This window comes from Moraxella sp. FZLJ2109 (assembly GCF_024296965.1).
GTDB lineage: Bacteria > Pseudomonadota > Gammaproteobacteria > Pseudomonadales > Moraxellaceae > Moraxella.
Genome location: NZ_CP101112.1, coordinates 2248589 through 2306259, shown reverse-complemented (window position 1 = coordinate 2306259; position 57671 = coordinate 2248589). Strand labels below are relative to the sequence as shown.

At 45.6% G+C, this 57671-nt stretch carries 49 protein-coding genes (2 of these 49 running past the window's edge); 30 read left to right on the top strand and 19 right to left on the bottom strand.

All coding sequences use genetic code 11. From position 1 onward, the window contains the following. Positions 1-933, top strand: partial view of a DNA gyrase subunit A gene (gene gyrA, locus NKU06_RS10955; RefSeq protein ID WP_254731024.1) — the final stretch only. Its footprint begins 1746 nt before the window's first position; 933 of the gene's 2679 nt are visible here — the last part of the coding sequence; the start codon falls outside the window, past its left edge; the stop codon is at positions 931-933. Positions 934-1008: 75 nt separating this feature from the next. On the opposite strand, the gene NKU06_RS10950 is transcribed toward gyrA, so the two are convergent. Then, a protein-coding gene (locus NKU06_RS10950; protein WP_254728775.1) for an IS3 family transposase occupies positions 1009-2462 on the bottom strand; the annotation gives its coding sequence in 2 pieces (ribosomal slippage) (positions 1009-1952 and positions 1952-2462; 1455 coding nt in all). Between the two features lie 99 nt (positions 2463-2561). On the opposite strand from NKU06_RS10950, the gene NKU06_RS10945 reads away from it, so the two are divergent. After that, positions 2562-2780 (top strand): hypothetical protein, encoded by a 219-nt coding sequence (locus tag NKU06_RS10945; RefSeq protein WP_254731021.1) that lies wholly within the window; start codon positions 2562-2564, stop codon positions 2778-2780. 33 nt (positions 2781-2813) lie between these two features. Here the strand turns inward: NKU06_RS10945 and dnaG are convergent, their stop codons facing one another. Then, positions 2814-4829: a DNA primase gene (dnaG, locus tag NKU06_RS10940; RefSeq protein WP_254731018.1), complete on the bottom strand. Its 2016-nt coding sequence runs from the start codon at positions 4827-4829 to the stop codon at positions 2814-2816. Positions 4830-4943: 114 nt separating this feature from the next. Continuing rightward, the gene (locus NKU06_RS10935; RefSeq protein WP_254731014.1) at positions 4944-6029 is read right to left on the bottom strand and encodes an outer membrane protein assembly factor BamD; all 1086 of its coding nucleotides are present in this window, start codon (positions 6027-6029) and stop codon (positions 4944-4946) included. A 224-nt stretch (positions 6030-6253) separates the two neighbouring features. Between NKU06_RS10935 and NKU06_RS10930 the strand changes: the two genes are divergently transcribed. Genes NKU06_RS10930 through NKU06_RS10920 form a run of 3 tightly spaced genes read left to right on the top strand, consistent with a single transcriptional unit; the run spans position 6254 to position 8776 of the window. Further along, positions 6254-7318, top strand: coding sequence for an RluA family pseudouridine synthase (locus tag NKU06_RS10930; RefSeq protein WP_254731011.1), 1065 nt, complete (start codon positions 6254-6256; stop codon positions 7316-7318). A gap of 44 nt (positions 7319-7362) precedes the next feature. Continuing rightward, positions 7363-8187, top strand: a complete 825-nt coding sequence (locus NKU06_RS10925; RefSeq protein ID WP_254731008.1) for a polyphenol oxidase family protein — start codon at positions 7363-7365, stop codon at positions 8185-8187. A gap of 28 nt (positions 8188-8215) precedes the next feature. Continuing rightward, positions 8216-8776: a flavodoxin family protein gene (locus NKU06_RS10920; protein WP_254731005.1), complete on the top strand. Its 561-nt coding sequence runs from the start codon at positions 8216-8218 to the stop codon at positions 8774-8776. A 19-nt stretch (positions 8777-8795) separates the two neighbouring features. Here the strand turns inward: NKU06_RS10920 and NKU06_RS10915 are convergent, their stop codons facing one another. From NKU06_RS10915 to NKU06_RS10895, 5 genes are read right to left on the bottom strand one after another with little or no spacing between them, the layout of a single operon-like run. Then, positions 8796-9032, bottom strand: a complete 237-nt coding sequence (locus tag NKU06_RS10915) for a hypothetical protein (RefSeq protein ID WP_254731002.1) — start codon at positions 9030-9032, stop codon at positions 8796-8798. A 36-nt stretch (positions 9033-9068) separates the two neighbouring features. After that, positions 9069-10340 (bottom strand): translocation protein TolB, encoded by a 1272-nt coding sequence (locus NKU06_RS10910; RefSeq protein WP_254731000.1) that lies wholly within the window; start codon positions 10338-10340, stop codon positions 9069-9071. Positions 10341-10362: 22 nt separating this feature from the next. Further along, on the bottom strand, positions 10363-11139 hold the full coding sequence (locus tag NKU06_RS10905) for a hypothetical protein (RefSeq protein ID WP_254730998.1): 777 nt from the start codon (positions 11137-11139) through the stop codon (positions 10363-10365). A gap of 9 nt (positions 11140-11148) precedes the next feature. After that, positions 11149-11586: a protein TolR gene (gene tolR, locus NKU06_RS10900; RefSeq protein WP_254730995.1), complete on the bottom strand. Its 438-nt coding sequence runs from the start codon at positions 11584-11586 to the stop codon at positions 11149-11151. Positions 11587-11597: 11 nt separating this feature from the next. Further along, positions 11598-12242 (bottom strand): MotA/TolQ/ExbB proton channel family protein, encoded by a 645-nt coding sequence (locus NKU06_RS10895; RefSeq protein WP_254730993.1) that lies wholly within the window; start codon positions 12240-12242, stop codon positions 11598-11600. A gap of 241 nt (positions 12243-12483) precedes the next feature. Between NKU06_RS10895 and hrpA the strand changes: the two genes are divergently transcribed. After that, on the top strand, positions 12484-16710 hold the full coding sequence (hrpA, locus tag NKU06_RS10890; protein WP_254730991.1) for an ATP-dependent RNA helicase HrpA: 4227 nt from the start codon (positions 12484-12486) through the stop codon (positions 16708-16710). 203 nt (positions 16711-16913) lie between these two features. Further along, positions 16914-18059 (top strand): beta-ketoacyl-ACP synthase III, encoded by a 1146-nt coding sequence (locus NKU06_RS10885; RefSeq protein ID WP_253223661.1) that lies wholly within the window; start codon positions 16914-16916, stop codon positions 18057-18059. Between the two features lie 85 nt (positions 18060-18144). Here NKU06_RS10885 and NKU06_RS10880 read toward each other — a convergent pair whose 3' ends face one another. After that, positions 18145-18675: an AAA family ATPase gene (locus NKU06_RS10880; protein WP_254730989.1), complete on the bottom strand. Its 531-nt coding sequence runs from the start codon at positions 18673-18675 to the stop codon at positions 18145-18147. 130 nt (positions 18676-18805) lie between these two features. On the opposite strand from NKU06_RS10880, the gene prfA reads away from it, so the two are divergent. Together prfA and NKU06_RS10870 are read left to right on the top strand one after the other, a co-directional pair. Beyond that, entirely contained in the window at positions 18806-19885 is a 1080-nt protein-coding gene (prfA, locus tag NKU06_RS10875; protein ID WP_254732077.1) for a peptide chain release factor 1, read from the top strand. Between the two features lie 52 nt (positions 19886-19937). After that, complete coding sequence (locus NKU06_RS10870) at positions 19938-20303, top strand: Imm8 family immunity protein (RefSeq protein ID WP_254730987.1); 366 nt, start codon at positions 19938-19940, stop codon at positions 20301-20303. A gap of 66 nt (positions 20304-20369) precedes the next feature. Here NKU06_RS10870 and NKU06_RS10865 read toward each other — a convergent pair whose 3' ends face one another. From NKU06_RS10865 to NKU06_RS10855, 3 genes are all read right to left on the bottom strand, one after another. After that, positions 20370-20945: an isochorismatase family protein gene (locus tag NKU06_RS10865; protein WP_254730985.1), complete on the bottom strand. Its 576-nt coding sequence runs from the start codon at positions 20943-20945 to the stop codon at positions 20370-20372. Positions 20946-21019: 74 nt separating this feature from the next. Then, on the bottom strand, positions 21020-21907 hold the full coding sequence (nadC, locus tag NKU06_RS10860; protein ID WP_254730983.1) for a carboxylating nicotinate-nucleotide diphosphorylase: 888 nt from the start codon (positions 21905-21907) through the stop codon (positions 21020-21022). Between the two features lie 36 nt (positions 21908-21943). Then, entirely contained in the window at positions 21944-22888 is a 945-nt protein-coding gene (locus NKU06_RS10855) for a hypothetical protein (protein WP_254730981.1), read from the bottom strand. Between the two features lie 286 nt (positions 22889-23174). On the opposite strand from NKU06_RS10855, the gene nadA reads away from it, so the two are divergent. The 6 genes from nadA (at position 23175) to NKU06_RS10825 (ending at position 32580) form a co-directional block, all read left to right on the top strand. Next, a complete protein-coding gene (gene nadA / locus NKU06_RS10850; RefSeq protein WP_254732075.1) occupies positions 23175-24227 on the top strand; it encodes a quinolinate synthase NadA in 1053 nt (350 codons plus the stop codon). Continuing rightward, positions 24227-25789 carry an L-aspartate oxidase gene (nadB, locus tag NKU06_RS10845; protein ID WP_254730979.1) on the top strand — a complete coding sequence of 521 codons (1563 nt, stop codon included), beginning with the start codon at positions 24227-24229 and terminating at the stop codon, positions 25787-25789. Before nadA ends, nadB begins: the two co-directional genes overlap by 1 nt. A gap of 151 nt (positions 25790-25940) precedes the next feature. Next, a complete protein-coding gene (lysS, locus tag NKU06_RS10840; protein ID WP_254730977.1) occupies positions 25941-27452 on the top strand; it encodes a lysine--tRNA ligase in 1512 nt (503 codons plus the stop codon). Between the two features lie 103 nt (positions 27453-27555). Continuing rightward, on the top strand, positions 27556-28995 hold the full coding sequence (locus tag NKU06_RS10835; protein ID WP_254730975.1) for a sodium:proton antiporter: 1440 nt from the start codon (positions 27556-27558) through the stop codon (positions 28993-28995). A 21-nt stretch (positions 28996-29016) separates the two neighbouring features. Next, a complete protein-coding gene (gene dnaX, locus NKU06_RS10830; RefSeq protein ID WP_254730973.1) occupies positions 29017-31266 on the top strand; it encodes a DNA polymerase III subunit gamma/tau in 2250 nt (749 codons plus the stop codon). 444 nt (positions 31267-31710) lie between these two features. Further along, positions 31711-32580 (top strand): LysR family transcriptional regulator, encoded by an 870-nt coding sequence (locus NKU06_RS10825; protein WP_254730971.1) that lies wholly within the window; start codon positions 31711-31713, stop codon positions 32578-32580. 284 nt (positions 32581-32864) lie between these two features. Here the strand turns inward: NKU06_RS10825 and NKU06_RS10820 are convergent, their stop codons facing one another. Beyond that, a complete protein-coding gene (locus NKU06_RS10820) occupies positions 32865-34352 on the bottom strand; it encodes a DUF3360 family protein (RefSeq protein WP_253223650.1) in 1488 nt (495 codons plus the stop codon). A 333-nt stretch (positions 34353-34685) separates the two neighbouring features. Between NKU06_RS10820 and NKU06_RS10815 the strand changes: the two genes are divergently transcribed. The 5 genes from NKU06_RS10815 (at position 34686) to NKU06_RS10795 (ending at position 37731) form a co-directional block, all read left to right on the top strand. After that, positions 34686-34868, top strand: coding sequence for a DNA gyrase inhibitor YacG (locus tag NKU06_RS10815; protein ID WP_254730969.1), 183 nt, complete (start codon positions 34686-34688; stop codon positions 34866-34868). Between the two features lie 29 nt (positions 34869-34897). Next, entirely contained in the window at positions 34898-36061 is a 1164-nt protein-coding gene (locus NKU06_RS10810; protein ID WP_254730967.1) for an aspartate aminotransferase family protein, read from the top strand. A 23-nt stretch (positions 36062-36084) separates the two neighbouring features. Beyond that, positions 36085-37020: a threonine/serine exporter ThrE family protein gene (locus tag NKU06_RS10805; protein WP_256523194.1), complete on the top strand. Its 936-nt coding sequence runs from the start codon at positions 36085-36087 to the stop codon at positions 37018-37020. After that, the gene (locus tag NKU06_RS10800; protein ID WP_371923504.1) at positions 37020-37478 is read left to right on the top strand and encodes a threonine/serine exporter family protein; all 459 of its coding nucleotides are present in this window, start codon (positions 37020-37022) and stop codon (positions 37476-37478) included. The genes NKU06_RS10805 and NKU06_RS10800 overlap by 1 nt, the downstream gene beginning before the upstream one ends. Before the next feature lie 82 nt (positions 37479-37560). Continuing rightward, entirely contained in the window at positions 37561-37731 is a 171-nt protein-coding gene (locus NKU06_RS10795; RefSeq protein WP_254730965.1) for a ribbon-helix-helix domain-containing protein, read from the top strand. Positions 37732-37889: 158 nt separating this feature from the next. Here the strand turns inward: NKU06_RS10795 and NKU06_RS10790 are convergent, their stop codons facing one another. Genes NKU06_RS10790 through aspS form a run of 3 tightly spaced genes read right to left on the bottom strand, consistent with a single transcriptional unit; the run spans position 37890 to position 41358 of the window. Beyond that, the gene (locus NKU06_RS10790) at positions 37890-38636 is read right to left on the bottom strand and encodes a glycosyltransferase (protein WP_254730963.1); all 747 of its coding nucleotides are present in this window, start codon (positions 38634-38636) and stop codon (positions 37890-37892) included. Next, complete coding sequence (locus NKU06_RS10785; protein WP_256523193.1) at positions 38629-39555, bottom strand: lysophospholipid acyltransferase family protein; 927 nt, start codon at positions 39553-39555, stop codon at positions 38629-38631. Before NKU06_RS10785 ends, NKU06_RS10790 begins: the two co-directional genes overlap by 8 nt. Before the next feature lie 6 nt (positions 39556-39561). Then, a complete protein-coding gene (gene aspS, locus NKU06_RS10780; protein ID WP_254730959.1) occupies positions 39562-41358 on the bottom strand; it encodes an aspartate--tRNA ligase in 1797 nt (598 codons plus the stop codon). A gap of 473 nt (positions 41359-41831) precedes the next feature. On the opposite strand from aspS, the gene NKU06_RS10775 reads away from it, so the two are divergent. The 5 genes from NKU06_RS10775 (at position 41832) to NKU06_RS10755 (ending at position 49296) form a co-directional block, all read left to right on the top strand. Next, positions 41832-43691, top strand: coding sequence for a potassium/proton antiporter (locus NKU06_RS10775; protein ID WP_254730957.1), 1860 nt, complete (start codon positions 41832-41834; stop codon positions 43689-43691). Between the two features lie 123 nt (positions 43692-43814). Further along, entirely contained in the window at positions 43815-44783 is a 969-nt protein-coding gene (sohB, locus tag NKU06_RS10770) for a protease SohB (RefSeq protein WP_254730954.1), read from the top strand. 215 nt (positions 44784-44998) lie between these two features. Further along, positions 44999-45700 (top strand): SDR family oxidoreductase, encoded by a 702-nt coding sequence (locus tag NKU06_RS10765; RefSeq protein ID WP_254732071.1) that lies wholly within the window; start codon positions 44999-45001, stop codon positions 45698-45700. A gap of 137 nt (positions 45701-45837) precedes the next feature. Then, positions 45838-47556 carry a hypothetical protein gene (locus NKU06_RS10760; RefSeq protein WP_254730952.1) on the top strand — a complete coding sequence of 573 codons (1719 nt, stop codon included), beginning with the start codon at positions 45838-45840 and terminating at the stop codon, positions 47554-47556. Positions 47557-47583: 27 nt separating this feature from the next. Further along, positions 47584-49296 (top strand): hypothetical protein, encoded by a 1713-nt coding sequence (locus NKU06_RS10755; protein WP_254730950.1) that lies wholly within the window; start codon positions 47584-47586, stop codon positions 49294-49296. A gap of 87 nt (positions 49297-49383) precedes the next feature. Here NKU06_RS10755 and NKU06_RS10750 read toward each other — a convergent pair whose 3' ends face one another. The 3 genes from NKU06_RS10750 to NKU06_RS10740 all read right to left on the bottom strand — a co-directional run bounded on the left by NKU06_RS10750 (position 49384) and on the right by NKU06_RS10740 (position 51519). Then, positions 49384-50292: an IS3 family transposase gene (locus NKU06_RS10750; RefSeq protein ID WP_254732049.1), complete on the bottom strand. Its 909-nt coding sequence runs from the start codon at positions 50290-50292 to the stop codon at positions 49384-49386. Beyond that, positions 50283-50807 (bottom strand): helix-turn-helix domain-containing protein, encoded by a 525-nt coding sequence (locus tag NKU06_RS10745; RefSeq protein ID WP_254729162.1) that lies wholly within the window; start codon positions 50805-50807, stop codon positions 50283-50285. The genes NKU06_RS10750 and NKU06_RS10745 overlap by 10 nt, the downstream gene beginning before the upstream one ends. A 73-nt stretch (positions 50808-50880) precedes the next feature. Continuing rightward, positions 50881-51519 carry a response regulator gene (locus NKU06_RS10740; protein WP_254730947.1) on the bottom strand — a complete coding sequence of 213 codons (639 nt, stop codon included), beginning with the start codon at positions 51517-51519 and terminating at the stop codon, positions 50881-50883. Positions 51520-52019: 500 nt separating this feature from the next. Here NKU06_RS10740 and NKU06_RS10735 point away from each other — a divergent pair, with 500 nt between their 5' ends. From NKU06_RS10735 to NKU06_RS10715, 5 genes are all read left to right on the top strand, one after another. After that, positions 52020-53156, top strand: a complete 1137-nt coding sequence (locus tag NKU06_RS10735; RefSeq protein WP_254730945.1) for a D-alanyl-D-alanine carboxypeptidase family protein — start codon at positions 52020-52022, stop codon at positions 53154-53156. Positions 53157-53304: 148 nt separating this feature from the next. Then, complete coding sequence (gene uvrB / locus NKU06_RS10730) at positions 53305-55422, top strand: excinuclease ABC subunit UvrB (RefSeq protein ID WP_254730942.1); 2118 nt, start codon at positions 53305-53307, stop codon at positions 55420-55422. After that, on the top strand, positions 55419-55994 hold the full coding sequence (locus NKU06_RS10725; protein ID WP_254730940.1) for a uracil-DNA glycosylase family protein: 576 nt from the start codon (positions 55419-55421) through the stop codon (positions 55992-55994). Before uvrB ends, NKU06_RS10725 begins: the two co-directional genes overlap by 4 nt. 69 nt (positions 55995-56063) lie before the next feature. Next, the gene (gene nspC, locus NKU06_RS10720; protein WP_254730937.1) at positions 56064-57269 is read left to right on the top strand and encodes a carboxynorspermidine decarboxylase; all 1206 of its coding nucleotides are present in this window, start codon (positions 56064-56066) and stop codon (positions 57267-57269) included. Between the two features lie 14 nt (positions 57270-57283). Continuing rightward, positions 57284-57671, top strand: the 5' end (the start) of a protein-coding gene (locus NKU06_RS10715) for a hypothetical protein (RefSeq protein WP_254730934.1). Its footprint extends 425 nt past the window's final position; only the first 388 of its 813 coding nucleotides appear in the window; its start codon is at positions 57284-57286; its stop codon lies off the right edge, out of view.

Below are 57671 nucleotides of genomic sequence, written 5' to 3'. Positions count from 1 at the left end.
GATGATGTGATTGAGCATATGCTTGTTACCAGTACGCACGCGCATATCATGTGCTTTACCAATACTGGTCGCGTGTTTGGCTTGCGTGGCTTTGAGATTCCGATCGCCAGCCGCGGTTCAAAAGGTCGTCCATTGGTAAATTTGATCAATCTTGAGCCTGAAGAAACAGTGACGGCGATTTTACCAGTTACTGATTTAAAAGATGAAAACAGCTTTGTGTTCTTTGCCACAGCATCAGGTACGGTGAAGCGTGTGGCGTTGTCACAGTTTGCCAATCTGCGTGCCAATGGCCTTCGTGCGATTGATTTGGCAGAAGGTGATACACTGATTGGAGTCGCAATCACCGATGGCAACCAAGAAATCATGCTATTTAGCAATGAAGGTAAGGCAATTCGCTTTAAAGAAGACAGCATCCGTGCGATGAGCCGTGTCGCCAAGGGTGTGCGTGGTATGCGTGTCAATCTATTGGCACTGGGTGATGATGAAGAGATTGTCGAAGACGACAGTGATGATACCGATGGCTTTGCTGTTAGCCGTGTGGTATCGCTTGTTGTTGCACCGACCGCTGGTGAGATCTTATGTGCGTGTGAAAATGGCTTTGGCAAACGCACCCCGATTGACGATTACCCAACCAAAGGCCGTGGCGGTAAGGGCGTCATCGCCATCAAGACTTCCGAGCGTAATGGTCAGTTGGTCAAGGCGATTGCCGTGACTGGTGATGAAGATGTGATTTTGATCTCGGACAAAGGCACATTGGTGCGTACTCCAGTTGCCCAAATCGCCACAGCAGGGCGTAATGCACAAGGTGTGAAACTGATCCGTATCGCCGATGAAGAGACCTTGGTTGGTATGGCGTGCGTTGAGCATGAAGAAGCGGATGATATTGATGATATCGAAGTTACCATAGTGACTGTCGATGATGAGAATGTATAATCCGTCTCATTTGACCAAATGCTAAAAAAGCCAGATTTGAACCGACCCCCAATTCTTAGACACTAAGATTAACGGTTAAGGTTTCATCAAGGACTGAGTTCTGTATTGTACAGGACTCAGTCCTTTTAATTTGCTCTTTATTCTATCATGGTTGTAGTAGTGAATGTACTCATCAATCACTTTTCTAAGCTCATCTGGTGAAGTGAATTTAGTTTTCTCATAAAATATCTCTTCTTTTAATGTCCCAAAGAAACTCTCTATCACTGCATTATCCAAGCAGTTACCTTTTCTTGACATACTTTGGATAATGTCATTGTCTTTTAAGGTTTGTTGGTAATTGCTCATTTGATAATGCCAGCCTTGGTCAGAATGCAAGATGGGTTTGTCATCACCAGTTAGCGTTGTTATGGCTTTGTGTAGCATGTCTTGCACTAACTCATAAGTCGGTCTGTCTTTGATACTGTAGCTAATGATCTCACCATTATACAAATCAATGATGGGTGATAAATACAGCTTTTGCTCTTTGATACCGCCATCATAAGTTTTGCTTTGTATTTTAAACTCAGTGACATCTGTTGCCCATTTATGATTGGGCTTGTCTGCTTTAAAATCACGGTTTAAGACATTGGTAGCGATTTTGCCTACTCGTCCACGGTAAGTGCTGTGTTTGCTTCGCTTACGACGAATTACTGCTTTAAGCCCAAGCTCGTGCATTAGCCGTTGCACTTTTTTATGATTGATAACAAAGCCTAACTGCTTTAGTGCTAGGGTAATACGCCGATAGCCATATCTGCCTTTGTGAGCGTGGTAGATGTTTTGGATTTTATCTTTGATAACAGTGTCTTGCTCAGGTCTGCTTAATTGTTTTAGATGATAGTAAAAAGTACTTCTTGGTAAGTGTGACACGTTAAGCAAATCATCAATCAGATAGGTTTGCCTTAATTCTTGCACAATCATCACTTTTTCTTGGGTGATGATGCGTTGTGTTTTTGACGAATTAAGGCATCGAGCTTTTTTAGATAAGCATTCTCAGCTTCTAGATATTGAATGCGTCTGAGTAACTCGGCGTGTTCATTGGTTAGTGTTTTATCTGTCCTGTCCACCTTGGCTGTTTTAGCTACTTTGCTTGTTTTCGTTGCTTTGGCTACTTTATCTGATTTATTGGTTGATTTGCTCATAGGTCTTCTGCCTTTAGGTTTGGGAGTAAGTCCCATGATACCATGAGTTTGATAAGCTTTTAACCATTGAAAGAGCACACTTGGGCTACTGATGTTTAATTCAGTGGCAACTGTTGGCATAGATTTGCCAGAGAGTAATTGTAATACTGCTGTGTGTTTAAATGCTGGTGAATAACTGGCTTTGCTTGTTCTTGGGCGAATGCCATCAATCCCATGAGTTTGGTAGAGTCTCACCCAGTTTTGGATGATAGAGCTTTCTATGCCAAAAAATTTGGCTGTCTGATTGTAACTATGTCCTGTTAAATAATGTTGAATGACGGACAGTTTAAAGTCCATTGTGTATTTGGTCATAAAAACACCCCAAAGGCTGTCTAACTTTTGGGGTGCGGTTCAATTTGATACTGGCTTTTTTTATTAGCTTTGATAAATCATTTAAGAGTAAAATTGTTTATGACAACTTCACAAAATAAGCCTGCACCAAACGAACCTTCAGCACAGCCCAACAAACCTGTAATCTTACAAGGCATGGGTACAAAGCTGCTTGTGCTGATTTTATGCGCTGTAAGCTTTGTGGCGGGATTTTATGCACATCAAGCACGACAAATCAATCATTGTGAATCATTGGGACAAGTAGCACAAAAGCAAGGCTCTGTGGTGATTTGCACTTAATAATCATCTTAAATGGCAGATATGGCAACGCCATCACAATGACTTATCAAAAATCTCCGCCAGTGCCGAGCGATTGGTTTGTGCATTCCAGTGTTTCAGCTGCTGCAATCGGCGTTTGTGAATCTCGGACAGCACCAGATTTTGGCAGCTACCCATCTGCTGCTCTAGATGCTTGATGATGACATTGCCCAAGATCTCATTGAATAAAGGCGATAGATTCTGCATATTGTGGCGTTTGGTCGCTTTGGCAAATTCCACCCAGTGTTTTTTAAGTAAATCTTGTAATTCCATCGGTAGGGCAGCGATGATAAAATGTGCTGCCTGCTCGGTGTCGAATTGTAATTTGCTCTGAATCATTGATTTAGCAATCTCAATAATCTGACTGAGTAAGGGGGCGTTTAGCGATGCCCAAGTCGGTAACGGTGGCGATGTCAAATCCTGCCGCGCAAGATGACCGGCAAACTGCTCGTGCACCTTATGCAGCTGTGCAGCATGGATCAGTCGATCTAGTGGGTCATCCGCCAAGATCTGTGGCTGCGATAATAAGCATAGGCTTAGCTGCAAGGTAGGGTCTTGGCTATTGATGGTGTAATTGGCGCGATCAACCTTGTTAAACCGTGATGTGGTGCTGCGTCCGACAGCTTTGATTTTTTGGTAAATATCGCTATTAAGCCACCATCTTAGGCTTGAGCCTTTGGGGAATAATTCACAAAAACTACGCAATTGCGCCATTGCAGCGGCTTTTTGTTCAGGTTTATCAAGGTCAAATCGCGCGCTCAATGCTTGAAAAATATACTCAGATAAGCTTAATGATTTTTTCAGTTCATCTTGCATGGCAGCCGCGCCATGCTGACGCAAAAAGCTGTCGGGGTCGTGCTGATCAGGCAATAATAAGAATTTCAGCGTCTTGCCATCGGTGAGTACAGGTGCAGCCACTTCCATCGTGCGCCATGCTGCCTTTTGACCTGCGCCATCACCATCAAAGCACAAAGTTAGACTGTCATGATAGCGCAGCAAAGTGGCGATTTGCGTCTCGTTCGCTGCCGTACCCATTGGTGCGACCGCACCAAAAATCCCTGCTTGATACAGCGCGATCACATCCATATAGCCTTCGACCATCAGATATTCGCTCGCTTTTTGTTGGCGCGCTTCATACATACCATATAGAATGTGCTGCTTTTGGAAAATTGGCGATTCGCTTGAGTTGATGTATTTAGGCGTCTCATCACCAAGACTACGCCCAGCGAACCCAACCACGCGACCTTGCTTATCTTTAATCGGAAAAATCACGCGATTGCGCAATAAATCAAAATCGCGACCTTTTTGTGATTGACGCACCAGACCTAAGATCTTTAAGCCTTCGATGTCTTCAGAAAATACCGATTCTAAATGCTGCCAGCCTTCAGGCGCATAGCCCAAGCGAAAAGTTGTGATGCTCTCTTCGCTAATGCCGCGATCCAGAAAATACTGTTTTGCCTTTGGGGTATTATTCAGCATAAATTGATAATACTGGCAAATATTTTCAAGTAATTGGTACAAATCGCCTTGTGGTTCTTGGGCGTTTTGGGGTAAATATGCAGGTGCAGGCTGTGGCGGATTTTGCCAAGCATTATCCTGAATCGGCATATTGCCAGCGATGGGCTGTGGCGGTGCAGGTGGTGCAATCGGCACAGGATTTTCCCCATTTGGTGCATATGGATGGGGCGATGAATCGGTTTTTTTCTTGGCATAGCGCGTTTTTTTGGCGTGATTGTCGTCTTTGGGCAACTCGATGCCTGTCTGTTCAGACAGATACTTGACCGCTTCCATAAAGCTTAAGCGTTCATATTCCTTTAAAAAAGTGATCGGATTACCCTTGGCATGACAGCCAAAACAGTAGTACAGATTGGTTTCTGGATTGACATAAAATGACGGCGTCTTCTCTCCATGAAACGGACAGCAGCCCTTGAACTCACGACCAGCAGGCTTAAGCGTCGTGTGCTTTCGAATCATGCCGACCAGATCGGCTTGGCTGTTCAGCTGTTCGATGATGGATTCAGAAATGCGCATCTTTTTATCTTGGTTTTTTGGTGAATAAGATCAATGCATTGTAGCACAAATTATCATCCGGACAAAAATAAAACGGCAAACAGTTGCCGTTTTATCTGCATCACATCAGTAGGATTAGTGCGGAATGTTATTCACATTGCCTGTATCTGTGTCTGATGGCAAGCCTAGGCTTAGGTTTGGCAAGCGGCGCTGATTTTCTGGGATCAATGAATTATTTGATGATTCGATTTTCGATTCATTGGTCTCAGGTAGGCGCAGGGCTTGTGCTTGGCGGATACTCTGGGTGCGCGTTTGACCTGCATACTGACCTTCAAAGGCAGGGGCATCGCTTGCACGACCCAATTTACCAAAGCTGATGGCTGATAGTACTTTTTGGGCAGTGGTTTTTGCGCCTGTACCGCTTAGGCGAACCGTGCCATCATTGCTCAGATATTGTGGATAGTTAATCTGTAGCAGAGTTTTGTACTCATTGGCGGTCTCTGTCAAGCCCAGCTGCTCATTGGTATAGGCAAGGATCGCCACCGCTTCAGGCACAGATTCTGACTGCGGGAAGTATTGGAACACCCACTTGGCGCGGTTGGCAGCAGCGACCATTGCATCACGCTTGATGTACCAACGCGCGGCGACCAGTTCATTTTCTGCCAAGGCATTATAAATCGCCACCATACGCTGTGCGGCATCGGCTGCATAGGTACTGTTCGGGTAATTGTTTACCAAAGATTGAAAATCTTGGAAAGCTAGGCGCAGATAGGCAGTGTTGCGCTCGGCTTGATTGACACGATATAGGCGCGGGCCTTTTGGCGCACCGTTCATATTGGTCACGCCTTGCACATACAATGCGTAGTCAATGTTACGACTGGTTGGGTACAGGCGAATGTATTCGGCGGTGCTTTGGGTCACGGCTTCATAGTTGCCTTGTTGATACTGCACATAGATTAAATCAAGCAATGCCTGTTCTGCCAAGCGACCCGTGGGGTAGAAAGTGCGGATATTATTCAGCGCGATCACCGCTTCATTATTGTGTGATTTGGCGATGGATTCTTGGGCGTAGTCATAATATTGCTGTTCGGTCTTGTCAGCTGTGGTGATGACATCGTCTTTTTTCTTGGTGCCGAACAGACCGCTCATGCTGGCACAGCCAGTCAATACACTGCCTGCCAGTACAGCAGTCATCGCAATTTTTAAGGCGTTTGCTTTCATGGTTTCCTCATACAATTGGCATTGCCATTACGCAATAAATTTTCGCTAGTTTAGCATGATTTATCAGCCAAAACAATGAAACCGATGCCCAAAACTTATCAAAACGCTCACAGACAGCAAATTATAACCAAATGTAAAACTTGCGTAATAAAAGAAGGCGCGCTAATAATTGCGTTACAGTGGCGCGATAGTTAAAAGTATGTTAAAGTATTAGGTTTTATTTAATGAACAATCCAAGATCTGACATGAGTGTAGAACAATACGAAACCGCGATGCCTGATGCCACTGATGAATCGCTGATTGATAGTGATGATGGTGATCATCTTGAGCTTGAGCATGATAAAGCCGCTCAAGTGCTGACACATACCGTCGCAGCCAATGAATCAGGGATGCGCCTTGATAAGCTTGCAAGCACCGTATTTACTGAGTTTTCGCGTGCCAATTTACAAAAATTCATCGAGTCAGGCGATCTTTTGGTCAATGGACAAAGTGTCAAGCCTAAGCACGCGGTCAAGGTAGGGGATCAGCTTGTTTTATCAGCGGTACTTGAAAATCATTCTGAAGATTTGCCCGAAAATATCGCGCTGGATGTCATCTATGAAGATGATGATGTCTTGGTGATTAATAAGCCTGCAGGTTTGGTCGTACATCCTGGTGCAGGCAATCGCACAGGCACGCTTGTCAATGCGCTGCTGTATCATTATCCAGAGTCGGCACATCTGCCGCGCGCAGGATTGGTACATCGGATTGATAAGGATACTACAGGGCTATTGGTCGTGGCGCGTAGTAAATCAGCGCAGTTGGATTTGATAGATCAGCTTAAAGATAAAACTGTCTATCGTCATTATCAATGTATTGTACTGGGAGCACCCCATGAGATCATGCGCCATGCGCGCATCGATGCGCCGATCGGTCGGCACAGCACACAGCGCACCAAGATGGCGATCAAAGACACAGGCAAACCTGCCGTTACGCACATCATCAAGGCAACCGCGCTACATGAGCGATACAGCCTATGCGATGTACAGCTAGAAACAGGACGCACCCACCAAATCCGCGTCCATCTATCGTCCGTGGGGCATCCGCTGGTCGGTGATAAGGTCTATGGCACATCACCGCGCGCAGGTTTAAGTGCGGATATGCGCGCACAGCTTGCCAGTTTCCCACGCCAAGCCCTGCACGCGCATACGCTGGGCTTTACGCATCCTGTCACAGGTGAGTTGATGAAATTTTTTGCGCCACTGCCTGATGATATGCAAGCACTGATAGATGCCTTTGAAGCAGAATGATTTTTTTTATTAGTTAGTATAAATTTATAATTACAATGAATAAGATGACAACTACACCGCCAATCAGTGTGCTGATGACCCAGCTTTATCAAGATGATGGCATCTTTATCGCGCAGACGCACGCAGGTGAATTTGATAAATTTGACCAAGCTGATCTGTATGGTGAATTTAACTTGGGACTTCATGTTAAAGATAAGCCATCTGCTGTATTATTGCGCCGTGCTGCACTCTTAGATCAGTTAAATCAATCTACACAATCTAGGATTGATCATATCTATTGGCTCAATCAAGTGCATGGCGATACCGTCATTGATGTGGATGATGTAGCAAGCACACTTAGCGCACATTCTGCCGATGCGCTGATCAGCCATCAAGCGGGGCAGGCGCTTGCGATCATGACGGCTGATTGTGTGCCAGTGGTGATTTTTGGTGATGCCAATGATGGCATTGCCTGTATTCACGCAGGTTGGCAGGGTTTGGTCAATGGCATTATTGCTAAAAGCTTTGTCAAACTAAATCCGATGACAAATTCCAAAGCCATCATCGGCGCGTGTATTTCTCAAGCTGCTTATGAGATTGATCATGCGCTTGCGGTACGGATCTGCACGCAAATTAGCGATCAAAAGCTTGTTGGTTTAAACTTTGATGCGCTGTTTGATACCATCATCATCGCATCAGATTGTCAAGATAAAGTAAAAATTGATATTGTAAAACTGGCGCGCCTTGAGCTTGAACATCTTGGCATCAGCGTGATAAATGACAGCGTCGCTTGCAGCTATCAAGACGCCAATTTATACTCATATCGCGCCCAAACTCATGCTGCCAAGCCTGCCACCGGTCGCATGGCGATGATCGTAGCAAAAGTTTAATCATTAATAAGGATAAATGTAGAAAAAAATGACCATCTTAACCGAAAATGCGCCAAAAATCGCCATCATTTATCATTCTAATTATGGACACACTCGCCGTGTGGCACACGCCATTGCACAAGGGGTTGCGCGTGTTGGCAGTGCTTATCCGATCGATATCAGCAAGCTTAGTGATGATGACTGGGCAATGATGGATGGCGCGGATGTCTTGGTGTTCGGCAGTGCGGTATATATGGGCAGCACGACAGCAGAATTTAAGGCATTCATGGACAGCACATCTAAGCGATGGCTTAGCCGCGCTTGGCAGGGCAAATGGGCGGCAGGCTTTGCTAACTCAGGCGGGCTAAGCGGTGACAAATTGGCGGTATTACAGCAGTTTTGCTTATTTGCCATGCAGCACGGCATGAGTTGGATTGGCTTGCCATTATTGCCGACAGGTAGTAATGAGACCGATTTGAACCGTTTAAGCAGTTTTTTAGGTCTTATGACACAGTCGCTTGATGCACCACCTGAAGTGACACCGTGCCAAGGGGATATTGATACCGCGATTTGGTTTGGTGAACACTTGGCAAGGACAGCGCAAAAATAATTTAAAAATTCTAATAAACCTAAAACCAATCTTCAAGCAGATACGCGTGTCTTAGCTGTTCTGCTTGGCTTGGTTTGGGTTTATTTTTTTGGGGCAATGTCATATGCTCGCTATGATGCGTTGCCTGCATCGGCGCTGTGACAGGGTGTAGTGTGATGGGCAAAGGACTGCGCGTCACTTGGATATGCTGACAGCCTGTAAGTATCATCACCATGATGGCAGATGCAGATATTTTAGTAAATGTTGATTGACGCACGCTGTTACCCAGATTTACTTTATTGAGCTTTGTCACTTATTTTGACCAAATCGGATCGCGCACTTGCCCTGTGGTGGCGATGGTGCGCGTGCTGTTATTGTGCAGATTTCTAATCATCAGCTGACTTTGCTTGCCTTGACTGAGCGCATATACTAGCTGATTGCCAGATGGCGATAAGCTGGCTGAGATCTCAGTGCCTGATGCAGCAAAGCTTTGCTCGGTTTTGCCTTGAGTATTGGCAATGACGATGCGTGAGCCTGCGACATAGACGATTTTTGAGCCATCATGACTTAGGCGCGGATTGGTGGCGTTGGCGATCAGCGGTGTCGCGGTTTGGCTACCGAAATTTTGGCGGTATAATCCTTGGCGGCGACTGCCCTGATCAGCAGTAAAGATAAAGCCTTGATTGTTCGGCAGATAATTGGGCGAGTTTTCCGCACCGTTTAAATTGGTCAATCGCTCAAGAGTATTTAGGCTTAAATTTAGGCGGTAAATATTGGGATCGTTATTCTCATGACTGCCTGAGAATAGAATGCTTGTGCCATCTGGGCTGAAGCTTGGTGCAAGATTATGCCCCCAAAACGGTGTCACCACACGGCTCTCGCCACCATTGACCGATTGGATTTGGATCACTGGCAAGCCATTTTGACGCTGCACGCTATAGGCAAGCTGACTGCCATTAGGGGAGAAAGTTGGCGTTAGGATTGAGCCATTGACCGTGTATAAAGTGCGCGCGTTTTGCCCGTCGCTGTCGATGATTTTTAGCGTGGCGATCGGTGCAGATGGCGTGCCTGTGTTCTCGACATAAGCGATCTTTGAGCCAAAATCCGATGCTTGACCTGTGATGGCTTGATAAATCTTGTCACTAAGCTGCGCTGATGTGCGATTGATCGCGCTTGGGTTACTATCGGTGATGTGTGTCTGTGCGCCGCCCAGGCTTTTGCCATTGATCGCATCGATGACTTCATAAGTGATGGCGGTCTTTCCGCCTGCGATTGAATGCGCTTGACCGATGACCACATAGCCAAAGCCCTGATTGCGCCATGCATTCAGATTGGACAAGATCTCATTGCTATTATTGGTCTGCTGCGGCAGATTATTTTGGGTTGCGCCAAGTTCGGTTGTGTCAAGCTTAGCGGTGATGGCAGATGACAGAGCGTTATTACCGATGAACGGTAAAACGGCGACGCGCTGCGTACTTTGGGCGATTTGCTGCGTCACCGTCCAGACTTTATCATCATTAGCGCTTGCCATTTGGCTCATCGATACACTCAGCAGTGCAGCGGTCAGTAGGGTCAATTTTTTCATAATCATACTCAAAAACCAATGATCAATTCGGCGCTTGTGCGTCATTGTCATCTTTTGGTTCATCAAAAATCAAAGTCTCGGTTCTAAATTCAAAGGTCATGCGACTGACCACGCCAGCCAATTCGCGATAAGGGGCGGCAGCACTGACAGCGGCACGAATCGATGGCTTAAGATCAGGATCGCCTGCACCAAAATCAATGCCAGCGACATTGCCTGCATCATCAAAACGCACGACAAATTGCATGGATTGATTGGGCTGCTTGGGCTGCGATTTCCATGCTGATTCGATACGGCGATAGGCGGCTTGTTGTACAGCAAGCTTATCAACGGTCGGTGTAGCGTTTGCTGTGCCTGCACCAGTTGTTTGTGCATGATCACCAACACTCACAGATGATGCCAATTGATCATCGGCTGATGGCGCGCTTGTCGTATCGGTAAAGGTATCAAAAGTACTGATATCTGTGCCTGTATCAGATGGCGTGCTTGATGAAGCGATTTGCGTGGTGGAATTGACCACGCGATTGGTTTGATAAGGATTATCTGACTGATAGCGAGCCATCAGTGCTTTATCTGCACTGGATACTTGCGTTGTCTGTGCGGATTTTGCAGACTGCTGGCTTTGTTTGTGGTGATCTTGCAAGGCTTTTTGTGCTGCTGCCAAATCATCTTGGCTCACCAAAGTGGTGGCAATGCCCGTATCGGCATCAGATGGCGCAATCAGTGGCGCAGCGATGGCAATAACAATCATCGCATGGATGACGACACTTGCCAAGATTGGCAGGGTATAAGACTGTGCCATACGCGCCCCTTATTTCGCCGACTCGCTAAGCAGACTCACCTGTGATACGCCTGCATTTTGGATCAGTGCCATGATGTGCATGATTTGATGATAAGGATTGTCCGCATCGGCATTGACCATGACTTGTAGCTCTGGATTATCGCCATGCATCTTGCGTAACAGCGCATCAAGCTGAGCATCATCAAGCGGCTCATCGATGGCATCTTTATGACTGACAAACAGCGCGCCATCATTTTTAATCGTCACAATCACAGGCAGCGCATCGCTTTGGGTCACAGGCTTAGTCTCTTCTTTTGGCAAAGACACATCAACCCCTGTAGCCAGCATCGGCGCCGTCACCATAAAAATCACCAACAGCACCAGCATGACATCGATATAAGGCACGACATTCATCTCGGCATTAAGCGGCTTGGTGCTGCGTGCAAAAGAACTGTGGCGTTTGCTCATATTCTCACCACTTATCGCTTGGCAAGTAAGGCAGAAATCAGAGATTCACAGAACAAAGCGCGTCGCTCATAGATGCTATTTGCCTTGGCGGTAAAATAATTGTACGCAAGGCTTGCAGGAATCGCAGCAAATAGACCTAATGCGGTCGCAATCAAAGCTTCAGCAATGCTTGGCGCGACCGTCGCAAGACTTACCGACTGAGCTTGACCCAAGCCAATAAAGGCATTCATAATGCCCCACACCGTGCCAAAAAGACCGATATAAGGCGATACCGAACCGATACTGGCAAGCGGTGCTAGGCCTTGCTCTAGGCGGTTTTGCTCACGCCCAAGTGCCACTTTTAGCTCACGCTCAGCGATGTCGGCTTGCTCAGCATTTGGCAGATCGGCAGCCCTTTTATACCCATCATAAAACACTGCTTCGAGTGCCGTGCGCTCAGTTTCTTTGGTCACTGTGGCAAATTGCTTGTTAATCGAATCTGTCCAAAACCAATCTTCAAAACGCGCATCAAATCGCGAAGCGCCGCCAAGCTTAGCACCGAGATGAAAAATCAGCACCCAGCTTAGGATGGATAATAAGAGCAAAACCGCCATCACTAGCTGCACGACCAAACTTGCCCCAGTGATAAGCCCAAGAATACTGATGGATTGGTTCATAATAAAATCGTTTTAATTGTTAAAATTACCGTGATTATAACATAAGTTTATTGATGGTTGGTATTAAAAGCTTGAAAATAGACGACAAGGATAGTTTGATCAGTCGCCAAAGTTGCCATAAAAGCTGCATAAAAAGCTGCCATAAAAGTCGCCACACAGCTTAAGCACAGCAAAAATTGCACGATGACAAAAATTTCATTACAATAGTGCGTTTATATAAATATCTATTAAAAAACAGCCCATGACCACTCAGCCAAATTCTGCCCAAGTTTCAAATACCGCACCCGTACTTGCCAAAGATCGATATTATTTAGAAAAACTTCGTAAAGAAATCAAATCTGCTCATGGAGATGACAAGCTCAAAAAACAAGCGCGTCATGATGAGATCACTGCGCGCTCATCTGCCAAAGTACAAGCGCGGCAGCAAAGTATCCCTGCTGATTTATTCGCTAAGCTTAATCACGATCTGCCTGTCACCGCAGAAGCTGAGACCTTAATCCAAGCGATTCGCGATCATCAAGTGGTGATCATCGCAGGAGAGACAGGCTCGGGTAAGACCACACAGCTGCCTAAGCTTGCGATGCTGGCAGGGTGTGGCATCACAGGACAAATCGGACACACGCAGCCACGGCGATTGGCAGCACGATCGGTGGCGACGCGTATCGCTGAAGAGCTTGGCGAAGAGCTTGGGCGTACGGTGAGTTTTAAGATTCGCTTCACAGAAGAAGGCGGTAAGCATTCGATCGTCAAGCTGATGACTGATGGTATTTTGTTAGCAGAGCTTGGCTCGGATAAATTTTTGGCAAATTATGACACCATCATCATCGATGAAGCGCATGAACGCAGCCTAAACATTGATTTTATCATGGGTTATCTGAAGCGGCTATTGCCCAAGCGTCCCGATCTAAAGGTCATCATCACATCAGCGACACTTGACACCCAGCGATTTGCCGAGTATTTCGCGGTCGGTGGTATGCCTGCGCCTGTGTTCGTCGTCGAAGGTCGCAGCTACCCCGTGGAAGTGCGCTACCGGCCTTTGACCGATATGATTATCAAAAGCCAAGATGATGATGCATTTGATGACATCGAAGATAATCTGCCGCGTGCGCTGACTGCGGCGGTGAATGAATGCTTTGATGATGCGCGTGCCAAAGGTCATCCTGATCAAGCCGATATTCTGATCTTTGCCGCTACCGAAGCTGAAATCCGTGATTTACAAGATATTTTAAACAGTTATGCGCCTGCACATACCGAGATTTTGCCATTGTTTGCGCGCCAAAGCTATGCCGAGCAGCAGCGGATTTTCTCACCAAATGGCAAAGGACGACGCATCATCATCGCCACCAATGTCGCTGAAACCGCACTGACCGTACCGAACATCCGCTATGTGATTGATCTTGGCTTTGCGCGTATTTCGCGATACAACTACCGCTCGCGCATCCAGCGCCTGCCGATCGAAGCGATCAGTCAAGCGGCGGCAAATCAGCGTAAAGGTCGCTGTGGTCGTGTGGCAGCAGGGGTATGTATTCGATTATACTCTGAAGAAGATTTTAACAGTCGTCCTGAGTTTACCGAACCTGAGATTCTAAGAACCAACCTTGCGTCCGTCATACTACAGATGGAGCGGTTGCGACTTGGTGATGTTGATTCTTTTGATTTTATCACACCGCCTGATTTGCGCCTTGTCAATGATGGTCGTAAACTGCTCATCGAACTGGGCGCGCTTGATGATACTGCCTACACCAAAACCCGCGCCAAAAAAGGACGCGCGCAAGAAGGCAACCTAACCAAAATCGGTCAGCAAATGGCAAAAATGCCGATTGATCCGCGACTTGCGCGTATGCTGATCGCTGGCGATACTTTCGACTGCCTGCACGATATGCTGATCATCGTCTCTGCCTTGGCAGTGCAAGATGTGCGCGAACGCCCAATGAATAAGCAAATGCAAGCCGATCAAAAGCACGCCTTATTCCACCGTGATGATTCGGACTTTTTATTTTATCTTGAATTATTCCAAGCTTTATTTGACAAACATCCCACCAATGATCATCAAATTTTATCCAGTAATGGGCGCCGTAATTTTGCCAAAAAGCACTATTTGAGCCATCCACGCATCCGTGAATGGCAAAAAACACATCGCCAGCTGACCGAGATGGTCGCTGAGATGGGCTTTGTTATCAATACGCCTACCGATACCGCTGTATCTGATGGTAATGATACCAAAATCGATACTAAAAAAGGCGTACGCTTATCTATATCCAAAACTAATCAAACGCGCCAAGCTCAAGGCAAAAATCCCAAGCAAGCACTGGTAAATTTAAAAGAAAAACTAAAAATTGCCAACGCGCCAAAAGATCGCCAAGCGGCACATTATGCCAATATTCACCGCGCGCTTTTGACCGCGTTATTGTCCTTTGTGGCGCACAAGACCGAGAACATCGGCGAATATCTGATGGCGCGCAGCCAAAAATCGCGCATTTTCCCTGCCAGCACCCTGCACAAAAAAGGTGTGCAGTGGGTGATGGCTTTTGAAGTGGTGGAGACTTCGCAAGTCTATATGCGCTGCTTGGCAAAAATCGAACCTGAGTGGATCATTTCTGCTGCGCCAAATCTGCTGAAATATCATTATTTTGAACCGCATTGGTCAAAAAAAGCAGGGCGTGTGCGTGCTTATGCGCAAATCAGCTTATTTGGCTTGATTGTCATTGCCAAAGAGCTTGTGAATTATGAGCAAATCGATTTGGCTCAGGCGCGCGAGATTTTTATCCGTGATGCATTGGTTGCCAATCAGTTTGGTACTAATTTGGCATTTTTAAGCGATAATGCCAATAAAATCAAAGAAATCGAACGCATTGAAGATAAGATGCGCCGCCGTGATTTGCTCGTCGATGAAGAAAGCTTGTATCAATTTTATGATGCTCGTATCCCAAGTCATATCGCCAGCAGCAAAAGCTTTGAAGAATTCTATCATGATGCTGAGAATAAGACGCCAAATTTCTTGCACTTTAGCGATGATGACGTCTTGAATGAATCGGTCGATGACAGCCGCCAATTCCCCGAAAGTTGGTACTTAGGCGGGGTGAAATTACCACTGTCTTATGTCTTTGATCCTGCCAGTGATGATGATGGTGTGACCGTGCGCGTGCCGATTAAGGCGTTAGCGCAGCTTGATTCTGTGGCACTTCTTTGGGGCATTGCAGGGTGGCGATATGAATTGGTGCTGCAATTATTAAAAACTTTACCCAAAGAAATCCGCCGTCAAATCGTGCCGATACCTGATACTTGTGCTAAAATTTTTGATAAGCTAAATCCAAAAGCACAGGCAGGTCTGCTTGATCAATTAAGCCAAGCTTTATTAAGTTTAGGCGTGCGCACCAATCCCAATGACTTCGCCCCTGACAAGGTTGAAGATTATCTGCGGCCTTTAGTATGTGTGCTGGATGACAAAAACCGCGTGATTGACAAAAGCCGTGATCTTTTGCGCCTACAAGCACGCCATCGCGCCAGCACAAGCCAAAGTGTCGCGGTGGAGCAGGGTTTACACACGGATTTTCCTGAATATTTTCATTTTATCAAATCCAAGCACACATCAGGCATTGTCATGCAGGAATTTTCGGCACTGCAAGCAGACAAAACGGGTACAGCGGTATCAATCGCTGTATTTACCGAGCTTGGCACGGCGCTCAGCACCCATCGCTCAGGCGTTTTGGCATTGATTAAAGCTAAGCTTGGCGCGAAACAAAAGCAGCTGACAGGGCAGATTGATAAAGCCTTTAAACTTGCCTTTGCGCCGCTTGGAGATTTAGAAAAACTAAAAACCATCGTCGTAGATGCGACATTACAAGCCTGTCTATATCAGCATGCTTATAACTTTGATAAACAGCCAATCAGCGAAGAAGCCACGCACGCACGAAGTCTAATCGCAGGGCTGATTACTGATAAAAATGCGTGGCTGATTGAGCATTTGCCGATGGATGGGACTGAGTTTGTACATACCGCTGAGCTGATTTTGGGGCAGTTTTTGCTTGTGGGGCAGTCGGTGCTAAAAACACTCAAAGACATCTACACCGCATGGCAGACCGCGCGCGGTAAGCTATTAATGCTGGATCAAGAGATTTTTGGCGAGAGCATCGAAGATATTGAAGATCAGCTTGATGATCTTCAGCTTACCAATTTCATCTATCGCAGCGAATATCAATACTGGAAGCAGTATCCGCGTTACCTGCAAGCGCTGAATATCCGCCTTGATCGATTGGTGCATAATTTGGATGCGGATCTTGATGCGGTTTATCAGCTTGATGTGCATATGGAGCGACTGGCGACGGTGGTGCATCAGGCGAAATTTGCCGAATATCGTTGGCTGGTCGAAGAGTACCGTATTAATCTATTTGCTCAGCCGATGAAGACGCTATCGCCTGTATCTGCCAAGCGACTTGAAAAAGTTTGGGCGAATCTAACTACCAAATAAGTGTGTTTGATGAAGATTTTTGGCAAATTTGCTGTTAAAGAGTGCGGATAAGTTTACGAAAGTACAAGCATTTTGACCAAGTCATTAAATATTTATGTAAACAACTGTATTTTTTTACAACTTGTTACATTTATTTGTGCTAAAATGGCAAAAAGAAATATGAGCCGTGCAACCGCGCAGGGCAACAAATTTAAGGAGTCTTTATGACCATTTGCATCACCGCAACAGGACTACACATTCCCGCCAATAAAATCAGCAATGAAGAGCTAGTGGCGACTTTTAATACTTATGTGGATAATTATAATGCCGAGCACGCCGATGCCATCGCAGCAGGCGAAAAGGTCGCTTTGCAGCATTCTAGCGCTGAGTTTATCGAAAAAGCATCAGGTATTCGCTCGCGCTATGTGGTCGAGAAAAAAGGCGTGCTAGACCCAAACATCATGGCGCCGATTTTCCCTGCGCGTAAGCTTGGCGAAGAGCTGTCTATCATGGCAGAGATGGGTGCGGATGCTTTGAATAAAGCCCTTGCCAATGCTGGCTTGAATGCTGATGACTTGGACGGCGTGATTTGTGCGTGTTCGAATTTTCAGCGCGCCATGCCTGCGATCGCCATCGAGATTCAGCACGCTGTCGGCATGACGCATGGCTTTGCTTATGACATGAATGTGGCGTGTTCTGCGGCGACTTTTGGTATCGCGCAGGCGGTGGGTAATATTAAGGCAGGACTTGCCAAGCGTGTGGCGGTGGTGAATGTCGAGATCACATCAGGACATCTCAACTGGCGTAATCGTGATAGCCACTTTATCTTTGGTGACATCGCTGCAGCGACCATCATCGAAGAGCTGGATACGCCAAAAGGCTATGAAATCATCAGCACCAAGCTGATTACCCAATTTTCGACCAATATCACGAGCGAATACGGCTTTATGGATCGCTCAGAGTCCTTGGCATCAGGTGTGCCGATGTACAGCGACATCAATGAGCCTGTAACCAAAAGCCTATTTTTGCAAGAAGGGCGCAAAGTCTTTCGCGAAGTTTGCCCAAAAGTCGCTGAGACCATCAGTACACATCTGAGCGAAAATGGCATCGAACCTGCACAAATCAAGCGTATGTGGCTGCACCAAGCCAACATCAATATGATTGATCTGATTCTGCGCACCGTGATGGGTAAAGATGCGGACAAAGACATCGCCCCTGTGGTCATCGCTGATTATGGCAATACCAGCTCAGCAAGCCCAATCATTGCATTCCACGATCGCCAAGATGGTGTGGCATCGGGTGATCTGTGTGTGATTTCATCGTTTGGCGCAGGTTATTCGATCGGTTCGGTGATTGTTAAAAAAGTGTGATGGCTGTTTGTGATAGCTGTTTAAGAATTAAGAAAAATCGGGTTTGTATCTAAGCCCGATTTTTTTGTTGGGAGCTAATTTTTTTTTAAAGCCCAAGATAATTGGCTACTTGTGCCATTCTGCTATCTACCGATCCTGTGATAGGCACAAAGCTTAAGCCCAATTTTTCTAAAGTCTTAATAATCTCATCACGCATCAGATGTCTGCCATGCGGCAAATCGCGCTGTCCATCCGCCACCCATGTGATACCAATATCATCAGTCACAAAGATCGCATCGTAGCTGAGCGTATTGATCATATCCCATAGCTCATCCGCCACTTGTCCAAAATACCACTGACTATATATCGCCAATAAAATCACTGAAGTATCACAAATAATCAGCTTATCATTAGCTTGCATAGCATTATTTTCAAGTTTGATTTGCGCCTGTGCAATCGGTACAATATCATCAAAAGTACAGACATAACCTTGTGGCTTTGTATCCAAAAATAGTCGCAAATACTCAGGGACAATCACGCCTTGATAACGCTGCGCTAAAGCAGCGGCAAGCGTGGATTTGCCTGTGCATTCAGCGCCGATGAGTAGGATTTTGGTGGGTTTATTTGGAATTGGCATGGTGTACATGGGCGTAAAATTTGCGGTTATTATAAATCAGCTCGGTAAATTAGCGGTGAAATATTTATGCAAAAAATACGGATTTGTGGCAAAATAGGGCTTATTTTTATCAGACAAATTTATACTTATGATTAAAGAATCCCTACGCCATCGCCTAGATCAGATGGTTGATCGTTTTGAGGAAGTGACCGCGCTGTTATCCGACCCTGAAGTGATTGGCGATAATAAGAAATTTCGCGCGCTATCGATGGAGCATAGCGATCTTGGCGAGATTACCGAGACTTGGCAGAAGTTTTTGCAAGCTGAAGAAGACCTTGCCACTGCCCAAGAGCTATTGTCCGATCCTGATATGAAAGAGATGGCGGCTGAAGAGATTGACGATGCCAAAGCGCGCATTGAGACTTTGGGCGAACATCTGAACATCTTGATGTTACCTAAAGATCCTAATGACAAAGTCCCTGCCTTTCTTGAGATTCGTGCGGGTACAGGCGGTGATGAAGCGGCGATTTTTAGCGGTGATTTGTTCCGTATGTACCAAAAATACGCCCAGTCGCAAGGTTGGCAAGTTGAAGTCCTATCCGCCAACGAAGGCGAGCATGGCGGTTATAAAGAAATCATCAGCCGTATCTCTGGCATCGATGTCTATGGTCGCCTGAAGTTTGAAAGCGGTGCACACCGTGTACAGCGAGTACCAGCCACTGAGTCACAAGGGCGAGTGCATACCTCAGCGTGTACGGTGGCGGTGATGCCAGAGATTGAGATTGATGATACGGTTGAAATCAATCCAGCAGATTTGCGTATCGATACCTATCGCTCAAGCGGCGCAGGCGGTCAGCATGTCAATACCACCGATTCTGCCGTGCGCATCACCCACATTCCAACAGGTGTGGTCGCCGAATGCCAACAAGAGCGCAGTCAGCACGCCAACAAAGAAAAGGCGATGAAAATGCTGGTCGCACGTATTCAGCAAGCCAAAGTCCAAGCGCAGATTGATGCCACCAGTGATATGCGTCGCAATTTGGTCGGTTCGGGCGATCGCTCAGAACGCATCCGTACTTACAATTTCCCACAGGGTCGCATGACGGATCATCGCATCAACTTGACATTATATAAGCTCGATGCGATCATGGAAGGGGATTTGACTGAGCTATTAGACAGCTTATTGCGTGAGCATCAAGCGGATCTGATGGCAAGTGTTAGTGGTGAATGATGCATTAATTATAAAGCGGCTATTTGGGTCGCTTTATTATTAGGGGGTATTCATGAAAGCACAGCTAAAAGCGATTATTGTTGAAGAAACATCTGAAGCATTATCTGAGTTGCATCCAAAGCCATCAGGTGAATTTGCTTTGGATTTGCGCTTGGTTATTGGTGTTGATGGTAAAATTGGTGGTGATGATTTTTATCTAACTATTTGTACGCCAGCTTATCTATCTCAGTTAGCTGATGAATGTTATGGTGTGATGGGATGTAGTTATCTGATTGTCAATCACTTTGATTACAATAAAATCAAACAAATCATTGAAAGATACATTTGTTATGCCACAGGTGATAGTTGGTATCAGCTTGCCATGCAGATTGGCACTTTTGCTAGATGGGAATTTGATAATTATTTTGAAAATAATTAGACTTAAAAATCGCCGATAGTCATTACTGTCGGCGATTTGTTTGATTTGTGTGTTTGGCCAAATGATTTATTTGACCAATTTAGAAATCGTCTTAAACGCAGGATCATCCGCACCACGAAGCAGTTCAAATAAAATCGCTTCGGTGGTTGTAATCACCGCACCAGCGCGGCGCATACGGCGAAGGGCGATTTTTTTGTCATACGGATTGCGTGAGCCGACCGCATCAGCGATGATCACAGGCTGTATTCCGTTATCAAGTAGATCAAGGGCGGTTTGTAGGACGCAGACATGAGTCTCAATGCCAAATAGCAGCGCGATACGGCGGTTTTGGCGGACGATATGCGCCCAAGATGGCGGATTGTCACAGACGCTAAAGCTCACCTTCTCAAAGCTTTCGCGATTGGATTCATCCAGCACATCATATAGCTTGGCGATGGTCTCTCCCAAGCCTTTTTTGTACTGTTCGTTCAGCATCACAGGCACGCCAAGTGCTTGTAAGCCTTGGATAAGGATCGCCATTTTATCCGTAATAGCTTCGTGATCATAAATGTGCGGGGTTAATTTTTCTTGAACATCGATCAAAATCGCTTGCACATCATCGCGTAAGATACGATAAGGCACGCCGACAGTTTTGGTACTCATCACAGACTCCTTGTTTCAAGTAAGGTTTAACTCATCATAGCGGTTTTTTGTTTTTGGTGCAAGGGTGTTTGGGTTTATTTAACCAAGTAATCAAGTCCAATATCTAGATTTTTCACTGTATGTGTCAAATAACCTAGGGCAATATAGTCTACACCATGTTCTGCTATCGTTTTGATGCGCTCTAAGGTAATACCACCAGAAGCCTCAGTCTTGGCACGACCCTGACACATCATTACTGCTTGTTGTAGTGTAGCATCATCCATATTGTCCAACAGCACAAAGGTTGCGCCCGCATCTAGTGCTTGTTGCAACTGCTCCAAGGTATCAACTTCAACTTCGACAGCGATCAAATGCCCTGCAGCATGTTTAGCACGATAAATTGCATTGGTCAAAGAATCAACATAAATCAAATGATTATCCTTGATCAAGATGGCATCATCCAATCCCATACGATGATTGCAACCACCACCAACACGCACGGCATATTTTTGTAGGCTGCGCAGCAATGGTATGGTTTTGCGTGTGCAAGTGATTTTGGTCTTGGTGTGTGCCACTTGGGCGACAGCAATGGCGGTTTGGCTGGCGATGCCGCTTAAGTGAGTCAAAAAATTCAGCGCCACACGCTCAGCTTGCAATAATGCGTGAGCATCCCCTTTAACAATCGCCAAAACTTGTCCAGTCTGAATACGGTCACCATCTTGTGCCTTGGTCTTAAATTTGATTTTGGGGTCGCATAAGGTGAATGACAATCGTGCCAAATCCATACCGGCGAGTATGCCATCTTCACGGCTGACGATTGCCAGTTTCGCCTTAGTGCCTACTGGAATAATCGCCTGACTGGTAATGTCACCACGCCTACCTAAGTCTTCAGCCAGTGCCAGTTGTATGATGGGTGTAATCATTACATCAGGCAATGAAAAAATTGCTTTTGCTGTGCGAACGGTTTTTTTCTTATTTGCCATCATCTTCTCCCTAAATTAACAAATTGTCACCGGTGATTATTTACTTACAGGCAACCTGGTGCTGGACAATGAACGCTCAAGCAAGACATTATCTTTGAAGCGATATAGCTGCGCTGGACGCCCACGCATACCGACCGTATCTTTAGAACAAGGCTCGATCAATGCTTGATGAAAGATTTGTCGGCGAAAATTTTGTTTGTGCAAAGTACACCCTGTCAATGTCTCGATGCTTTTTTGTAACGCAAGTAAAGTAAATTGTTCAGGCATTAATTCAAAAATCACAGGGCGATATTTGATCTTGGCGCGTAATCTTGCTAATGCCGTTGCAAGTACGCGACGATGATTTTTGTTCATATAAATGCCCGTTTGTCCAATATCAAACCCTTGCAATAGCGTCGGCGATTCAGTAATTAATCCTGCTTCATAAAGCATCTCGTAACGCAATAACACCATATCATCCATCCATGTATATGTGCCAGTACCCCAAACTATCTGTATGCGCTGGTGGCGCTTATTGGACTGAACACGACTTGGGGCATTATCCGCCCAGTGCTTGAGTGCTTGCAAGATATATTCAATACGAGCTTGCCAAGTGGTGCAGCGTGTATCTTCCCAAGGAAAATACTGATACCAGTCACACCATATTGCATCTGCTGCCAAATCTTGTGCCTCATTAACCAAACCTAAATAGCTCACATATAACACTGGTAAGCCATCTTGGTTCTGTCTATGGGTATCAACAAATGTATAAAGCTGCTCAACATAACCCATAGGCTGGGCAGTTTGTTTATGCACCCAATCTCTGACACCCGCTTGCAAGGAATGGTGAATGGGGCTGAGCGCACCACTTGGTAGTTCGTGACCATCTGTTACGGTCAATACGCGCGCTGTGTTATCGGTTACTGCCACCAAGACTGTCACCAACTCAACAATGCCGTGCGTTGAATTATCAAAGGTTTTTATCCTCTGGATGGTTTGCATAATAATTGTCCATACGATTATTTATTTGGTCTATTTTAAAAAACATTGGACAAAATTACAAACACCCAAGGCAAATACCATTGCAATGATATAAATTTTCAAAAAGTGCTTTACATTATACTCAAAATGAGCATAATAGTCAAAAATATATACTCAATTTGAGCATATATTTGAAAAACATGCTTTTGTTCTTATTTTGTAATTTTAAAGAAGGATTTGGTCAATGTCTGTCAGTACAAATATTACGCGTATCGATTATGATTTACCATCAGCACACGCGCCAACGATGCAGTGTAGCACACAACAAGCATGGGCAAAGGTACCATCAGAGCTTGAATCTACCCAAAAACAGTGGTACATCGAACAAATCAAAATGCTGCTTGCTCAAAAAAATGCTGTATTGGTGGCGCATTATTATGTCAATGCCGATATTAAAGAGCTTGCTATACAAACAGGTGGCATGGTGGGCGATTCATTGCAAATGGCGCAATTTGCGGCAGAGCATCCTGCCGACACGCTAATCGTTGCAGGAGTGCGATTTATGGGGGAAAGTGCCAAAATATTAAGCCCAAATAAAACAGTGCTCATGCCTGATTTGCAAGCAACTTGCTCATTAGATTTGGGTTGTCCTGTTGATGTTTTTACACAATTTTGTGATGAAAATCCCGATCGTGAAGTTGTGGTTTATGCCAATACCAGTGCTGAAGTGAAGGCGCGTGCTGATTGGGTGGTAACAAGTGCTATAGCAGTAGATTTGATCGCATATTTACATGCTCAAGGTAAGAAAATTCTATGGGGTCCTGATCGGCATTTGGGCGGCTATCTTGCGCGTCTAACTGGTGCCGATATGCTGCTTTGGCAAGGCTCATGCCTAGTTCACGATGAATTTAAGGCTCTGGAACTAAGTCAATTGCAAACAGAGTACCCCAATGCAGCAACTTTGGTTCACCCTGAAGCACCTGAATCGGTAGTTCTTTTGGCTGATGTGGTCGGTTCAACCAGTCAATTGATCGATGCGGCAGTCTGCCGTGATGAAACAACTTTGATTGTCGCGACCGATCTTGGAATTTTGCATGAAATGCAAAAATTGGCACCATGCAAGACTTTTATTGCTGCACCTACTGCCGGAGAAAGCGCAACCTGTAAAAGCTGCGCATTTTGCCCTTGGATGGCTATGAATGAATTACAAGGCATTTATGATGTGCTGAAAAATGGTAAAGGTGAAATTATTCTCGATGATCAGTTAGTCAGAAAAGCCAAACAGCCACTTGATAGAATGCTGAGTTTTGCAAAAACTTTAAAAAACACAACATCAATACATGGTTTGGGGCAAGTATAATGAATAATGACATCGATAATTGTGCAGGTACTAACTATGATGTATTAATTATTGGCAATGGCTTGGCAGCACTTGCAACAGCGCTTAGCTTGCCGACTGATTTACAAGTAGCCATCTTATGCAAATCCACACTGCGTGATAATGCCAGTTGTCTTGCGCAAGGTGGCATTGCTGCAGCTACATCAATACCAGAATCAATCGAATCTCATGTACAAGACACACTGCTAGCAGGAGCTGGGCTCTGTGATGAATCTGCAGTACGATTAATTCTCAGTAAAGGGCAAGATGCTATTAATTGGCTGATGAGTCATGCAGTTACTTTTGATCAAGAAGCAAATGGGCGGATGCATTTAACCCAAGAGGGTGGACATTGTAAGCGGCGCATATATCATTGTGCTGACCATACAGGGCAAACCATCATGCAGGCGTTACTGACAAAGATTGATCAATCACCACATATTACCGTTATTGAGCAGTGTTTTGTTCTGTCTTTGTGTATTGACAATGGACGGTGTATGGGTGTGGAATGTCAAATTAATCATCAAAATCATACTTTCTTTGCATCTTATACTGTATTGGCAACAGGTGGTGCAGGACAGGTGTATCACCACACCACAAGTCCAACAGTATGCACAGGCGATGGGTTTGCTATGGCATATTGGGCAGGGTGTCGCTTAGCAAATTGCGAATTTGTGCAGTTTCATCCTACAGGACTTGCAATGCCTACTCAACAAGAACGGACTTTTTTGATTTCCGAAGCATTGCGTGGCGAAGGAGCGGTGTTAATTGATGCTGACGGCTGTCGCTTTATGCCAAGCTATGATCATAGAGCCGAACTTGCACCCAGAGATATTGTAGCGCGAAGTATTGCTTATCATCAGATGAGTACAGGTAAGCGCATTTATTTAGATATTCGTCACCGCTCTCAAAAGTTTATTCATTCGCATTTTTCAACAATTGCCACCATGTGTCAAAATCAAGGTATTGATATTTGTACTATGCCAATTCCAGTAACTCCTGTACAGCATTATTTTTGTGGTGGCGTGCTGACTGATACGAAGGGTTGTACCGATATCATGCATCTATACGCAGTTGGGGAAGTTGCTTGCACAGGGTTGCATGGTGCAAATCGTTTGGCAAGTAATTCTTTATTGGAATGTGTTGTGATTGCGCAACGCATTGCGGATGATATTTTGGATAGATATATTCAACATAAGCCTTGGCAAAAAATACAAGCTTTAGAATCTTGGCATATTGTTCAGCGAAATCCAAACTGTCCATCGTTCTTACAAAGCAACAAAACATCAAAAGCTACACTGACTAAATCTATGGTAAAACACGAAGTTCAGTCAGCCTTGGGTATTGTGCGGTATCCTGAACAAATACGTACACTGATAGATCGCTTGACTCCTTGGATGATTCGACGCCCAGACTTTAGTTGCACCGATATTTCCAATATTGAGCTGCATAATCTGATTACTTGTGCATATTTGCTTGCTACATCAGCATTGGCGCGTCATGACAGTGTTGGCAGTCATTATTGGGGCAATAAGCAACATTAACCAAATTAAAATTCATAAACAAATACATGGGTTATGTATGGGCGAAACTTGCAAATTCTTAATGAAAAATTGACCGCCTTTATGTTACAATAGGCGAAATTTTTTTTGTTAATTTCATAGCATAAGCTTTCACATCATCAGCGGATTTATCATGACTGAACACAACAACACCGAACAAATCTCAGAAAACGACCTAATTGCCCAACGCCACGCCAAACTACAAGCCTTACAAGAAAAGGCAGCCGAGCAGGGCAAAACTGCTTATCCAAACACCTTTAAGCGTGAAGATTATTGCCAAGATCTACAAAATCAATTTGATGGCGTGGACAAGGCAACCATCGAAGCAGGCGACAAAGTCTATGCCAAAGTCGCTGGCCGTGTGATGCTAAACCGTGGCTCATTCATCGTCATCCAAGATATGACTGGTCGCATCCAGCTGTATGTCGATCGTAAAGGCTTGCCAAGCGAGACGCTAGAAACCATCAAATCACTCGATTTGGGTGATATCGTGGCTGCAACAGGCTATATCGGCCGCTCTGGTAAGGGGGATTTGTACATCCACCTAGAAGACTTTGAGCTATTGACTAAATCGCTACGCCCATTACCTGACAAATTCCACGGCTTGACTGATACCGAAGTCAAATACCGTCAGCGTTATTTAGATTTGATTGTCAATGAAGAAACCAAGCGTACCTTTGAAATCCGTGCAAAAGTCGTCGCAGGCATTCGTGAGTTTCTGACCAAAGAACGCTTTATGGAAGTCGAAACGCCGATGATGCACGTCATCCCAGGTGGTGCATCAGCACGTCCATTTGAGACACATCACAATGCACTGGATATGCCACTGTTTTTGCGTATCGCACCAGAATTATACCTAAAACGCTTGGTAGTCGGGGGCTTTGAGCGAGTCTTTGAAATCAACCGTAACTTCCGTAACGAAGGTGTTTCAACCCGCCACAATCCTGAATTTACCATGATTGAGTTTTATCAAGCGTATGCCGATTACAAAGATTTGATGGCATTGACCGAAAATATGCTTGAAAAACTTGCCATCGATATTCTTGGCACGACCGACGTACCGTATCAAGGCGAAGTATTTAGCTTCAAAGGTCCTTTTAAGAAAATCTCAATGTTCGATGCCATTCTTGAGCATAACCCAAGCTTTACGCCTGACAATGTCAATGACCGTGAGTTTTTGGCAAAATTTGTCAAAGAAGTGCTTAAAGAGGAAGTTAAGCCAGGCTTTGGCTTAGGTAAGTTGCAGACCATCGTCTTTGAAGAAACGGTCGAATCAAAGCTTCGTCAGCCGACATTCATCACTGAATATCCTGCTGAGACATCGCCACTGGCACGCCGTAATGATCACAATCCGCACATCACGGATCGTTTTGAGTTCTTTATCGGTGGCCGTGAGCTTGCCAATGGCTTTAGTGAGCTTAATGACCCAATCGACCAAGCCGAACGCTTCCAAGCGCAAGTCGCCGAAAAAGACGCTGGCGATGATGAAGCGATGCATTATGATGCTGACTTTATCGAAGCGCTTGAGTATGGCTTGCCACCGACAGCAGGTGAGGGCATCGGTATTGACCGCTTAGTGATGCTATTTGCTGATGCGCCGAGCATTCGTGATGTGATTTTGTTCCCGCATATGCGTCAAAAATAAACTCTACTTTCCCAAGCTTTGGCGTCTGCTGTGATCGATATACAGACGCCAAATTTACCAATTGCGCTTGCTAGATTCTTGCTAGATTATAAAGAAGGGCTGTATGGGTAGTTTTATCTTTCTTGAGATTTTTGCGATCGTTTGTATCGTGTCCATCACCACAACTTTATTTAACAAGCGCATTTTGGGCTTACCCCAAGCCATTGGCGTGCCGATTGTTTCAGCCGTATTGGTATTTATTCTACAATGGCTTGCCACCTTACTGAACGGCAATCAGTTCATCAATATCAACATCGCCGCCATCGAAGAAACCGTTCGCAACATCAAGTTTTACGATTTTTTGATCAATGGCGTGATTTGTTTTATTCTGACTTCATCCGCTCTTAAATTCCAAATCTCTGACCTTAAGCATTACTGGAAACAAATCGGCATTTTGGCAAGTATCGCCTTGCTGCTATGTGCGATCGTCTTTGGGGTGATGCTGTACGGTTATCAAGCACTGACAGGTCATGCTGTGCCTTTGATCATGCTACTGCTGCTTGGCTCGGCATTGGGTGCAACCGATCCGATTGGTGTTAAAGGCGTTTTAAGTTCTATTAAAGCACCGCGACATCTGATGGTGAAACTAGAAGGCGAGTCGCTGTTCAATGATGCGATGTGTATCGCGATTTTTATGACGATTTTGCGTGTCATCCAAGGCGGCGAGTTTCATCTGTTTGGCGTCATCGAACATCTATTGTACGAAGTGGCAGTGGCGGTGATTATCGGTGTGGTCTTTGGGCGCAGTGCTTTGTACTTGCTCAAGGGCAAAAACGAAATGGAGTCGCTGATCTTGATCACGGCATTACTTGCGGCAGGCTCTTATCTCGTGGCACTGTATGCTGAAGCATCTGCGCCGATCGCTTGTGTAGTGGCAGGTTTGATCGTTGGTAATCGCTGGCAACAAATCATCAGCCAAACCGACATCGAAGACATCAATCATTTTTGGCATACCATCGAAGGCATTATTAATTCTTTCTTATTTACCTTAATTGGGCTTGAGCTATTTATTTTGGACTTAAGCACCAGTATCGTCATCGGTGGTGTGGTGGCATTCGTGCTGCTGCATTGCGCGCGATTTATTGCTAACTTCGTCTCTTTTGCTTTTTTTCCATCGGTGCGAAAGAACGCTTATAATGGCAGTTTGCTGATTTTATCATGGGGCGGTGTGCGTGGCGGTATTTCACTTGCGCTGATTTTGGCGGTGGCGAACATTCCTGCGATTCGTGAGTATAACAATGTCTTGATCGGTTATACTTTCATTGTTGTACTGCTGTCTGGTGTGGTCAGCGGGCTTGGCTTACCTGCGGTGATCAATGCCTTTTATCACAATCCTAATGAGCCGAAAACAGGCTTTATGGGCTTTTATCAACGGCTGATCAATCGACTCAACCGCACAGGGCAAAAATATGTCATCACCGAAGATGCCAAAGGCAATCAGCTGATCTGTGATTATGATCCTGCGACCAATTTTAGCAATCCAAGTACCCCTAATCGTTTTTAGATTATTGACTTTTACTAAATTATGACTGAGCAATATCAAGTTCTAGCAAGAAAATATCGACCCAAAAACTTCAGCGAGCTTTTGGGTCAAACCCATGTCTCAAGTGCGCTTGCCAACGCCATCGACACGGGCAGATTGCACCATGCTTATCTGTTCACAGGGACGCGCGGCGTGGGCAAGACGACGATTGCGCGCATTCTTGCCAAGTGTCTCAATTGCGAAACAGGCATCACAAGCACGCCATGTGGGGTGTGTGACACCTGCCAATCGATTGATGCAGGGCGATTTTTGGACTTGATTGAGATTGATGCAGCCAGCCGCACCAAGGTCGAAGATACGCGCGATTTACTTGAAAATGTCCCCTATGCGCCTGTGCAAGGTCGCTACAAGGTCTATCTGATTGACGAAGTGCATATGCTTTCGACGCATTCGTTCAACGCGCTTTTAAAGACCTTGGAAGAGCCGCCTGAGCATGTCAAATTCTTATTTGCCACCACCGATCCACAAAAGCTGCCGATTACCATCATTTCACGCTGCTTGCAGTTTGTGCTGCGTCCGATGCCACAAGCATTGCTTGCTGAGCATTTGAGCAAGGTCTTATCGGCGGAATCGATTGCATTTACCGAGCCTGCGATTTGGCAGCTTGCCAATGCCGCCAAAGGATCGGTGCGTGATGCGCTGTCACTGACCGATCAGGCGATTGCCTTTGGTGGTGGGAAAATCAGCGATGAGACAGTCGGTGAGATGCTTGGACTGGTAAATAGCACCGATGTCTATGCGCTGATTGGGGCGGTTTGCGCCGATGATCGGGCGGCGGTCGCTGAGCAAATCGCCACCATGCGCGCCAAAATGGTCGATGCGGCAGCGGTATTTGATGAGCTGATTGACAGCATTCATCAGATGGCAATGCTGCAGGTACTACCACAGACACCACTTGATATGAATGATGTGGATGCCGAGCGACTAAAAGCATTGGCAAGCCAAATCAGCGGCGATGTGCTGCAGCTGTATTATGAGATCTTGATCAAAAGCCGTGATGGGATCCGCCTAGCCAGTACACCGATGCAGGCACTGGAGATGGCGATTTTGCGCTTATTGGCATTTCGTCCTTTGTCGCACGATGAAGTGGTAATGCCAAATAAAGCAAGTACACCAAGTGAAATCAGCACACCAAGTCATATTGATACACTGGATTCGCATACTGATACCGTGCCAAATCATGATGATGTCAATCTGCAAACAGCAATCGAAACAGCGGTCTCTGAAACTGCGCCATCAGAGACCAATACAGCCGCGCAAGTACCACCAATAGATGATAGTCACGCACAGCCGATGTACGCTACCATGGATGGCGATGGCGATGGCGATGGCGATGATGTGGAAAATTTACCAGAAGATGCGCAATCACACATTACCGAGCCATCTGCCGATAATTTGCACAATGTCAATGAAGTAGCAAGCAGTGATATTGAAGGGGGTGGAAGTGATATAGATTTGCCCGAATCATCTGATAACGACATTGCGCATACAGATACTTTACAAAATACTGACATCACGGATGCAGGAACTCAAGCTGAGAACTTACAAACCATCAACAGTGCAGATAGCGAAGAAGCGATAAATCAGCTAAATGCCGAACCATCATTGAGTGTGCAGCGTATCGTGGATGATGCCAATCCACAAGATCAATCGACTGATGATAGCGCACCAAGTGATAACCACAGCATTGATGATAATCTTGACAACCAAAGCCAAGCTATCACCCAATGCGATCATAATACACCACTGCCAAGTGTCGCCATGACGCGCAATCAGATGGCGGAGCGTCTATTACCAAATGCGGTGGAGCTGACTGGCGATTGGACAGCTGAGAAGTGGGATTATTGGCTGTATCTGGTGCGTGATCGCGAGATTTTTAATCCTGATGAGTTGGCGCTGCTGAGCCAAAGTGTGATGACAGGACAGATCGATGGTGACAGCCAGCTGATCGTATCTGTGGATTCGCCACAAGCTGAGATCAGCTTTGAGAGTGCTAAGCGTAAATTTGCCGAGCATTTTCATGAAATTACGCTGTCAGATAAGATGGATGTCGATGAATCAGTGAGTGCATTAATCCCGATTCAGCGTCAAGCCGACCGCCAAGCGCAGCTTAGCATCGATGCGCAAACACAGCTGCTGCACAGTCCTGTGATTGATTATCTGTGGCAAGCAGGGTTCATCAGCCCAGATGCCAATGTGCTGATGAATTCGAAATTAAACCTAGATGAATAGGGCGAAAAATTGACTGATCAGTGTACAAAATTTGTACACATCAAAAGAGTACAGTCATACACTAATATTAAGAAATATTACAACAATATCACCTAATCTTGCTAGAGTGCAAATGGATTTATACGCAACTATTGCAAAAAGGATTTTTTAGTAGAATATGCAAATTTTTGATTGACAAAATAGTGATTTAGTGATAAAAAGTATTTCTAAATAGGCTATTTAGGATGGCACAGACAAGAAAAGGGCACTTTAGGATAATAAAAAAATACTGACCGAAAAGTCATTTTTTAGTTGTCAAAAAGTCAGTTTGTCCGTTATAATAGCTTCCTTTTTCGCATGATTGTGCTGAAAAATTAACACATTCTTATAATCTTTACTTTACAATTAAAGGGTTTGAGTTTATACTAACTATCTCAAATAAGCAACGAACTCAAGGTGATCATTATGTTAGACAATCTTCGTAGTATGGCAGTATTTGCCAGTGTTGTTCGTCACGGTTCATTCAGTGGCGCTGCCAAGGAACTGGGCATTACCACCAGCGCGGTCAGCCAACAAATCCGCTCTCTAGAGACAGATCTAGGCGTATCGCTACTGCATCGCTCTACGCGCAAGCTGAGCCTATCTGAAGCTGGTGAAAGCCTGTACAACGCTGCTGTACAAATGGTGAAAGCCGCTGAGCAAGGTCGTGACAGCGTCATTCAGCTAAAAGATGAGATCTCAGGCAGCCTACGCATCGCCACCACCCCTGAGCTTGCCAAAAACTACCTACTACCAGCATTGTCTTCATGGCTTGCTGAGCATGACAACCTAAGCCTAAACCTAATCTCACGCGACAACGCTGACATGATCGAAGATCGCATTGATCTTGCGCTTGTGCTATCAGAAGGCAACCAAGGCACTGCATTGGCATCAGTTAAGCAAGTACTGGTCGCAGCGCCAAGCTACTTGGCAGGTCGTGAAGCCATCGATGCACCAAAACAACTGAGCACGCACGATGTCGTACTGTGCAGCGAAAAATCTACTGAAAACCTAGAATTCCGCAAAAATGGCGAAAAAACCAATGTTCGCATCAGCGCGCGCCTATACAGCAACAATGCTAATATCGCATTGAACCTAGCTTGTGAAGGCTACGGCATCCTAAAAACCAATGAAGTGATGGCAAAAGATCTGATCGCTGCTGGTAAATTGGTCGTGGTACTACCTGAGTACGACCTACCTGCATTGACCATTAGCGCAGTAACTGCATCAAAAGAGCAAACCCCAGTAAAAGCTCAAAAATGCCTAGAAGTACTAGAAGCACACTTCAAAAAATAAGTGTTGGTTTGATTAAAAAGACCTTGTAATTATACAAGGTCTTTTTTTATTGGCTTGGGTTTGGATTTTTATCTTTCAAAAGCTATTTTATCATAATGGATGAGTTTGATACCTTTTAATGAATTATAAGAAAATCACCGCCAATAATGACGGTGATGGTGGAGAATTTTTTTTTAAAATAGCCTGCCAACTTTGAAATAATACTTGCGTCAAACTCACTTATAGTACTGCTTGTACAACTTTGTTCGCTTTCCTTGTCTTATTACAAATTTGTTTGACTATTCTTATACACGAAATTGTGGCAGTAGTGCAGGAATACCAGGGAACATACCGACAGCCGCCATCACAGCGCACAGCACCACGAAGCTGACTAGTGGAATAATGACACGACCACTTAATCCCAAATCAACGCTGCGCGCCTTATCGCCGATCAATCCCAAGTTATCAAGCAGCATGGTCAATGACCAACCGAACACAGGATTGACCAAAGCAGATGCAAAGACGACAATCGCCGCTGATTGTGTGGTTTTGCCCTTACGCGTCATCTCCATGCCTGCTTCAAGTAGCGGTACAAATACCGCCACAATCAGCGCCACCGACAAGACAGGCTGCCAAATTGCCAAATCCATCGGATAACCCCAAATACTGGCAATGATACAAAACAGCGCGGTCAAAATCGCACCAGCAGGAATCGGACGCTTGGCGATCGCCGCAGGGACGATGTAAGTCCCCCATGATGATGCAAAGTTTGCACCGCCTAATAGCGAGCCGACCGCTTGGCGTGTCGAGCAGCTGATCATGGTATCGTCGATGTTCATGTGTGTGCGCTCAGAGCGAGGCGGATAGCTGATTTTTTGGAATACTTGATGTCCCAGAAAATCAGGCGACCACATTGCCACTGCCAAGACCGCAAAAGGAAACACCACCACAAAGCTTTTAAGATCAGGCAATCCTAATGTCCAGCCCGTGTCTTCACCCCACCAATAAGCAGGATTAAGCGGCGGCAAACCGGGTGCGGTCTTAAATTCAAACGGCGCACCAAATACAAAGGCAATGATACCTGCAAGCGCACAGCCAATTGGTACGGCAAGCCAGCGTTTTTGCCAATGTTCAAGCAGGGCATACATCACAATCGTCGCAAGAATAATGATAAAAGACAAATGTGGCAGTCCGATATTTTCCGCCCAAGCCATCATATTTTTGACCTGTGCAATCAAGCCAACAAAGCCTAAATACAAAAGCAAGCCACCTGCCACGCCATTACTGGTCAAGCGCGCAAGCAGTGAACCGCCTTTAAACACACCCAATAAAATCCCAAACACACCAATCAGCAGACCAAATGCCAACGGATGACCGCCTGCCGCGACCACAAGCGGAATCAAGGGAATTAGCGGACCATGCGTACCAGGCAAGTTCGCCGTTGGCAATAAAAATCCTGACAGCAGCAGCACAAAAAATGCCGAAATCAGCAGCTCATAACGCACATTTTCTAGTACAAAAGCATCACCTAAACCCAATGGTGCGGCAAACGCCGCCGCCATCGCGCCAACCATGACGATCTTGCCAATCGTACCTGCCATCGCAGGAATGGCGTCTTCAAACTCGAAACGATAATCACGGAAAGGCAGATTGATCCGCCAGCGTTTGGGCTGCATGATTTGCAATTCATGCTTCAGATAGTCATCGCGCGACTCAAAGGCGCTGCTTGGCTTGTGTAGCTCGCGATAGCTTTTGGCGGTCTGCGCTTGATCGATACTTTCAGAATTACTCACAAAAACTTCCTTATAATCGGTGAAATCCATCCGTCATCACCACATCAGCTCAATGACGGGGTAAATTTATCAGCGACAACATTATAACTTGCAAATTTATGTCTGTCATGTATTATTTTATAAATAGTGATTATAAAATAAGAAATTATGATAAATATGCAAAATTTGGCTGATTATGCAGATAATTTATGAATAATTGGCAAAATTTATACAATTTGTACATACTAATTGTAGAATTGATGGGGCTGAAAAATGGTCAAAAAAGTCCTTGTCATCGCTTATCTTCACAGGTTTTTGTGCTAAAATAAGCTTAAATTTTCTTTGGAAGTCATTATGAGTCAGCCCACTTATCCTTGCCCGCGCTGCCAAGCACCGACGACTTGGACGGATAATCCGCATAAGCCATTTTGTTCCAAGCGGTGCAAGCTGATTGACCTTGGCGCATGGGCATCAGAAGAATATAAAATCGCCGCCGAAGATGAACCGTTCAGCGGTGAATTATCGAATAACTATTAAGTAAAAATTTACAATATAAGGAATTAATCATGAGCCATATCATGCCAACTTATGCCCGTCAGCCGATCAGCTTTGTGCGTGGTGAAGGTGCGTATCTATACACTGCTGATGGCACAGCTTATTTGGATGCGCTAACTGGCATCGCCGTCTGCGGTCTTGGGCATTGTCATCCTGCCATCACTGCTGCCATCACTGAGCAAGCAGGGCAAATCGTCCACACAAGCAATCTATACACCATCGATTGGCAAGAAAAAGCTGCCGATGTGCTGTGCGCAGCTGCTGGCATGGAGCAAGTTTTCTTTGCTAACTCTGGCGCTGAAGCCAATGAATGCGCTCTAAAATTGGCGCGTTTGTATGCACATAACCAAGGTAAGGCACGCCCAAAAGTGGTGGTGATGGAAAATTCATTCCACGGTCGCACGCTGCTGAGCGTCTCAGCCACTGCCAATCCTAAGGCGCGCGCAGGCTTTTACACCCTAGATGATGACTTTGTGCGCGTGCCATTTGGCGATGCCGATGCGGTCGCAGCACTAAGTGATGATGCGGATATCTGCGCGGTGCTGGTCGAGCCAATCCAAGGTGAAGGCGGTCTTCATACACCACCTGATGATTATTTAGAAAAACTTGCTAAAATCTGCAATGATAACGGCTGGCTGTTGATGCTGGACGAAGTGCAAACGGGCAACGGACGCACGGGCAAATATTTTGCTTATCAATATAGCAGTATCAAGCCTGATGTGCTGACCACCGCTAAGGGGCTTGGCAATGGCTTTCCGATTGGTGCGTGCATGGTCAGTGCTAAGGCGGTGGGGCTGTTTGGCGCAGGCAGTCATGGCTCAACCTATGGCGGCACAGCGCTTGGCAGCCGCGTGGTCTGCGCTGTCTATGAGCAGCTGACTGCCGATGTGATGAACAACGCCACCACGCAAGGTGACAAAATCCGCCAAGCGATACTGGATAAGTTTGCCGATAAAGGTGTCAGCGCGCGTGGTCGTGGTATGATGATTGGCTTTGCGATGCCTGACGGTGTCGATCTGTCAAAAGCAGTCGATATCGCGCGAGATCAGCACCACCTAATCATCAATGTCACCGGCGGCAATGTCATTCGTCTGCTGCCTGCACTGAATCTGAGCGATGATGATGCCATGCTTTTGATCAGTAAATTGTGCGATTTATTCAATGACTTACTATAAAGCAATAAGCATTAACTAAGCTTATGAATACCAGTGCACCCCTTGATAATTCTGCCGATAGCCAAACAGCTTACACAGGCTTGGTTGATACTCTTGCCGATGGCACTGTGCCTGCTGTCCTATTCAATGATGGCAAGGCAACAGCGCGCATCACTTACCAACAGCAGCAGCGTATCACGCGATTGTGCATCCGCTGCGCACTGCTACTGATGCAATATGGCGGCGAGTCGGCTGTTGTGGTCGATCTGACTAAGCGGCTTGGCGTCGCGCTTGGTGTCGATGGGGTGGAGTGCGGTCTATCGTTCAATGCCGTGACTTTGACGACGCTGTATCAAGGCCGCTGCATCACCACTGTGCGAAATACTGTGCATCAAGGCATCAATGTCAGCATTTTGGTCAATATTCAGCAGGTGGTTCTGCAAGCTGAGCAGAAAAAGGGTGCGCAGTTAAGCATTCTAACCAGTGATGAGCAGGATAAGCTGATCGCCGATACCGATGCCGCCTTGGATAACATGGGGCGATTTGCCTATCCGAATAATGTGATGTCGCTGTTTGTCGGCTTGTCTTGTGCGTGCTTTGCGTATTTAAATGGCGGTGATTTACCGATTGCGGCGGTGACTTTGGTCGCAGGCTTTGTGGCGATGCGCACCAAGATGTATTTATCCGCGCATCATTTCAATCCTTTTGTCGTGGTCATTATCACGGCATTTGTCGCAACCGTCCTTGGTGCGCTGACTTATTTTATGCAGCTTGGCGATAATGGCGACATCGCTGTGGCATCAAGCATTTTGCTGCTCGTACCAGGCTTTCCCATCATCAATGCGCTGTCTGACATCCTAAAGGGCTATATCAATATGGGCGTGGGGCGTTGGATGTTCGCCACGATGCTGACCTTATCGGCGTGTGTGGGCATTGTCATTGCGCTGATTTTATTGCAAATTCCGCATTGGGGGCTGTGATGCTGTTTGATTTGCTCGAAAAAATCGCCTTATCGTGCATCATCACCATCGGTTGGTGCTTGATGTTCACCTTACCAAAAGCATACATCCGCCATGCGCTATTGGTGACGGCGCTCGGTGTCGGTATCAAATATGTGATGCTTGCCTTTGAGATTCATTTGGCGGTGGCGACCTTTTTTGGTGCGATGGTAGGCAGCTTTTTGGGCGTGTATTATGCCCAGCAGTGTAAGCTGCCGCCTAAGGCGCTGATCGTGCCAAGCTTAATCTGCATGATGCCAGGGATCACCGCGTATAAGGCAATGGTGAGCATGGTGCAAATTGGCTATTTTGGCTTTAGTATGGAGCTGTTTGTGCTGATGATGCGCTATTTTTTCGATGCGATTTTTGTGATTTCAGCATTGGTGCTAGGATTGTCCATTCCAGGGATTTTGTTTTATCGTCGTAAACCTATTGTTTAGAAATTTAAATATATTTTGTCCTTGCAAGGTGTATATTTAGCCTGTATAATTGGCAATTTTTATGAGTTCTTGGAGCAGTCGCATGTCAGACAAACACGATGAAATGACCACTTTTAATATGCGTGTTGATAAAAATTTGGTAGAGCAATTTAAAAAAGCCGCCAAAGCCAATAACCGCACCGCAAGCCAGCTGTTGCGCGATTGCATGATTGATTATGTTAAGAAAAACCGCCAAGGCGATATGTTTAAATAAGCCATAGGCACTAAAAAGGGTGTTTGATACACCCTTTATTTATGCACGAAGTCTGTGTGTGGTTAGTTTAAGTTCAAGCAAAATCATCCTAGGCGTATGCAATACATCCCCACAAATCTTGTTTAAAATCAAACAATTATAAATATCAAACCATCAAACTACTGCCACGCATCCTTAATCCAGGCACTTGGCAAGACATAGCGATACCATTTACCGCCACCGCCTTTGATGGCATCGGGCGGATTAATTTCACCATGAAAAATGACGATTTTGGCATCGGTAGGTTTTTTCGGTGGTAGAAAATATGCCAAAGGAATCTTGTGCAGGCAATGATATTTAAAGCTGACACACCATGTCGGATCCCAGTATTCTAGGTGGTGATGCTCACGCAGATAATTGGATAAAAAGGCTTGCTCATGGCGCACTTCACTGCGAATTTTTTCAAAATTATTTTCAAAATGTTCAAGTAAGTGCGGATAAGTATTGTAGCCTACCTTAAAGCGATATACTGAGCTATTGCCCACCATGCGCCACGGCTTTTTCCAGTCACGAATGATCATCACACTGTCATCATGCTCAGCCTGATGAGTGAAGAACGCATCGATATTGCCAATGATGACAATGTCAATGTCCAAAAACAGCGCCGTACCTTTTAGACCATATAAATCAGGCTTAAAAGTGGTGAGTTTTTTCCAACCGCGCTCAGGGATGTTGCTTGGCAGATTCAGTTCAGGAATGGGATGGCAAACCACTTCATCGCGGATACCTGTCGAATCATCGGTCAGGCACACCATGGTAAAGGGCAGGGTGATGTTACGCGCGACCATATTGTACAGGCGATTGACATATTCTGGCCCGTATTTGGTACCCCATTTCATGCAGATGATGTAGTTGGTATCAGTCATGACATTCCTTGGTTCGTTGCTTAAGTTGGATGGCGAGCGCGTGAAGCTCATCAGGCGCAAGCAGATAGGGATTGAGCGCCAGCGGTGTATGTTTAAAGCGACGATAGCCCCACATATACTGCTCGAAGTGGCGATGAATCATCTGCTCCATCGCACGATTGAGCGCACTTGTCGCAATCTCTGGATCTTTATGATACAAATCGGTATCAGTGAGCGCATCGCAGAACATCTCATAGCCATCACCGTCACTGCGCTTGACACAGCTTAAGCCAACCAAGGCGCAGCCTGTCTTGGCAGCAAGCTTGGATGCAAGCGTACTGGTCATGGTTTCAATACCAAAAAACGGCACAACCACGCCACCAGATGGATCAGGCACATGATCAGGCAGCAGCACACTAAAGCCGCTGTCTTTGAGTGTCTTAAAAATCGCCTTTACACCAGTGGCATCGGTCGGTACTAAGCTTGCATCAATGCGTTCACGGCTTGCACGCATAAACGCGTCAATCTTGGGATTTTTGACAGGTTTATACATGATGGTCAAAGCACCGTATTGGCTGACCCATGCATTCATCATCTCCCACACGCCTAGGTGCGGCACGATGATCAGCATACCTTTGTCATTGGCAAAGCCAGCTTCTAGCACTTCGCGGTTATGGATTTTGGTGATTTGTTGGATGGACCATTCAGGTGGATGCGCCCAGCACAGTGCGCTGCTTAGGGTGTTTTGTAGTTGGTTTCTTAAGATGCGTTTGGCAGTCGCTGCACGCAGATGGGCATCCATCGTTGGATCGACCAATATCAGATTGGCATTGATACTGCGATAGATGCTAAGATTAAAAGTATGGCATACATAAGTAGCAACAGCCACCAATCCATTTAGGATTGGCAGCGGTATGTACTTAATAAAACCCAAAGACATCAGTAATTATTCTGATTTTTCTTTTTCGCGGATACGAATGCCCAGCTCGCGCAGCTGCTTATTATCAACAGCAGCAGGGGCTTCGGTCAATGGACAGTCAGCAGTTTTGGTTTTCGGGAAGGCAATCACATCACGGATTGAGCTTGCGCCCACCATCAGCATGATCAAGCGATCCAAGCCAAATGCCAAGCCACCATGTGGTGGTGCACCAAAGCGTAGGGCATCCATCAGGAACTTAAATTTCAGTTCAGCTTCTTCTTTTGAGATGCCTAGTGCATCAAAGACTGCTTCTTGCATCTCGACGGTATTGATACGCAGTGAACCACCACCGATCTCAGTACCGTTTAGCACCATATCATAAGCGATTGACAGTGCGGTTTCTGGGCTGTTTTTCAGCTCTTCAACTGAGCCTTTTGGACGAGTGAATGGGTGGTGAACCGAAGTCCATTTGCCATCGTCAGTTTCTTCAAACATTGGGAAATCAACAACCCATAGCGGCGCCCACTCACAGGTAAACATATTCAAATCAGTACCGATTTTCACACGCAATGCACCCATGGCATCATTGACAACTTTGGCTTTGTCCGCACCAAAGAAGATGATGTCGCCAGTTTGTGCTTCGGTGCGGCGGATCAATTCAACAAGCACTTCATCGGTCATGTTTTTGATGATTGGTGATTGTAGGCCTGATTCTTGATCGACGCCGTTGTTGATTTTGGTGGCATCATTGACTTTGATATATGCCAAGCCTTTGGCGCCATAAATACCGACAAATTTGGTGTAGTCATCGATTTGCTTACGGCTCATTTCCGCACCATTTGGTACGCGTAGGGCAGCCACACGGCCTTTTGGATCTTGGGCTGGACCTGAGAATACTTTGAATTCAACAGACTGCATGATGTCAGCAACATCGACCAATTTCAATGGAATGCGCAAATCAGGCTTATCAGACGCATAGTCGCGCATTGCATCGGCATAAGTCATGCGTGGGAAGGTGTCAAATTCGATGTTCAGCATGGTTTTGAACAGATCTTTGGTCAAGCCTTCAGCGATATCCATGATCTCGTCATCTGATAGGAATGAAGTCTCGATATCCACCTGAGTAAATTCTGGCTGACGATCCGCGCGCAAGTCTTCATCGCGGAAGCACTTAGCGATTTGATAATAACGGTCAAAACCTGCCACCATCAATAGCTGCTTAAATAGCTGTGGCGACTGTGGTAGAGCGAAGAAATTACCTGGACGCGTACGCGATGGCACTAGGTAGTCACGCGCACCTTCAGGAGTTGCACGGGTCAAAACAGGGGTTTCTACATCCAAAAAGCCATGATCGTCAAGATAGCGGCGGATGGTTGAAGTTGCCTTGGCGCGGAATTTCATGCGCTCTTGCATCTCTGGACGGCGCATATCTAGGAAGCGGTATTTTAGGCGCAGCTCTTCAGAGACGGTGATATTATCATCGTTCAATGGGAATGGTGGGGTGTCAGCTTTGGCAAGTAGCTCAATCTCTTTACCCAAAAGCTCAACTTGACCGCTGGTCATGTTTGGGTTCTCAGTGCCTTCATAGCGGCGGCGCACACGACCAGTGATTTTTAGCAAATATTCAGAACGCGCAGCATCAGCAGTAGCAAATGCTTCAGGGGTGTCAGGGTCGATCACCACTTGCAACAAGCCTTCACGATCACGCATATCTAGGAAAATTACGCCACCGTGGTCACGACGACGATGTACCCAGCCTGCGATGGTAATGGTTTGATCAATCAATGCTTCGGTCACCTGACCGCAATAAGTGCTACGCATCATAGAAATTTGCCTTAAAAAATAAAACAGTGATTTGCCAAAATCGCATCAATATCCATCAATGCACAGCAAAAATCACCATGAAAATTAAGTTGTTGTCAAACCATACATTATGCCTTGTTATCGGCATTGGTGCAAGTAATCTTGTGTGGATTTTTTTAATTTTTAACAAAAATATCATCAATTTGCCGCTGTTGATGGATTTTTATCTCAAATTGCAATGCTGTTTTGTTCTTATCCTGTGATATGGCTCATCTGATCAATTTTTCGCCGAAAAATTTTAAAAAACTTTAATTTATTAGTAGTCTATTTACTCAAGCTGTGATAGGATTGAAAGAAGTTTTGACTGTTGTGTCAATGATGACTTAATTGAGTGCTTAACTGTTGTTATTGTTGTGTTTTTTACACCGAACAAAAAATTACTTTTCCTTATTTTTTATTAATATTTTATTAAGCCGATAGGAATACCGCCATCGATGGGTACCTTAAATATCTTTTATGTCGTCGCATCGATATTGATTTTTATCAGTATCATGACCAGCACCTTATCCGCGCGATTGGGCGTACCGTTGTTACTGTTCTTTTTGGCAGTGGGGATGCTTGCTGGCGAAGAAGGGGTGATGGGCATTCAGTTTGCCGATTATAATCTTGCCAACTTCATCGGTCAGGCGGCATTGGCGTGTATTTTGCTTGATGGTGGTTTGCGCACTTCTTTGCATTCGTTCCGTGTGGGGCTTAAGCCTGCGGTGACTTTGGCAAGCTGGGGTGTACTTGCAACCGTGGCGGTGCTTGGTGTGTTCGCCACATGGCTGCTTGGTGTCGATTGGAGGTTGGGCGTATTGATGGCGGCGATCGTCGGCTCAACGGACGCGGCGGCAGTTTTCTCACTGCTTCGTCATGGCGGTGTCAAGCTCAATGACCGTGTGCAAGCCACGCTTGAGATCGAATCGGGCGCAAACGACCCCTTGGCGATCTTGCTTGTTACAGCGATGATTGCGCTGAATCTTGATCCAACCAGTCAAGGCATCGGCGATTTGGTGCTGATGCTGATCAGCCAAATTGGTATCGGCTTAATCTCAGGCTTAGTGGCAGGTTGGGCATTGTCGCGCCTATTGCCAAAAGTCCATCTTGCTGATGGTATGTATGCCATCTTAATCATGTCGGCAGGGATGGCGATTTTTGGGGCGACGAACTTGCTTGGCGGCTCAGGCTTTTTGGCGGTGTATCTTGCTGGTGTGGTCATTGGCAATACCAAAGTACGCGCCACAGAACATGTGCTTCGTGTTATGGATAGCTTTGCATGGCTGTCACAAGCGGTGCTGTTCGTGGTATTAGGCTTGCTTGTTAAGCCATCAAGTATCCTTGAAGTATGGCATTATTCGCTATTGATTTTCCTATTTTTGCTATTCATCGCGCGTCCGTTCGCGGTGGCATCATCGCTGCTGCCGTTTCGTTTTGGCTTTCGTGAGATCAGCTTTATCTCATGGGTGGGTCTGCGCGGGGCAGTGCCGATTACCCTTGCGATCATTCCTGTGACCATGCAAGTACCTGGTGCGGATTTGGCGTTTAACATTACCTTTGGCGTGGTGATTTTATCGCTACTTGCCCAAGGTACGAGCATTCCGATGATGTCGCGACTGTTTCGCGTGTGGGTACCGACGGACAATGCGCCCAAGGCAGAACATGAAATTTGGGTCGGTGATCAGGCGAATATTACCTTGTATGAATTTGAAGTCAAACCGGGGGCATTTGCCATCGGCCGTCATCCACAAGGCATCTCAAGCAAGGTCAATTCGAACGACATTTCGGTATTTGCCGTCGTGCGTAATGAGCGACTGCTGTCGGTCAATGATGAAACCATCCTAAAAACAGGCGATGTCGTTTGGTACGCGCTGCGTGGTGATTATGCGGCAAGCATTGCCAAGATTTTCAATAACTCGGCGACGCAATACCAAAAGAACAGCGAGTTTTATGGCGATTGGCTGCTGTCGCCCCATGTGCTGATTTCAGATTTGCCGTTTTATAATCTTGCCACGCGCTCACTTGCCAATAATAACAAATTATCACGCCTACCGCCTGTTGCCAGTGCGCTTGATGTCTTTACGGTTGCGCCACAAGTCACAGGCCTAAGCGGTGTCGATGATGAGCTGATCGAGCGTTTGACTGCAGCACAGAACCAAACCATCGAAGAGTTCATGCTTGGACAATTCAGCACCGAACCTGTTAAAGGTGATACCGTGCGCCTAAATGATCATTGGTCGCTGATCGTCCGAGACATTGATAATAAAGGTCGCTTGCGTGGCGTCGGCCTAAAAAACCTTGATCGCGATAAATAGATCAAAAATGGCGGTGTTGCGTGTTTTGTTTACTTTTGTAATATGCCTTTAAATCTGCGCGTATCACCACCATAAATTGTGCTTATCAAGTTATTAATATTGAAAAAACCCATTGGAAAACCTATGCTATTTCATTCAGCCAAAAAACCTGTTGAGCTACAACTGATTCACCTAAATAAGAACCAAGAACGCTCGCAAAAGCAATTTGGCGAAATCATCAGCCACGGCGATGATACGACCGATAATCCGCTGTGCAAACTAAAAAAATTACTCAAAGAAAAAGCACATAAAAAAGAAACACCGCTTGATGGCAAAGATGATAAAACCATCTATGTGCTTGATTTTGACGGTGATATTAAGGCAAGTGCCGTAGCGCATCTGCGCGAAGAGATCAGCACGGTCATCAGCATTGCTAAAGCAGGTGATGAAGTGGTCTTGCGCCTAGAAAGTGGTGGCGGTCAAGTATCAAGCTATGGTCTGGCGGCAGCGCAATTGGCGCGCCTTAAGCAAGCGGGGCTGACCTTGACCATCTGCGTCGATAAAATCGCAGCCAGTGGCGGCTATATGATGGCGTGTACTGCCGATAAAATCATCGCCAGTGATTTTGGCGTGCTTGGCTCAGTTGGCGTGGTCAGTCAGCTGCCCAATTTTCATGAAGTGTTAAAAAAGCACGATGTTCATTTTGAGCAATTCACTGCAGGCGAATATAAGCGTACTGTGACGATGTTTGGCGAAAATACTGATGAAGACCGCGCCAAATATCAAGCGGACATTGACCGTATTCATGAGCTATTTAAGGCATTTGTCGCCAAGCACCGCCCAAGTCTTGATGTCGATAAAATCGCCACAGGTGAGATTTGGTTCGGTGAAGATGCCAAAAACTTGGGTCTGTGTGATGAGATCGGTACATCAGATGCGTATTTGCTCGAGAAAATGAAAACGCACAATGTCTTTGCATTGCACTCACGCAGTAAGCCTACTTTGGCAGAAAAATTGGGTCTAGCTGATCAAGTGAGCAGCAGCATCTCTAGCGTGTTTGATAAGACTTTGCAAACGGCAAATCACGCCATCAGCAAACTGAACCGTCCATAATTTCACATTGGCAAGCACAAAAATTGTGCTAAAATAGCGATTTTTTTGCATTTGAGTATTTAATGAAAAAATTAGAAGAACTATTTGGTCGTGCGGATAAATTGGGTCGTAAAATCGCCAATCAATTCAGCAAAATCAAAGACTTGAACGACATTCGCGGTATCGGCACGGGCAAATGCGTACTGATCACAGGCGCAAGCAGTGGCTTGGGTGCGATGATGGCGCGTAAGTTTGCATTTTTGGGCTATGATTTGGCGATTTGTGCGCGCCGCCTTGAGCGTCTGGACGCACTCAAAGTCGAGCTTGAAGCAGAATATGGCGTTAAGGTGCATACCAAGCGATTGGATGTGACCCAGTATGATGAGATTTTCACCGTATTTGACGCATTCGCCAAAGAGATCGGCACGATTGATAAAATCATCGTCAATGCAGGGGTGGGTGATAGCCGCGTGATTGGTCATGGACGATTTAACATCAATCGCGCGACCGCTGAGACCAATTTCATCGCCGCCATCGCGCAGTGTGAAGCGGCAATGCAGATTTTCCGCGCGCAAAATAGCGGTCAGTTGGTGGTCATCTCAAGTATGTCGGCGGTGCGCGGCTTGCCACGCCATCTGACCACTTATGCCGCTGCCAAGGCGGGTCTTGCAAGCCTTGCTGAAGGTATCCGCGCAGACATGATCAAAGAAAAATTACCGATTACCGTATCGACGATCTACCCTGGTTATGTGCGCACCGATTTGAACATCGGCGCAAAATACTTGCCATTTGAAGTCGAAGAAGAAGAAGGCGCAGAAGTCATCATCAAAGCAATCGAGACCAAAGTCGATGAAGCTTATGTCCCTGCTTGGCCGTGGCTGCCGATTGGTCTTGGGATGAAATATCTGCCACTGCGTGTGATTACTAAGTTTATCTAAAACTTGAGTAATAGACTATTTAAAACCCTGATTGCAATCGGGGTTTTTTTGTATTTTATGATTTTTGCGGTGTTTGATTGGCTAGGATACAAAAAGATGTTAAAATGATGAAACTTTAAACATCCAATGGACTTTTTATGTTTACTCAACTCTTGCGCTCTGCCAAGCGATCTTTTGTGCCAAAAATGGGCGTACTCTGCCTAACTGCCACCATTTTAAGCGCGTGTCAAAGTGCGGCAATGACTGCCGACGCGCCAAAGCCAAGCAATTTGCCATTTGCTGATAATGCCAGCTCTACCGCCAATTATGCCAAAGCCACGCTACTTGATGCCATGCGCGCGCATCTAGCCCAAGAACGCTATGCGCTATCTACTTATCACAATCGTGTCCATGCCTTGCATACACCTGACAGCATCGATGCGGGCGCTGATCCTGTTTGGACGACTGCGCTTAAGACGATTGAATACAAATCCGCACAAGATGCACAGCACGATACAGATATTGGTATGGATGATGGTGGGGTGGATACTGATTATGATGCTTGGTCAGTTAATGCAGAAGATGATGCGATCACTGAAACGGATACGAATACTGTATCGGCATCGAGTTCATGGTTTGATCATTATAAAAAAATGAAAACCGCCAATACGCCGTACAAAGGCGACATCTCAGCAGATGACTTACCAATCAATGTGCCGACAGAGCAGTTGCCCGCAGGTCTGTATGGCAATCTGATGTCGGCAATGCTTGAATATATGAAACAAAGCCAAGCACAACTAGATGCCAAAAACCTATATCAATACGACAATTCCACCATCACCGTGCTGAGTCATCATGTACCTGCTGCGCGTAAAATCGATATGCTGATGGCACTGGATTATCATTCTGCTGCCTTGGATCAGTCGGTGCAGCTGCCTATGTCACTGGACTTTGAACATGATCGTGCGGTGGTAGATGTGTCGGCAGCATTGCCATTGATGGCGTTCATCGCGCCACAACACACGCCGTTACCACAAGAGATTCCCAATGGTTTGATGCGCTTTAGCCTGCCAAAAACGCTCGATGGCGTGCTGCCGATGTCTGTGGTCTATGATGCGCTGAATCGTAGCCTTGTGCAGAGCTTGGCGGAGTTTGACAGTGAATCATTCACCCCTGTGGACGCACACCACGATGCCTATGCCAAAGAGCTGGGCGCAAGTTCGGTGATTAAGCTGAATTTTGACAGCAAAGCCATGGGCAAGCAGGCTGGCGTTGCCCTTAAGATTTTGGCAAATGAACTCAAAGCCTATGTCGATGCTCATCCTGATAAATACACTGCGCAAGGTAAGTTTGATGCTAGCAAAATCAAGCAAGCGATCGATGATTGGCTATTGATCAATCAAGGCTATCACAGCGATGATTTGGGCAGTATCTTTGCGCTTGTCGAATCAGTGCTGCCGATGAATTTTAACGGCTCAATATATTATTATCTTGACAGTCGCGGACGCATGATCGGAATGCAGTCAGTGCAGGCGATCAAGCAGCCGATGCTCAATGTCAGCCTACAGACCATCGGTCAGACGCGCTACAGCGATCAGCCGTTCCGTCATGCCTATGCTGATAAGCTTGCCCAAAGTTTCACTGGTGATGCCAAAGACGGTAATGCATGGCTTGCCAATATTCGCCAAGAAAATAAACTGGCACGCCTAGCAGCACAGCAGCGCGCAAGCTATGTTGAGCCAAATCACTGTGATGCGCAATTTGATCAACAGCTTAACGACGGCGCAGAGCTTGATGTAATTTTAAGCACTTATTATGCTTGCGTTGAAGCGATGGAGGAGTCGCATACAGAACAGAGCGGTCAAGAGCCAAAATAATTCAAGCACATTTAAGTAGGATATCTTATGAAAACATCGTTAAAAACCTTTAATCTGTGCTTGTCATTGGCGGCGTTATCAGGCTGCGCTACGACACAGATTACAAATCATCAAGCAAATATCGCACAGCCCATCAACGCCCAAGATGCACTTGGCAATGCCATACAGTCGCAGCTGCGCACATCGTTCGGCTATCGAACCGATATCGCTGTGAACAATGCCATGCAGCGCGATGCCTTGGCGACTGCTGGCACTACCACCGATGCCACAAACTGCGAGCAAGTGCATGATACTGCTTATATCGCATGGCTTAAGCAGCTACAGGCAGCAGGTGTGGATATCGAAAACTTAGACGCATCGGCATATCAAGATAAACTGGATGCTTTCAAGGCACAGTTTAACGAATGTCAAACCCAAGCTGAAGCGGCAGAATTTGACACTGATGGGTTTTTTGAAAAAAATACTCAATTGCCAATCGATGCACAATTTGACCAATTTTTTGATGCTTATCAAGCGCACAGTGAGCAGCCTGCCGCCAAACACAGCGCATTAGACGCCAAAAAAGCAGCGCTGACTGATGCTTACTTGATTAAGCCAAGTCGCATTGAAGTGATGGGGAATTATCAGCCGTTGGCAGGTCATATCACCATCTTGCCCATCGCTGAATATCAGAGCAAAAACCTACAAGCGCGCATCATTCAGCCGATGTATTTTGACCTAAAAAAAGGCGATCTGTACCTATGGGCGGATCATTTGGCACTGATTAATAGCCAAGTGCTTGATAAAGAGCTTGGCACAGCTTGGCATAATAAATGGCTAAAAATTCCGCTGAATGATGACAGTTTGCCAAAAGATTTTTATAAAAAATTCTTGCAAGGGCTATTGGATGCCAAAAAACAAAGCTTTTATAGCTTGGATACATCATCATTCACTTGGACGAATGCAGATTCACTGATCAATTTACCACATCTGCGTGAGCAGCTGACCGATGCACAGCTTCAGATAATCACTGGTAGCGATCGGATTATCCGCGCACAGCCAAGCATGCAGGCGAAAAACTTCGCTGACTATATCTTTGCCGATACCTTGTACAATGCCATCATCGAAGCCATCCCTGAATATCAAGCGGTATTCATGCCGCCTGAGCGCACCATCGAAGAAGGTGAAAGCCGTATCATCATCAATCAAATCACAGGCGAGCCGCCGACTGACATCACCGCAGATGAAGAAGTCAAGCTCAATAGCCGAACCATGATCCATGTACTGCTGTCATATTTGGCACAAGTGATGGATGGCTATATGGCAAGCACACAAAATCAAACCCAAACCCAAAGCAAGTCATCAGCATACGCGCCAGTGTCGCACTATGGACTGCAGGGCAAAGGGCTGCAATGGATGCATCAGCGTTATTATCTTGGTGATCAAACGCAAACATCTAGCACGCCACTGGTGGTGGATAGCTTTACCACCATCATTCCAGTGATGCACGATACCTTTGCGCGCTTGCCATCGGCGCATCGTATGCCGAATGATGCCAACAGTGTCAATCTATTCGAATATGGCAATGATCTGTTTGCACGATTAAAAGAAGGGGATAACCGCTATCTTAAAGCAATGATCGCGATGACTACAGGCATTGGCGCGGCAGCTGATGATGGTGCAGATTATGAGTTGCCATATGATGAGATGGAAGTCATTCCTGACGAACCCGATCTTGATGATGCACCTGATACGCCTTAGGTTTATAATCAACCAAACAAAAGCTGTGAGTAACATGAACCGACCCCCAAATCTTAGACAAAGTTAAGATTAAGGACTAGGTTTAAATTAAGTGGTTTGGTCAAGGACTAAGCGCCTGTATTTTACAGGACTTAGTCCTTTTAGTTTAATCTTTATTCTATCATGATTGTAGTAATGGATGTACTCATCAATCGCTTGTTTAAGCTCATCAATGGAGGTAAATCTTCTTTGATGTTTGTCATGAAAGAAGATTTCTTCTTTTAATGTGCCAAAGAAGCTTTCTATCACCGCATTATCCAAGCAATTACCCTTTCTTGACATACTTTGAATGATGTTGTTGTCTTTTAAGGTTTGTTGATAATTTTGCATTTGGTAGTGCCAGCCTTGATCTGAATGCAGAATCAATTGTGGTTTGCTGCTATCGTTGCCAGCATTATCATCTGCTTGCAGTCGCTTTAGTGCCTGATCAAGCATCTTGGCAACCAAGCCATAATTTGGGCTACTGTGCATCTGATAGCTAACAATTTCTCCATTAAACAAATCCATGATGGGAGACAAGTAAAGCTTTTTGACATTACCTTGTTTATCCAACACTTTAAACTCAGTGACATCAGTCGCCCATTTTTGGTTGGGTCGATCTGCTTTAAAATCACGCTTGAGTACATTATCAGCGATTTTACCCACCTTACCCTGATAAGCACTAAATCTGCGTTTAGAGCGAATCCGTGCTTTCAGTCCCATTTGGTTCATCAGTCGCCACACTTTTTTATGATTGATGACAAAGCCTAACTGTTTTAAGGCAAGGGTGATTCTGCGATAGCCATATCTGCCTTGATGGGTGTGATATATCTTTTTGATTGCATCTTTGATGTCTTGATGTTTATCCTTTTGCTTGAATTGCTTTAAGTGATAATAAAAGGTTGCTTTGGCAACACCAAGATAAGTCAGTAATTGTTTTAATGGATAAATCTGCCTTAGCTCGTCAATCACTGTGATTTTATTGATGATGATTTGCTTTTTCTTTGCTGACGCTCCAAGGCTTCTAACTTTTTTAAGATGTCATTCTCCATGCGTAAGTGTTGTAATTCAGCAATCAATTCAGCATGGGTCTTTTGTTCATCAAGTTTGGATGTTTGGCTTGCTTTGCTGGTCTTTAGCATAGATTGCCTGCCTTTGGGTTTAGGAGTCAGTCCCATGATACCATGAGTTTGATAAGCTTTTAACCATTGAAACAGCACACTTGGGTTGCTGATATTTAATTCAATCGCCAAAGTGCGTATGGATTTACCAGCAAGTAGTTGTAATACTGCAGTGTGTTTGAATTCTGGTGAATAACTAGCTTTGCTCTTTCTGATACGAATACCATCAACACCATGAGTTTGGTAGAGTCTCACCCAGTTTTGGACAATAGAGCGTTTAATACCAAAAGAGTTGGCTGTGTTGTGGTAACTATGTCCTGTTAAATAATGATCAATGACTTCAAGTTTAAAGTCAATTGTGTATTTGGTCATAAAAACACCCCAAAGGTTGTCTAACTTTTGGGGTGCGGTTCAATTTGGGTGCTTTTTGTTTTAAAATAAAAAATCAATTCGCCTGAATCAAGCCATGACGAATGGCAAGGTGTGTAAGCTTCACATCGCTATCGATGCCCAATTTCTCAAAAATACGATAACGATAAGTATTGACCGTCTTGGCGCTGACGAACAGCTGATCGGCGATCTCTTGGGTGCTTTGGCAATTGACCACCATCATCGCCACTTGCTTTTCACGCTCTGATAAACTGTCAAACGGCGATTCGGCTTGTTCGCCAAGCACAGTCTCAGCAAGCTGTTCTGCAACATCGTGACTAAAATAGCGCGAGCCTGAATGCACTTTTTTGATCGCGCGGATCATCTCATCCAGCGGCGTGCCTTTGGTGATATAGCCATCTACACCTGCTTTGAGTAGCATTGATGGATAGGGCTGTGCCGAAAGGCTCGATACTGCCAAAACTTTCACACTGGCATTGGACTGCTTAATGCGGCGGGTGGCTTCGACACCATCGATATTGGGCATATTGACATCAAGCAAAATCACATCAGGCTTGAGTGTTTTGGCAAGGATGACCGCGCTCTCACCATTATCCGCTTCGCCGACGACATCGATCTCAGGATTATCGCCCAACATATGCGTGATGCCCATGCGCACCAAATCATGATCATCTGCCACCAAGACTTTTATCATTATTGTTGTACCTATTTCATTTAAATTTTGGACTTGTATTATAACAAAACGGACATAAATATTCTATGTGTTTGCTTGGCATTTATGCAAGTTCAAACCGCTGCTGATCAAAATTGGCACAAAATGTTGCGACAACCTTTCCTTTATTTTATTATTTGCGAAATTTTTATAAAAATTAGGACTGGAGACGGGTTTTTGGTGACAATTGATGGTTTTTTGAGCAGTTGGCGACTGCACCACTCTAAAAATGTGCTACAATAAAGCTGTAGGCAAGGCGCGTATTGGATTGGTGCAAATGACGAGCAAACCCATTGATACCGCGCCGCCACAGTTGATCTGCCGCTGTGTAGATTGATGGTTGGCATGGCACAAGCATAATAAAAATTTAGTGGTATCAATATTTCTTTTGATTTATTGATTTGATTTTGATGTTTGAACCGAAGGCGCAACGCGTCTGTTGGGACACTGCTGTTGCCTTGTTCATTTTTAAAGGAAATCCCATGAAAAACACCCATTTTGGCAAACGATTGAATAAGCATTATGCGATGATGCTGGCACTGATGGCAAGCTCAGGCGCGCACGCTTTTGTGGTGGATAGTAGCCAATCAAAAACTGTCAGCACATCAAGCGCGGCAGTGGTCAGCACACAAAATCCTTATGTGCAAATCCCCCAAACCCCAAGCTATAGCGAAGCCTATGAGCCTGCGCCTAGCTACACCACCACGCCTGCGCCAGCCCCACAGATCAACCAAAGCCAAACTGTCAGCGTCGTGCCAGCAGGTAGCGCACCTGCTGCTAAGCCTGTGACCAACTATGGCACAAGCTACAACAGCGCGAGCAACTATTCAGGCTACGGTTTTAGCAGTGATCAGTTGATGCTATCACCACGCTCTGAAGCGGTGGCGGTGTTTGATTTGCAATCAAATCAGTTGCTTTATGCCAAAAATGCCGATGAGCAGCGTTCGATCGCATCGATCAGTAAGGTGATGACCGCCATGGTGATCTTGGATGCGCAGCTGGATATGCGTGAAGAAATTACCATCATTCCATCGGATTTGGTCGGCGCTAAGCAAGCCAGTACACGCCTAAAAGCAGGCGATCGCATGACGCGCTCTGAGTTTTTGCTGATGATGCTGATGCGCTCTGAGAACCCAGCTGCTAAGGCATTGGGTCGTACTTATCCAGGTGGTTATGATACTTTCATCGCAGCGATGAACCGCAAGGCGCAAGAAATGGGTATGTATCAGACGACTTTCAGCGATACTTCAGGTCTGGATCCGCGTAACCGCTCATCGGCGCGCGATTTGATCACTATGATGAAAGCTGTGAACAGCGATCCGCGTTATCACAGCATCCGCAACTTCTCAACTGCACCGCAGTATGACTTTTATATTGCCAACTACCAATCAGGCGACCGCACTTATAAAGGCAATAATACCAACCGTCTGGTGCGCGAAGGTAACTATCCAATCGGCGTACAAAAAACAGGCTACATCCGCGAAGCAGGTTACAGCGTCGTGATGGAAACCAATATCAACAATCACCCAACGATCATCGTGCAGCTAGGTGCGTCAAACAGTGCCAACCGCTGGTCAGATTCTGAAAATATCATGACTGAATTGGCATATCGTCGCTAATTGCTGTTTGATATTTGATAAAAACCTTCTAAGTGTGTGCTTGGAAGGTTTTTTGTTAAGCTTAAAGTCTTTTGCTTTATTCAATGGCACTTTAAATCCACAGCATTTGCCACCATATTATCCCCAAATTCTATCTAAGATCACCACCATGCGACAACCAATCACCCGAGCAGACATTCAGACCAATCAGCTTGCCAAACAGCTCCAAGACGAAGCCCAATTAACAGGCGTCAATGCCTCGGGCACCCAAATCAGCAGCCGTGCCTTTGATATGGTGACAGAATTTGAGCCATCAGGCGATCAGCCGACCGCGATTGCCAGTCTTGTCAAGGGGGTAAACTCTGGCATGACAGGGCAGCTGCTACTTGGGGTGACAGGCTCTGGCAAGACATACACGATGGCAAAGGTCATCGCCGAGTGTGGGCGACCTGCGATTATTATGGCGCATAATAAGACTTTGGCAGCTCAGCTGTATGGCGAGTTTAAGGCGTTTTTTCCGCATAATGCTGTGGAGTATTTTGTCAGTTATTATGACTATTATCAGCCTGAAGCCTATGTACCAGCTTCTGACACTTTTATTGAAAAAGACAGTGCCATCAATGACCATATTGACCAGATGCGACTGTCCGCCACACGAGCACTGCTTGAGCGGCGTGATGCGATTATCATTGCATCAGTGTCTGCCATTTATGGTCTAGGCGACCCAGAAAGTTATCTAAAAATGCTGCTCCATATCGTCGTGGGTGATCGCGTGGATCGCAATGCCATCATCAAGCGACTTGTTGAGCTACAATACGAGCGCAATGAGCTGGATTTTGGGCGGGGTACTTATCGCATTCGTGGCGAGACTTTGGACATTTATCCTGCCGAAAGTGAATCTTTGGCGGTGCGTATTGCCATGTTTGATGATGAAGTGGAAAAAATCACTTGGTTTGATCCATTGACGGGCAAAAATATCAAGTCTGTGCCACGCATCACCATTTATCCAAAATCGCACTATGTCACGCCCAAAGATAAATTGATGGAAGCATCCGAGACCATCAAAGCTGAGCTTGCCGAGCGATTGGACTATTTTCGTGCTAATGACAAACTGATAGAAGCACAGCGTATCAAAGAGCGTACGCAGTATGACCTTGAGATGATTCAGCAGCTTGGCTATTGTAACGGCATTGAGAACTATTCTCGCCATCTGTCAGGCCGACCCGCAGGCGAGGCACCGCCGACCTTATTTGACTATATTCCACCAGATGCACTGCTATTTATTGACGAAAGTCATGTGACTGTACCGCAGATTGGGGCGATGTACAAGGGCGATAGAAGCCGTAAAGAGACGCTTGTGCAGTATGGTTTTCGTCTGCCCAGTGCGATGGATAACCGTCCGATGAAGTTTGAAGAGTGGGAGCGTATCGCCCCATCCACCATCTATGTATCCGCTACGCCTGCCCAATACGAGCTTGAAAAATCCGAACAAATCGTCGAGCAGGTGGTGCGTCCGACAGGGCTTGTGGACCCTGTGCTGGAGATACGACCTGTATTGACACAGGTGGATGATGTGCTGGGTGAGATTAACTTGCGTAAGGCAGTGGATGAGCGAGTGCTGATTACCGTACTGACCAAACGCATGGCAGAGGATTTGACCAGCTACCTAAAAGAATACGGCATCAAGGTCGCCTATCTGCATTCAGACATCGACACGGTGGAGCGGATGAAGATCATCCACGAGCTACGCACAGGTGTGCATGATGTACTGGTGGGGATTAACCTGCTTCGTGAGGGCTTGGATATGCCTGAGGTGAGCTTGGTGGCGATTTTTGATGCTGATAAGGAAGGTTTTTTGCGCTCAGAGCGTTCGCTTATTCAGACCATCGGGCGTGCCGCTCGTCATGTCAATGGTAAAGCCATTTTATATGCTGACAGTATCACCCCAAGTATGCACCGCGCGATGGAAGAGACCGAACGCCGCCGCGCCAAGCAAATCGCCTATAACACCGAGCATGGCATCACCCCAAAATCCGCCACGCGTCAAATCACTGATAAGATTGATACTGGTGAAGATGAAAATACCGAAGTGGTACGCATTGTGTTATCCGAAGCGCTGCAAGGTGTGGACGAAAGCATTTTGCATTCGCCCAAGCTACTCGCCAAAGAAATCGCCCGCCTAGAAAAACAAATGCAAGCACTATCTCGAGAGCTAAAATTTGAAGAGGCGATGAAAGTGCGTGATACGATGTTGGCATTGAAAGAATTGATGGTGAAATACACATGACCATCGAAACCCATCCATTATCCCCATTTACTCCGCCAAATAGCCAAGTGCTGATTTTGGGGAGTTTTCCACCACCGCAAACACGCTGGAAAATGCCATTTTATTACCCCAATTTTAATAATGACTTTTGGCGGATTATGGGCTTGGTGTTTTTTGATGATAAAGATCGCTTTATCAATACTGCGGACAAAAGCTTTTATCAAGACAAGATTGAGCAATTTCTCGCCGATACGGGTATTGCCATCAGCGATACTGCGTATCAAATCAAACGCCTACAAAACAACGCCTCGGATAAATTTCTAGAAGTTATCACGCCGATGGATATTGCAGGCATTCTAGATAAATTGCCAAATTGCACCAGTATCATCACCACAGGCGAAAAAGCCACGCAAATTTTGTGCGATACTTATGCTGCTACAGCACCAAAAGTTGGGCAATCAGTGGGTCTAAAAATCGGTCAAAAGCCCATCACTTTATACCGCTTACCGTCATCATCACGGGCTTATCCGTTAAGTTTGGATAAAAAATCAGATGCCTATCGCCATGTATTTTCGTTGTTATCATTGATATAAAAATTCAGCCATCGTTGCAAAATTTTGTTAAAATACCAAAATTGCAAACAAGATTTTAGGAAAAAGCCCATGACCGTGCGATTTTTTGACCGCTTAACGGACGACCAAAAACAAACCCTTGCCAAACTGCCCACACCGTATTATCTACTCGATGAGCGAGCCATTATTGATAACCTTGCCATCACCGAAAAGCTATGCCAAGCCAGCGGTGCTAAGGCATTGCTTGCGCTCAAATGCTTTGCCACTTGGGGCGTGTTTGAGTCGATGAAGCCATATCTGCACGGCACAACATCATCATCTTTAAAAGAAGTTCGCCTTGGCAAAGAATGCTTTGGTGGCGAGACGCACGCTTATAGCGTTGCTTATAGTGAGCATGAGATTGATGAAGTGCTCGAGTATGCCGATAAGATTATTTTTAATTCATTTAATCAATTGGCTCGCTTTGGCAAAAAAGCTGCCGCCAAACACATCCCTGTCGGTCTAAGATTGAATCCGCAAACCAGTAATTCATCATTCATCATTGCTGACCCTGCCAGGCCTTTTAGCCGACTTGGTGAGCATGATGTTGAGGCGATTATGGCAGTGGCGGATAGCATCAGTGGCGTGATGATTCATAATAACTGCGAAAATGCCGATTTTGAGGCGTTTAGCCAAAGTCTGTCAGATATCGAAGGGCGATTTGGCGAGCTGTTTCATCGGCTTGATTGGGTGAGTTTTGGTGGTGGTATTCACTTTATTGATCCTGAATATCCTTTAGATAAATTTGCCAATCGACTTAAAGATTTTGCCACCAAATACGGCGTACAGATCTATCTAGAGCCTGGTGAAGCATCAGTGCACCAAGGGGCAGTGCTGGTAACGAGCGTGCTTGACACTTTGCATAATGGTAAGCCTTTGGCGGTGGTGGATGCATCTATCGAAGCACATATGTTAGATTTGCTAATTTATCGTCAGTCGTCACCGCTTGCTTATGTCAATGATACTGCTTATGATATTAAAGGAGGTGATTTTGATGGCGTGACAGCGAATGAGACGGCGGTGCGTATCTATGGCAAGTCATGCTTGGCAGGGGATATTTTTGGCGATTATACACTGGATGAACCGCTACAAATCGGGGATAAAGTCGTCTTTGGCAATGCCGCTGCTTATACCATGGTGAAGAAAAACTGGTTTAATGGCGTCGATATGCCGTCAATTGTCATTATCCGTCAAGATGGCGAAGTGGTCGTGCAGCGCCAGTTTGATTATGATGATTATAAAAATAGCTTGTCATAAGTGTGAAATAATTCATGAATACACCAAAAATTGAGATCTATCAGATTTATTATAATGAGGCGACTAGGCAGTCGCTAGACCCTGATTTTATACCATTGGATAACACGCATGGCCCAAAAGAGTGGTATGAATTTTATCCGATGTTGCAGTTTTTGAACACGCATGAACTGGATGATGATACTTATTACGGCTTTTTATCACCGAAGTTTTTTGAAAAAACAGGAGTGTGTGGCAAGGATTTGCATCAAATAATTCAGCGCCATGCTATTGATGTCGATGGTAATCGTGTAGATGTGTTTTTATCATCAGTCGGATTTAATTCATTAACTTACCATCAGAATGTTTTTTATCAAGGGGAGCGAAATCATCCTGGGTTTTTAAGTTTAATGCAATTGTCCTTAC

Bases quoted from the DNA above. Each gene is read 5' to 3' on its own strand.
- NKU06_RS10945 (WP_254731021.1), top strand. From the start codon at position 2,562: ATGACAACTTCACAAAATAAGCCTGCACCAAACGAACCTTCAGCACAG.
- dnaG (WP_254731018.1), bottom strand. From the start codon at position 4,829: ATGCGCATTTCTGAATCCATCATCGAACAGCTGAACAGCCAAGCCGAT.
- NKU06_RS10935 (WP_254731014.1), bottom strand. From the start codon at position 6,029: ATGAAAGCAAACGCCTTAAAAATTGCGATGACTGCTGTACTGGCAGGC.
- NKU06_RS10930 (WP_254731011.1), top strand. From the start codon at position 6,254: ATGAACAATCCAAGATCTGACATGAGTGTAGAACAATACGAAACCGCG.
- NKU06_RS10925 (WP_254731008.1), top strand. From the start codon at position 7,363: ATGACAACTACACCGCCAATCAGTGTGCTGATGACCCAGCTTTATCAA.
- NKU06_RS10920 (WP_254731005.1), top strand. From the start codon at position 8,216: ATGACCATCTTAACCGAAAATGCGCCAAAAATCGCCATCATTTATCAT.
- NKU06_RS10910 (WP_254731000.1), bottom strand. From the start codon at position 10,340: ATGAAAAAATTGACCCTACTGACCGCTGCACTGCTGAGTGTATCGATG.
- NKU06_RS10905 (WP_254730998.1), bottom strand. From the start codon at position 11,139: ATGGCACAGTCTTATACCCTGCCAATCTTGGCAAGTGTCGTCATCCAT.
- tolR (WP_254730995.1), bottom strand. From the start codon at position 11,586: ATGAGCAAACGCCACAGTTCTTTTGCACGCAGCACCAAGCCGCTTAAT.
- NKU06_RS10895 (WP_254730993.1), bottom strand. From the start codon at position 12,242: ATGAACCAATCCATCAGTATTCTTGGGCTTATCACTGGGGCAAGTTTG.
- hrpA (WP_254730991.1), top strand. From the start codon at position 12,484: ATGACCACTCAGCCAAATTCTGCCCAAGTTTCAAATACCGCACCCGTA.
- NKU06_RS10885 (WP_253223661.1), top strand. From the start codon at position 16,914: ATGACCATTTGCATCACCGCAACAGGACTACACATTCCCGCCAATAAA.
- NKU06_RS10880 (WP_254730989.1), bottom strand. From the start codon at position 18,675: ATGCCAATTCCAAATAAACCCACCAAAATCCTACTCATCGGCGCTGAA.
- NKU06_RS10870 (WP_254730987.1), top strand. From the start codon at position 19,938: ATGAAAGCACAGCTAAAAGCGATTATTGTTGAAGAAACATCTGAAGCA.
- NKU06_RS10865 (WP_254730985.1), bottom strand. From the start codon at position 20,945: ATGAGTACCAAAACTGTCGGCGTGCCTTATCGTATCTTACGCGATGAT.
- nadC (WP_254730983.1), bottom strand. From the start codon at position 21,907: ATGGCAAATAAGAAAAAAACCGTTCGCACAGCAAAAGCAATTTTTTCA.
- NKU06_RS10855 (WP_254730981.1), bottom strand. From the start codon at position 22,888: ATGCAAACCATCCAGAGGATAAAAACCTTTGATAATTCAACGCACGGC.
- nadA (WP_254732075.1), top strand. From the start codon at position 23,175: ATGCAGTGTAGCACACAACAAGCATGGGCAAAGGTACCATCAGAGCTT.
- nadB (WP_254730979.1), top strand. From the start codon at position 24,227: ATGAATAATGACATCGATAATTGTGCAGGTACTAACTATGATGTATTA.
- lysS (WP_254730977.1), top strand. From the start codon at position 25,941: ATGACTGAACACAACAACACCGAACAAATCTCAGAAAACGACCTAATT.
- NKU06_RS10835 (WP_254730975.1), top strand. From the start codon at position 27,556: ATGGGTAGTTTTATCTTTCTTGAGATTTTTGCGATCGTTTGTATCGTG.
- dnaX (WP_254730973.1), top strand. From the start codon at position 29,017: ATGACTGAGCAATATCAAGTTCTAGCAAGAAAATATCGACCCAAAAAC.
- NKU06_RS10825 (WP_254730971.1), top strand. From the start codon at position 31,711: ATGTTAGACAATCTTCGTAGTATGGCAGTATTTGCCAGTGTTGTTCGT.
- NKU06_RS10815 (WP_254730969.1), top strand. From the start codon at position 34,686: ATGAGTCAGCCCACTTATCCTTGCCCGCGCTGCCAAGCACCGACGACT.
- NKU06_RS10810 (WP_254730967.1), top strand. From the start codon at position 34,898: ATGAGCCATATCATGCCAACTTATGCCCGTCAGCCGATCAGCTTTGTG.
- NKU06_RS10805 (WP_256523194.1), top strand. From the start codon at position 36,085: ATGAATACCAGTGCACCCCTTGATAATTCTGCCGATAGCCAAACAGCT.
- NKU06_RS10800 (WP_371923504.1), top strand. From the start codon at position 37,020: ATGCTGTTTGATTTGCTCGAAAAAATCGCCTTATCGTGCATCATCACC.
- NKU06_RS10795 (WP_254730965.1), top strand. From the start codon at position 37,561: ATGTCAGACAAACACGATGAAATGACCACTTTTAATATGCGTGTTGAT.
- NKU06_RS10790 (WP_254730963.1), bottom strand. From the start codon at position 38,636: ATGACTGATACCAACTACATCATCTGCATGAAATGGGGTACCAAATAC.
- NKU06_RS10785 (WP_256523193.1), bottom strand. From the start codon at position 39,555: ATGTCTTTGGGTTTTATTAAGTACATACCGCTGCCAATCCTAAATGGA.
- aspS (WP_254730959.1), bottom strand. From the start codon at position 41,358: ATGATGCGTAGCACTTATTGCGGTCAGGTGACCGAAGCATTGATTGAT.
- NKU06_RS10775 (WP_254730957.1), top strand. From the start codon at position 41,832: ATGGGTACCTTAAATATCTTTTATGTCGTCGCATCGATATTGATTTTT.
- sohB (WP_254730954.1), top strand. From the start codon at position 43,815: ATGCTATTTCATTCAGCCAAAAAACCTGTTGAGCTACAACTGATTCAC.
- NKU06_RS10765 (WP_254732071.1), top strand. From the start codon at position 44,999: ATGATGGCGCGTAAGTTTGCATTTTTGGGCTATGATTTGGCGATTTGT.
- NKU06_RS10760 (WP_254730952.1), top strand. From the start codon at position 45,838: ATGTTTACTCAACTCTTGCGCTCTGCCAAGCGATCTTTTGTGCCAAAA.
- NKU06_RS10755 (WP_254730950.1), top strand. From the start codon at position 47,584: ATGAAAACATCGTTAAAAACCTTTAATCTGTGCTTGTCATTGGCGGCG.
- NKU06_RS10745 (WP_254729162.1), bottom strand. From the start codon at position 50,807: ATGACCAAATACACAATTGACTTTAAACTTGAAGTCATTGATCATTAT.
- NKU06_RS10740 (WP_254730947.1), bottom strand. From the start codon at position 51,519: ATGATAAAAGTCTTGGTGGCAGATGATCATGATTTGGTGCGCATGGGC.
- NKU06_RS10735 (WP_254730945.1), top strand. From the start codon at position 52,020: ATGAAAAACACCCATTTTGGCAAACGATTGAATAAGCATTATGCGATG.
- uvrB (WP_254730942.1), top strand. From the start codon at position 53,305: ATGCGACAACCAATCACCCGAGCAGACATTCAGACCAATCAGCTTGCC.
- NKU06_RS10725 (WP_254730940.1), top strand. From the start codon at position 55,419: ATGACCATCGAAACCCATCCATTATCCCCATTTACTCCGCCAAATAGC.
- nspC (WP_254730937.1), top strand. From the start codon at position 56,064: ATGACCGTGCGATTTTTTGACCGCTTAACGGACGACCAAAAACAAACC.